Source organism: Citrobacter braakii (assembly GCF_009648935.1).
Classification (GTDB): domain Bacteria; phylum Pseudomonadota; class Gammaproteobacteria; order Enterobacterales; family Enterobacteriaceae; genus Citrobacter; species Citrobacter braakii.
On record NZ_CP045771.1, the window covers coordinates 1,441,791 to 1,499,461 of the forward strand.

Below are 57,671 nucleotides of genomic sequence, written 5' to 3' on the forward strand. Positions count from 1 at the left end.
GTATTGCATCACCATGTCCAACAGGGGCTGTTCTACTTCAGCCAGTACCAGCTCATAGAGATCGTTAACATCCTGACCATTCAATTGAGCAAAATAGTTCTTCAGTGCCTGTTTAACCGAGTCACGCAGGGGCTTTTGAGTTACCTGATCCTGAGAGTTAACGGTAGAAACGGTCAGTACGTCAGAATTTACGCGTTGTTCGAACATAGTTCTGTCAGCTCTTTATTTCTGTTTACGCAAAATTTTCGAAGTATGCCTCCAACGCCGCCAGCTGTTCGCTGGAATCTTCAATGGCGTTGAATGTGCGCCGAAACTGGTCATCCGGAGCGTGTTCCTGGAGATACCAGGATACGTGTTTACGCGCAATTCGGTACCCTTTTGCCTGACCATAAAAGTCGTGCAGTTCCCGAACGTGCGCACAAAGCAAGCGCTTCACCTCTGCCAGAGGCAGCGGGGGCAGCAGCTCCCCAGTGTCCAGATAATGCTGGATTTCCCGAAAGATCCAGGGTCTTCCCTGAGCTGCACGTCCTATCATCAGGGCATCCGCCCCCGTATAGTCGAGTACAGCTCTGGCTTTATGCGGGTCAGTAATGTCGCCATTCGCGATAATCGGAATGGAAACTTTCTGCTTAACTGCCCGAATACTGTCGTACTCAGCATCTCCATTGAACAAACAGGCGCGGGTGCGTCCATGAATGGTCAGAGCCTGAATGCCACAGTCTTCAGCCAGTTGGGCAATCTCTACGCAGTTACGGTGTTCCGGAGCCCAGCCGGTGCGAATCTTGAGTGTGACAGGAACGTCCACTGCATTGACGACCTCGGTTAGTATTGATTTCACTAGATCCGGGTACTGCAAGAGGGCTGAACCTGCGAGCTTGCGATTCACTTTTTTAGCCGGACACCCCATATTGATATCAATAATCTGGGCGCCGCTTTCCACGTTAATACGTGCGGCATCGGCCATCTCAACAGGGTCGCTACCGGCAATTTGCACCGTGCGAATTCCTGGCTCATCAACGTGCACCATCCGTAAACGAGACTTGTCACTTTCCCAAACCTGCGGGTTAGAAGACATCATCTCGGATACCGTCAATCCTGCTCCCATCTCATAGCACAGCGTCCTGAATGGTCTGTCAGTGATGCCAGCCATAGGTGCTGCGATCAGGCGATTTCTGAGCTGGTATTGTCCGATGCGCATGAGTTAAGAAATGACCATACTGTGACTGCAAGGCGGCGTATATTACGCATTTTTCGCACGAGATGAAAGGCCAAACTTTGACCAATCCACTGAGGTGGATCAATGAATTGCCGTAAATATGAACGCATGAAAATATTTAATCATATAAATCATTGCATTATAAAGATGTGTCGATTTTATATACACATATAATTTTGCGTAACTTCTCATTTTTTCTTCAGCCGCAGAAGGTGCTGGCAAGATATTCTGCTGAATTAATCAGCAAATTGTCTCGCCATTGTGTGATCTCTACCTCATTTTAGTACAGGATCTCGGTATCTCCTGAATGGCTGTCGATGATCTTGCGCTCATTAACTGGCTGCGGTGGACGATTGTTCGCAGGCCCAACAATGTAGTGAAATTTATCCAGTTGTTCGGCTGAAAGGGCAACAGGCGTTTTCAGGACAGTCCAGCTGACGCCTTCAGTACAGGGAGGTGTAGTTAGCGAACCGCTATAGCGCCAATAGGTTTTATCGTCGGGTAAAAGTTGGTTGATATCGACTGGCGAGAAGATGGGCATACTGTTGTCCTCCATGGTTGGAAATGACTCCCACAGATTTTGAATCGCCTGGTTAGGTTCGCCGACGTCAAACATGACCGCCACGATAGTGATGTCTCCGCTTTGATTTTTGTGGACTAACTGCAACTCCAGCGGATAGGTTTTACCGTTGAAGGTATGTTCGCTCGGGGCGTGAAAATCTAAGTGTTTTAGATAATAAATCTTTCCATCAACTTCAATGGAGTTTGAGGTATAGCTACTCATTGTTGCCCGCAGAGTATGGTTAATGCTTCGAAATCTTGTCGGACCATCGACATATTGCATGCTGAGTGAAGGAAGTCCAAGTTTACGAGTTGTGGCGGTCTGGATATCAATGGGTGATTGATTTATTCCGGTCTGGCATGTTGCATACTCTTTGCTGATTTCTCCCCACTGTGCGGGACCAGATTCTCCGCTATAACCCCATGGCGCGGCCAGCGCGGTTAGTGGCATCAGGCATGCTGTCAGTAATGTTGTGATAAATAGGTTGAAGCGCATACGTTTACTCAACGAAAATCAATATAAAGATTAACAAAATCAATAAATTATTATATCGCTGGAGAACGTCTCAGTATGCTGGTCAATTGTCTGAAAATGGCGTGGTCAGGCAACCACGCCGGAAGGGATTATTTTTTCTGACCGGTAATGCGGCACCACTCTTCTTTCTCGATAACCGGATCGAGCGTAAAGAGTTCGGCATAGGCCTCACAGACGCTTTCCGCCTGGCTGGCAAGAATGCCAGAAAGCCCCAGTAAACCGCCCTCAACGGGCAGTACGCTGATTAACGGTGCCAGTTCACGTAATGGGCCTGCGAGGATGTTTGCGACCACCACGTCGGCTTTCATCGCCTCTGGCTGGTCTTTCGGCAGATAAAGCTCCAGACGCTCAGAAACGCCATTACGCTGGGCGTTATCACGGCTGGCCTGAATTGCTTGCGGATCGATGTCTACGCCGATGGCTTTTGCCGCACCCAGCTTCAGTGCCGCAATGGCAAGAATGCCGGAGCCGCAGCCGAAGTCGATGACGGTTTTGCCGTTAAGATCGAGACCGTCCAGCCATTGCAGGCATAGGGAGGTGGTGGGGTGAGTGCCGGTACCAAACGCCAGACCCGGGTCCAGCATCACGTTGACGGCATTCTCATCCGGGACATCGCGCCAGCTTGGGCAAATCCACAAACGTTCACCAAAGCGCATCGGGTGGAAGTTATCCATCCATTCGCGTTCCCAGTCTTTGTCTTCGAGCTGTTCGATTTTATGCGCGAAGCCTGTACCCAGCAGCGGATGCTGCTCCAGGATGGCAACCACTTCTTTCATGTCGGTTTCTGCATCGAACAAGCCGATAACGTCGGTATCTCCCCACAGGCGAGTCTCGCCCGGCAGAGGCTCAAATACCGGCGTATCATGCGTGTCCTGGAAAGTAATGGAAACGGAGCCCGCTTCCATCAGCGCATCGCTCAACTCTTCAGCGTTGGCACCGGTCGTGTTCAGTTTCAGTTGGATCCATGGCATGGCAAAACTCTTTTATTTATCAGTAGTCAATATGGCGGCTTGCGGGACGGCAGAACCGAAACGGTTGCCGATCAGGAAAGCCAGCAAGCTTATCAGTAACGAGGGCACAATCGGGTGGAAACCCAGGTACTGAATGTTAAATGTAGCGAGTACGGCATAAAGAACGCCGCCGATAATCATCGCGCTCAAAGCGCCCGCCGCGTTTGCCCGCTCCCAGTACAGGCCCAGTACCAGCGGCCACAGGAAGACGGCTTCCAGCCCGCCAAACGCCAGCAGATTAAGCCAGATAATCATTTCTGGTGGTTTCCAGGCCGCCAGTAGCAGTAACGCGCCGAGCAACAGGGTAATCACTGCCGACATGCGCTTCAGCCGGGTTTCGTTTTTCAGCTGTTCCGGACGCAGGTTCAGGTACAGATCCTTAATGATCGTAGCGGAACTTTGCAGCAATTGGGCATTGATCGTCGACATGATCGCGGCCATGGGGGCCGCGAGGAAGATCCCAGCAGCTACCGGCGGCAATACTTTGACCATTAGCGTAGGGATAACCAGATCCGGCACTGTCAGATCAGGGATCACCGCACGCCCCAACGCACCCGCCAGATGCATACCAAACATCAGGATTGCCACTACGATGGTGCCGATGATAATGCCGCGGTGTACAGCTTTGCTGTCTTTATAAGAGATGCAGCGTACTGCTGTATGCGGCAGCCCAATTACGCCAAAGCACACCAGTACCCAGAATGAGGTCATGAACGTGGGTGACAGAATGTCATCCGCGCCTTGCGGCGAGACCAGTTTAGGGTCGATAGTTTGCAGGGTTACCACCGCATTGCTGAGGCCACCGGCAGCATGAACGACGCCGACCAGCAGAACAATAGTACCAATCAGCATCACCATACCCTGCATGGTGTCGTTCAGTACGCTGGCGCGAAAACCGCCGAACGCCGTATACAATGCGATACTGACGCCAAAAATAAGCAGACCGGTTTCGTAAGGTATACCCGCAGCGGTTTCAAGCAAACGTGCGCCGCCAATAAACTGTACGGTCATTGCTCCGACAAACGCGACCAGCAGGCTAAGGCTTGCCAGCCACACAAGCAGGCGACTCTGGTAGCGGGCAAACAGCATATCGTTGAGGGTAACGGCATTATAACGGCGCGCCAGAATCGCGAATTTCTTACCAAGAATCCCCAGAGAAAGCCAAACGGCGGGCAACTGGATCATCGCCAGCAGCACCCATCCCAGCCCGTATTTGTAAGCGGCGCCAGGACCGCCAATAAACGAACTGGCGCTAATGTAGGTTGCCGTTAGCGTCATGGCTAATACGACCCCGCCCATCGAGCGGCTGCCGAGGAAATATTCATTCAGGAAAGTGCCGGTCGATCTCTTACGCATGGCGTAAACGGAAAGACCGAAGACCACCAACAGATAGGCGACCAGCGGCAAAATAACTTCAAGCTGCATCGTCATCCTCCAACGGAATGTCGCGATAGATAAACTTCACCATCGCCCAGCACAGCACGATGAAAACCAGCGGCGTTAGCAGGCAGGCCATTTCGAACCAGTGTGGTAAGCCGGTAAAACCGAGCGTGGAATCTGGTAAGTAAGCGGCCACTAACCATGTGGCAAGATATAAAAGGGTCAGCCACAGCGCCCAGCGCGCCTCTTTATGGGCCTGAACAAAACGAGCGTCCATTTTTTGTCCCTTGTGGATAAAGAAAGCGGGGATTGTACCTTATGGCACGTGCGGGAGGGGAGAAAAACAAAAGGCCGGAATTTCCGGCCTTTTCAGTTAACGCACGCTTACTTTTCCTGAAGTCCGAGTTTTTTCTCCAGATAGTGGATATTGGTTCCACCGTGCTGGAAATGCTCGTCATTCATGATGCGGATCTGCAGATCAACGTTGGTTTTGATACCGTCGATGATCAGTTCCTGCAATGCGTTTTTCATACGGGCGATTGCTACGTCGCGGTTTTCGCCATAGCAGATCAGCTTACCGATCATTGAGTCATAGTACGGAGGTACGGTGTAGCCTGCGTAAATATGAGACTCCCAGCGCACACCAAAGCCACCCGGCGCGTGGAAACGCGTGATTTTACCCGGGCTTGGCAGGAAGGTGTTCGGGTCTTCGGCGTTGATACGGCATTCTACCGCATGGCCTTTAACCACAACTTCATCCTGCTTGATGGACAGCGGTTGTCCCGCAGCGATGCGCAGCTGCTCTTTGATCAGGTCAACGCCGGTGATCATTTCGGTTACCGGGTGTTCAACCTGAATACGGGTGTTCATTTCAATGAAGTAGAACTCGCCGTTTTCGAACAGGAACTCGAAAGTACCTGCCCCGCGATAGCCGATATCAACACACGCTTTGGCGCAACGCTCGCCGATGTAGCGACGCAGTTCCGGAGTAATGCCCGGTGCTGGTGCTTCTTCGACGACTTTCTGGTGACGACGCTGCATGGAGCAGTCACGTTCTGCCAGATAAATCGCGTTACCCTGACCGTCCGCCAGCACCTGAATTTCGATGTGGCGTGGGTTTTCCAGGTACTTCTCCATGTAAACCATGTCGTTGTTGAAAGCCGCTTTCGCTTCCGCTTTGGTCATGGAGATGGATTGTGCCAGTTCGGCATCGCTGCGCACGACGCGCATACCGCGACCGCCGCCGCCGCCGGAGGCTTTGATAATAACTGGATAACCGATGCGCTTCGCATGAGCGCGGTTAGCGTCCATGTCGTCGCCCAGAGGGCCGTCAGAGCCTGGGACTGTCGGTACGCCAGCTTTTTTCATCGCGGTAATTGCGGACACTTTATCGCCCATCAGGCGGATGGTGTCGGCTTTCGGGCCGATGAAGATAAAGCCGGAACGTTCTACCTGTTCAGCAAAGTTGGCATTCTCAGAGAGGAAGCCATAGCCCGGGTGAATTGCCACTGCGCCGGTGATTTCAGCAGCGCTAATGATAGCCGGGATGTTCAGATAGCTTTTTACGGACGGAGCCGGGCCAATACAGACCGTCTCATCCGCCAGCAATACGTGTTTTAAATCGCGATCCGCGCTTGAATGCACAGCGACAGTCTTGATGCCCAGCTCTTTACAGGCACGCAGAATACGCAGGGCGATCTCACCGCGGTTGGCGATAACAATTTTATCCAACATGTTCGCCTCGTTATTCGATGACGACCAGCGGCTCGTCAAATTCTACCGGTTGACCGCTTTCTACCAGAATCGCTTTCACTACGCCGGATTTGTCGGCTTCGATCTGGTTCATCATTTTCATGGCTTCAACGATGCACAGGGTATCGCCCGCATTCACTTTCTGGCCGATTTCGATGAACGCTTTCGCATCTGGGCTCGGGGTGCGGTAGAACGTACCAACCATTGGGGAGCGTACGATGTGACCACTGATTTCCGCTGCTGCCGGAGCTTCCATACTTGGAGAGGCAGTTTGTGCGACAGCGTTAGACAGAGCTGGCTGCTGCATCACTGGTGCAGCATAAGCCTGTTGCATCATTGGAAAACTTGCAGCTGGCGCCGCACGGCTGATGCGTACAGACTCTTCGCCTTCAGAAATTTCCAGTTCGGAGATGCCTGATTCTTCAACCAGCTCGATCAGTTTTTTAATCTTACGAATATCCATGAGTGGGTTCCGTACTCTTTGTTTAGTGAGATTGTGACAAGCGTTTTACCGCCGTCTGTATAGCATTTTTATAACAGTGAGTGACAAGATGCCACGCATCTCAGGCATTGCACTGGGTGCGGTTGCCATTAAGTGAGATTGCCAGACTTGTTAGTCATTGTGCGGCTATCTTCTGCCATTTTCGGGTAAAAGACAAAATATACCTTCAACATGCGAATGTCACCCTTTCAGCGCTCTAAAAACGCTACCGGGGATAGCAAAGTCGCACATTATAACTATTTCGTAGCAATTGGCAGCTAAATACTGGTCTTATCAGGGAAGATAATCAACCGTTAACATGTAAAGAAAATCGGATCGTCCACATTTTGTAACGCACTGCACATAACGTGAAACTACCGCCACCACTGGCGAAACTTCTTGTAACGGCAGGCTAACAACACCACAGCGAGTGCTGCATAAATAATCGGTTGAGGGGAGATAATTTTTACCGACCACAGATAATGTATGGGTGCCAGGATCGCCACAAGATAGACGAAGTTGTGCAAATACTGCCAATTTTTACCCAGTTTTCGCTGAGCCGACTGGGTGGAGGTTAACGTGAGGGCGAATAATATGCCCCAACTAGCAATGCCCAACATCAAATAAGGTCGCGTGATTAATTCCCGTCCTAACAGCGCCAGATTATGAATGCCCAGTTCCAGGAGTGCGTAGCTGGTTAAATGCAACGTTGCCCAGGCGAAACACCATAGCCCTAACAGGCGCCGTGTGCGTATCAATAATGGCTGTTTAGCGTAGCGCGCGAGGGGAGAGACCAGCAAGGTCGCCAGCAAGAATTTCAGAGCTGTCCTACCGGTAAAGTGCTGGATATCTTTGACCGGGTCTGCGCTCAGACCACCGTGATTCACCGCCCAAAATAGCCAGACAAACGGTAAAAAGCCGGCAAGATGCAGGCAAACTTTCAGCCCGGTAATGTGCTTTGCAGTCAGGCGCACTCAAAAATTCTCCTGCAGGTTAAGACCACGGTACAGCGAAGCGACCTCGTCGGCGTAACCGTTAAACAGCAGCGTGGGTTGGCGCTGAACGTCCAGAATACCGCCTGCGCCAATAAAACGCTCAGTGGCCTGGGACCAGCGCGGGTGATCGACATGCGGATTCACGTTGGCATAAAATCCATATTCATTGGGGGCGGCCAGATTCCAGGTTGTCGGGGGGCGTTCGCGGGTTAGTTTAATACTCACGATCGACTTAATGCCTTTAAATCCGTATTTCCACGGCACAATTAAGCGAATGGGCGCGCCATTTTGTGGGGGAAGAGCTTTTCCATAAACCCCCACGGTAAGCAGAGTGAGTGGATGCATAGCTTCATCCAGACGCAGTCCTTCAACATAGGGATACTTCAGTCCGCCGCCAATAAAGCGATCTTTTTGTCCGGGCATCTCATCCGGTGCGTAGATCGTTTCGAAGGCGACATATTTTGCGTTGCTGGTGGGTTCAACCTGCGCCAGCAGTTTATGTAACGGAAAACCAATCCACGGCACGACCATTGACCAGGCTTCCACACAGCGCATCCGGTAAATCCGTTCTTCCAGTGGGAAACGGGCGGTCAGCGCATCGTGATCGAGGGTGAGTGGTTTTGCCACCTCACCACTGATTTTTAACGTCCACGGATCGGTTTTCAGACTGCCAGCATTGGCTGCCGGATCCGCTTTATCGAGACCGAACTCATAGAAGTTGTTGTAGCCAGAAACTTTATCCGCCGGCGTTAAAGGAAGCGAATTTTGCCAGGCGGCGGGTTTACTGAAATCAAGCGGCTTACCCGCGGGCGCGGGCGGGCGGTCATTCCCCTTAAACCAGCTAAGAAGGTCAGCCTGCGCAGAGAGGGGGAAAGACAACGCGGCGGCGCTGATTCCTAATGCTTTCAGTACCTGGCGGCGTTGCATAAAAAAAGCCGACTCGTCAGTGACGTCGGCTTCTGTAAATGGACGTAATTTCTTCATAACAGACTCCCGGCTTACGCGTCATAACTGACAGGGGACGCGTAGTTAATATGGCAGGGAGTCTGTAGATATGCCGCGAAATTTCGTTAATTAAGTGTAAATTTCTGCGCCAGAGCTTGTTACTTCACCTTCACCAGCGTACGACCTTGCACCTGGTTATTGATGATGGCATCGGCAAACTTCGGCGCATCCGCCAGCGTAATCTCCGTGGCGGCCTGAGCATAGAAAGAGTCCGGCAGATCCTTAACCAGACGCGCCCAGGCTTCTGCCCGGCGTGCCGGCGGGGTCATCACCGAGTCCACCCCTTGCAAACGAACGTTACGCAGAATAAATGGCATCACCGTCGTCGGCAGAGCGAAACCGCCAGCCAGGCCGCAGGCGGCAACGCAGCCACCGTAGTTCATCTGTGCCAGGACTTTTGCCAGAACTTTGTCGCCAACGGTATCAACCGCACCAGCCCACAGCTGTTTTTCCAACGGACGAGATTCAGCAAATTCATCACGGCTAAGGATACGGTTAGCGCCCAGGCTCTTCAGGTAGTCGTGAGTACTTTCGCGACCCGAAACCGCCGCAACCTGATAACCCAGCTTATGCAGTAACGCCACGGCCGTGCTACCCACGCCGCCGCTGGCGCCAGTGACGACAATCTCACCGTCTTGCGGGCGAATACCTGCATCTTCAAGCGCCATGACGCACAGCATGGCGGTAAAGCCAGCGGTCCCGATAACCATGGCTTTACGTCCGTCCAGCCCTTGTGGCAGCGCAACCAGCCAGTCGCCTTTCACGCGTGCGCGTTCGGCCAGTCCACCCCAATGATTTTCACCCACGCCCCAGCCGGTCAGTAAAACTTCCTGACCTGCATGAAAACGGGGATCTTCGCTTGCGCGCACGGTACCGGCGAAATCGATACCAGGAATCATCGGAAAATTACGAATGATTTTACCCTTGCCGGTGATAGCCAGGGCGTCTTTATAGTTCAGGCTTGACCAGTGGACATCCACCGTCACATCGCCTTCCGGTAGCTGATTTTCGTCGAGGGGTTGAACGGATGCGAGGGTTTTTCCGTCCTGCTGTTCTAAGATCAAAGCCTGCATAACCTGTCCTCAATTCGTATAGTGGATTGGAAAATTATTAATGAAGACTATACTCGCTAATCAAAACATGATGCCGATTCCGCGCAATAAATTGCCAGATATACCTAATTTGGTAGTATGCCCACACTGTTTGTATAAATGGACGGATTTTGCGTTCAGTTTTGCATTTTCGCGCCGCTTTATCACTTTCATGCCTGTTTCATAACTGTCGGAGTTAACACAAGGATGCGATTAACGACGAAATTTTCAGCTTTTGTGACGCTGCTTACAGGGTTAACGATCTTCGTAACTCTGATCGGCTGCTCGCTGAGTTTCTATAACGCGATTCAATATAAGTTCACCACCCGTGTTCAGGCGGTGGCGACGGCGATTGATACGCACCTTGTCTCCCGCGATGTCGTTGCGCTAACCCCGCAAATCGATGAACTGATGGTTTCGGTTGATATCGTGCGCGTCGAACTGCTTCAGGGCGAACACGTGGTGTATGACCACTCCCGAACCAGCAGCTACCGCCCGGCGGGGACGAACAATCTGTATCGTGATGTCACCGTCCCGTTGGTCAAACACCCGGGCATGTCGCTGCGTCTGGTTTATCAGGATCCCATGGGCAACTATTTCCATTCGCTGATGACTACCGCGCCGCTCACGTTGGCGATTGCTTTCATTATACTGATGCTCTTTTTGTCTGTGCGCTGGCTTCAGCGTCAGCTTTCAGGTCAAGAGTTGCTGGAGATTCGTTCAACGCGCATTCTTAACGGCGAACGTGGACCGAACGTGCGGGGGACTGTTTATGAATGGCCTGCGCGTACCAGTAGCGCGCTCGATATGCTGCTGACCGAAATTCAAAGTGCCCGCGAGCAACGTAGCCGACTGGATACGCTGATTCGTTCCTATGTGGCGCAGGATACAAAAACCGGGCTAAGCAACCGCCTGTTCTTTGATAACCAACTGGCAACGCTGCTGGAAGATCAGGAAAAAGTGGGATCGCATGGCGTCGTGATGATGGTACGCCTGCCGGACTTTACGCTGCTGCGCGATAGCTGGGGAATTACCCTTGCGGAAGAACAAATTTCAACGCTAATCAATTTGTTGTCGACTTTTATGACGCGCTATCCGGGCGCGTTGCTGGCGCGCTACCACCGTAGCGATTTTGCCATCCTGTTGCCACACCGCACGCTGAAAGAGGCGGAAAGTATTGCCGGGCAATTATTAAAAGCGGTAGATGCGCTTCCGGCTAATAAAATGATCGACCGTGCCGATATGGTTCATATTGGCATTTGTGTTTGCCGCAGCGGTCAGTCGACGGAACAAGTGATGGATCACGCTGAAGCCGCCACGCGGAACTCGGTATTGCAGGGTGGGAACAGTTGGTCGGTCTATGATGACTCACTACCGGAAAAAGGTCGGGGTAACGTACGCTGGCGAACGCTGATCGAACAGATGCTCAGCCGGGGTGGACCAAGAATTTATCAAAAGCCTGCGGTAACCCGTGAAGGACGGGTGCACCACCGGGAGCTGATGTGCCGTATTTTTGATGGCAGCGAAGAGGTTATTTCGGCGGAATATATGCCGATGGTCCTGCAGTTTGGCCTGGCAGAAGAATATGACCGTCTGCAAATCAGCCGTCTGATCTTACTGTTGGGCTACTGGCCGCAGGAAAACCTGGCGATGCAGACAACGGTTGAATCGCTAATTCGCCCACGTTTTCAGCGCTGGCTACGTGATACGCTGATGCAGTGCGAAAAATCATTACGCAAACGCATAATTATTGAACTTGCTGAGGCAGATGTCTGTCAACATATCAGCCGGTTACAGCCCGTCATCAGATTGATGAATGTGCTGGGTGTGCGAATTGCCGTTACGCAGGCGGGTTTAACGCTGGTGAGCACCAGTTGGATCAAAGAGCTTAACGTTGAGTTATTGAAGCTGCATCCAAGCCTGGTGAGGAATATTGATAAGCGAACCGAAAACCAGCTCCTGGTGCAAAGCCTGGTGGAGGCTTGTTCTGGAACACCAACGCAGGTTTACGCCACGGGCGTTCGTTCGCGTAGCGAGTGGCATACGCTGACGGAACGCGGAGTTGCGGGTGGGCAAGGGGATTTTTTTGCCGCATCACAGCCACTTGACACTAACGTGAAAAAATATTCGCAAAGATACTCGGTTTAACCTGCCGTTTAATTCGTTTTCACGTAGAATAACGCGCGCTGTGCCTTCTGGGGGTGTGCTTGTCTGCTCGCCAGGTTGTAACAGCAAACATGCAGGTGAATGACCTTTGACAGGTTGCAAACAAAAGCGAGGAGTGCTGCTGATTTATTCAGCCCTGATGGACTCAGGCCGATTTTGTAACAAAGGAAACGAACTGCACTAATTTTCACCGTAGCAGATGATTTTTGCGCCTTGTCGCTGCTGCGTGTGGTTGGTAAAGTAAGCGGATTTTGTTTTCCGCCCCAGCTTTCAGGATTATCCCTTAGTATGTTGAAAAAATTTCGTGGCATGTTTTCCAATGACCTGTCCATTGACCTGGGTACCGCGAATACCCTTATTTATGTAAAAGGACAAGGCATCGTATTGAATGAGCCTTCTGTTGTGGCCATTCGTCAGGATCGTGCCGGCTCGCCAAAAAGCGTAGCCGCAGTGGGCCATGACGCGAAGCAGATGCTGGGTCGTACACCGGGCAATATCGCCGCCATTCGCCCAATGAAAGACGGCGTTATCGCTGACTTCTTCGTGACTGAAAAAATGCTCCAGCACTTTATCAAACAAGTGCACAGCAATAGCTTCATGCGCCCAAGCCCGCGCGTACTGGTATGTGTACCGGTTGGAGCAACTCAGGTTGAACGCCGCGCGATCCGTGAATCCGCCCAGGGCGCAGGTGCCCGTGAAGTATTCCTGATCGAAGAGCCGATGGCGGCTGCGATCGGGGCGGGTCTGCCAGTTTCTGAAGCAACCGGTTCTATGGTTGTGGATATCGGTGGTGGTACAACTGAAGTTGCCGTTATCTCCCTGAACGGCGTGGTTTACTCCTCTTCTGTACGTATTGGCGGTGACCGCTTCGACGAAGCCATCATTAATTATGTTCGTCGTAACTACGGTTCTCTGATCGGTGAAGCCACCGCAGAACGTATTAAACACGAAATCGGTTCCGCTTATCCGGGCGACGAAGTGCGCGAGATCGAAGTTCGCGGCCGTAACCTGGCAGAAGGTGTTCCACGCGGCTTTACCCTGAACTCCAACGAGATTCTGGAAGCCCTGCAGGAACCGCTGACCGGTATCGTGAGCGCGGTGATGGTTGCACTGGAACAGTGTCCGCCAGAACTGGCGTCTGACATCTCCGAACGCGGCATGGTACTGACCGGTGGCGGTGCTCTGCTGCGTAACCTTGACCGTCTGTTAATGGAAGAAACCGGTATTCCAGTTGTTGTTGCTGAAGATCCGCTGACCTGCGTGGCGCGCGGTGGCGGCAAGGCGCTGGAAATGATCGATATGCACGGCGGCGACCTGTTCAGCGAAGAGTAATCGGATGCAGGTAGGGTAGCCCGCGGGTTGCCCTTCCGCTCTGATACGAGAATACGCATAGACTATGAAGCCAATTTTTAGCCGTGGCCCGTCGCTACAGATTCGCCTTATTCTGGCGGTGCTGGTGGCGCTCGGCGTTATTATTGCCGACAGCCGCCTGGGTACGTTTAGTCAAATCCGAACGTACATGGATACCGCCGTCAGTCCTTTCTACTTTATCTCAAATGGTCCTCGTGAATTACTCGACGGCGTTTCGCAAACGCTGGCTTCGCGTGACCAACTCGAACTTGAAAATCGGGCGTTGCGTCAGGAACTGCTGCTGAAAAACAGCGAGCTGCTGATGCTGGGGCAATATAAACAGGAGAACGCGCGTTTGCGTGAGCTGCTGGGATCGCCGCTGCGTCAGGACGAACAAAAGATGGTGACGCAGGTCATCTCAACGGTTAATGACCCTTACAGCGATCAGGTGGTGATCGACAAAGGGAGCGTTAACGGGGTCTACGAAGGTCAGCCGGTTATTAGCGACAAAGGCGTTGTGGGTCAGGTCGTAGCGGTGGCTAAACTGACCAGCCGCGTGCTGCTGATTTGCGATGCGACGCATGCTCTGCCCATTCAGGTACTGCGTAACGATATCCGCGTGATCGCTGCCGGTAACGGCTGCACCGACGATCTTCAGCTCGAACACCTGCCGGCCAACACTGACATTCGCGTTGGCGATGTGCTGGTTACCTCGGGTCTGGGGGGACGTTTCCCTGAAGGCTATCCGGTTGGTGTTGTTTCTTCCGTTAAGCTGGACACTCAGCGCGCTTATACCGTGATTCAGGCACGCCCGACCGCGGGTCTGCAGCGTCTGCGTTATCTGCTGCTGTTGTGGGGCGCCGATCGTAACGGCGCAAATCCGATGACGCCAGAGGAAGTGCACCGCGTTGCCAATGAACGTCTGATGCAAATGATGCCGCAAGTTCTGCCTGCACCAGATGCCATGGGGCCGCCTGCGCCAGTGCCAGCTCCCGCAACAGGCGTGACTCCAGCGCCTGCGGACACCACGCCGCCACAACCTGCTCCGCGTAAGCCGGGAGGACAGTAAGTGGCAAGCTATCGTAGCCAGGGACGTTGGGTGATTTGGCTCTCGTTCCTTATTGCACTGTTGCTGCAAATCATGCCCTGGCCGGACGATATTCTGGTTTTCCGGCCAAACTGGGTACTGCTCATCTTGTTGTACTGGATCCTGGCGCTGCCGCATCGCGTAAATGTGGGCACGGGGTTTGTGGTGGGTGCCATACTGGATCTCATCAGCGGCTCCACGCTTGGCGTGCGCGCATTGTCGATGAGTATCATTGCTTATCTGGTCGCGCTGAAATTCCAGCTATTCCGTAACCTCGCGCTCTGGCAACAGGCGCTGGTGGTCATGTTGTTATCACTGGTCGTGGATATTATTGTTTTCTGGGCCGAGTTTTTAGTGATCAATGTCTCTTTCAGACCCGAAGTGTTCTGGAGTAGTGTAGTGAATGGTGTGCTTTGGCCATGGCTATTCTTACTGATGCGTAAAGTCCGTCAGCAGTTTGCGGTGCAATAAGGTTGATATGAATACTCTGTATCTTGCTTCAGGTTCTCCACGTCGTCAGGAGCTGCTCGCTCAGCTTGGTGTTACCTTTGAACGGCTGGTGCCTGGGATTGAAGAACAGCGACACCCGCAGGAGAGCGCACAGCAGTATGTTTCGCGTCTGGCACGCGAAAAAGCGCAGGCTGGCGTGGCGCTGGCGCAGCGTGATTTGCCTGTATTGGGTGCAGATACCATTGTTATCCTTAATGGCGAAGTGCTGGAAAAACCACACGACGCCGCCCATGCCGCAGTAATGCTGCGCAAACTGTCGGGCAAAACGCATCAGGTCATGACCGCCGTGGCATTGGCCGATCGCCGGCACAGTCTGGACTGTCTGGTGGTGACGGAAGTGACGTTCAGAGCACTAACCGATGAGGACATCGCGGGCTATGTTGCCAGCGGTGAACCAATGGATAAAGCAGGTGCATACGGTATTCAAGGGTTGGGTGGCTGTTTTGTCAGGAAGATCAATGGCAGCTATCACGCCGTAGTCGGCTTACCGCTGGTAGAAACGTATGAGTTGCTGACCAATTTTAACGCACTGCGTGAGAAAAGGGATAAACATGACGGCTGAATTGTTGGTAAACGTAACGCCATCGGAAACTCGGGTGGCTTACATTGATGGCGGTATTCTGCAGGAAATTCATATTGAACGTGAGGCGCGACGCGGAATCGTAGGCAATATCTACAAAGGTCGTGTAAGTCGTGTACTTCCGGGTATGCAGGCGGCTTTTGTAGATATTGGACTGGATAAAGCCGCATTTCTTCACGCTTCAGACATCATGCCGCACACCGAATGCGTGGCGGGTGAAGAACAAAAACAGTTCACCGTGCGCGACATTTCTGAACTGGTTCGCCAGGGCCAGGATCTGATGGTGCAGGTGGTAAAAGATCCGTTGGGTACGAAGGGCGCACGCCTGACGACGGACATCACGCTTCCTTCCCGTTACCTCGTCTTTATGCCGGGTGCTTCGCACGTTGGCGTTTCCCAACGTATCGAAAGCGAAACCGAACGCGAACGCCTGAAAAAAGTGGTGGCGGATTACTGCGATGAACAGGGCGGATTCATCATTCGCACAGCGGCGGAAGGCGTCTGCGAGGAGGATCTGGCCTCGGATGCTGCCTACCTGAAGCGCGTCTGGACTAAAGTCATGGAGCGTAAAAAACGCCCGCAAACGCGCTACCAGATGTACGGTGAACTGGCGCTGGCGCAGCGCGTGTTGCGTGATTTTGCTGATGCCCAGCTTGACCGGATCCGCGTTGACTCTCGTCTGACTTATGAAGCGTTGCTGGAGTTCACAGCGGAATATATCCCCGAAATGACCAGCAAGCTGGAACATTACAGCGGGCGCCAGCCCATTTTTGATCTCTTTGACGTTGAGAATGAAATCCAGCGCGCGCTGGAACGCAAGGTTGAACTGAAATCTGGCGGCTATCTGATCATCGATCAAACTGAAGCAATGACCACCGTCGATATCAATACCGGAGCGTTTGTTGGGCATCGTAATCTCGACGACACTATCTTTAATACTAATATTGAAGCAACGCAGGCCATTGCTCGTCAGCTGCGTCTGCGTAACCTCGGCGGCATTATCATTATCGATTTTATCGACATGAATAATGAAGACCACCGTCGACGGGTACTGCACTCTCTGGAACAGGCGCTGAGCAAGGATCGCGTAAAAACCAGCATCAACGGTTTTTCACAGCTGGGCCTGGTGGAGATGACGCGCAAACGCACGCGTGAAAGCGTGGAGCATGTGTTGTGCAACGAGTGTCCGACCTGTCATGGGCGCGGTACGGTGAAAACCGTGGAAACAGTATGCTATGAAATCATGCGCGAAATCGTGCGGGTACACCATGCATATGACTCCGATCGTTTCCTGGTTTATGCATCTCCGGCAGTGGCTGAAACCCTGAAGGGTGAAGAGTCACATGCGTTGGCGGAAGTGGAAATCTTTGTCGGCAAACAGGTTAAAGTACAAGTCGAACCGCTGTATAACCAGGAGCAGTTCGACGTTGTCATGATGTAATCTGGCCTGGTAAACGCCCAATGGCGATACCTTGCAGGCCGGAGAAGGCGTTCACGCCGCCATCCGGCAAGACGGTTTTGTGAGTCACATTTTTTGGTAGACAAGGAGAGGCGCGTGAGGCGATTGCCGGGGATATTACTGCTCACTGGAGCCGCATTCGTTGTCATCGCAGCGCTGCTGGTCAGTGGGCTGCGCCTTGCGCTACCTCATCTTGATAGCTGGCGTCCGGTCATCCTTGGCAAGATTGAATCCGCCACCGGTCTGCCCGTCTCCGCCAGCCAACTTTCCGCTAGCTGGCAAAATTTCGGGCCTACTCTTGAAGCGCGCGATATCCATGCGCAGCTTAAAGATGGCGGTGAATTTTCGGTAAAGCGGGTCACATTAGCGCTGGATGTCTGGCAAAGCTTGCTGCACATGCGCTGGCAGTTTCGCGATCTCACCTTCTGGCAGTTGCAACTGCGTACCAATACCCCCATCCAGCGCAGCGAAAGCGGTGATGGAATTGAAGCCGGCCACCTGAGCGATCTCTTCCTGCGTCAGTTTGATCATTTCGATCTACGCGACAGCCAGATTAGCTTTTTAACCCTCTCAGGCCAGCGTGCAGAACTGGCGATCCCACAGCTTACCTGGCTTAACGGTAAAAATCGGCATCGCGCTGAAGGCCAGGTCAGTCTCTCCAGTTTGACCGGGCAGCACGGTGTTATGCAGGTTCGAATGGATCTGCGTGATGACAACGGGCTGTTGAATAACGGTCGGGTCTGGCTGCAGGCCGACGATATCGACGTCAAGCCGTGGCTGGGTAAATGGATGCAGGATAATGTCGCGTTGCAAACCGCGCGTTTTAGCCTGGAAGCATGGATGACGATCAGAAAAGGCGTCGTTTCCGGCGGCGATGTCTGGCTGAAAAAAGGTGGGGCAAGTTGGCTGGGAGAGAATCGTACGCACACGCTCTCCGTCGATAACCTGACGGCGCACATCAGCCGCGAGCAGTCGGGCTGGCAATTCTCCATTCCCGATACCCGTATCACGATGGATGATAAACCCTGGCCAAGCGGGGCGTTAGCGCTGGCCTGGATCCCTGAACAGGAAGTCGGCGGCGAGAATAACAAACGCAGCGACGAGCTACGCATCCGCGCCAGCAATCTGGAGCTGGCCGGGTTAGAAGGGCTGCGTCCGATGGCGGCCAAGTTATCGCCTGCGCTGGGTGATATCTGGCGGGCCACGCAGCCGAGCGGCAAAATAGATGTGCTGGCGCTGGATATCCCGTTACAGGCAACAGAAAAAACCCGCTTCCAGTCCTCGTGGACCAATTTGGCCTGGAAACAGTGGAAGCTGCTGCCAGGGGCAGAGCATTTCTCCGGTAGGCTTGCGGGCAGCGTTGAAAACGGGGCGCTCACTGCTTCCATGAAGCAAGCTAAAATGCCGTATGAAACCGTCTTTCGCGCACCGCTGGAAATAGAGGACGGCGTAGCGACGCTAAGCTGGCTGAAGAATGATAAAGGTTTCCAGTTAGATGGGCGCAATATTGATGTTAAAGCGAAAGCGGTACACGCACGCGGTGGTTTTCGCTATCTGCAGCCCGCCAATGACGAGCCATGGTTGGGCATTCTGGCAGGTATCAGCACCGACGATGGCTCTCAGGCCTGGCGTTACTTCCCGGAAAACCTGATGGGCAAAGAGCTTGTTGATTACCTCAGCGGCGCTATTCAGGGCGGCGAAGCGGATAACGCCACGTTGGTGTATGGCGGCGACCCGCATCTGTTCCCGTATCTACACAATGAAGGGCAGTTCCAGGTACTGGTGCCGCTTCGCAATGCGAAGTTTGCTTTCCAGCCCGACTGGCCCGCGCTGACTGACCTTAATATTGAACTGAACTTCATTAACGACGGTCTGTGGATGAAGACCGATAGCGTTAATCTGGGCGGTGTGAAGGCCAGTAATCTGACGGCTAACATCCCCGACTATGCCAAAGAAAAACTGCTGATTGATGCCGACATCAACGGGCCGGGCAAGGCGGTTAGACCTTATTTTGATGAGACGCCATTGAAGGATTCACTCGGCGCTACGCTTGAGCAGTTGCAGATTGACGGCGATGTGAATGCTCGCTTACATCTTGATATTCCGTTAGACGGCTCGCTGGTTACCGCCAAAGGTGACGTCAACCTGCGTAATAACAGCCTGTTTATTAAACCGCTCGACAGCACGCTGAAGAATTTGAATGGTAAATTCAGCTTTATCAACGGCGATCTGAAGAGCGAGCCGATGACCGCGAACTGGTTTAATCAGCCGCTGAACGTCGACTTTTCCACGACCGAAGGGGCGAAAGCCTATCAGGTAGCCGTGAATCTGCAAGGTGACTGGCAGCCAAGCCGCATGGGGATTTTACCGACGCAGGTCAACGACGCGTTGAATGGCAGCATAGCGTGGAATGGCAAGGTAGGAATCGATCTTCCGTATCATGCCGGGCCGACCTACAACGTTGAGTTAAAGGGCGACCTCAAGAATGTAAGTAGTCACTTACCTTCTCCGCTGAATAAGGCGGCCGGTGAGGCGTTGCCGGTGAACGTTAAGGCCAACGGCAATCTGCGCAGCTTTGATCTGACCGGCAACGCTGGCAGCAAGAATCATTTTAATAGCCGCTGGCTGCTGAATCAGAAACTGACGCTTGACCGCGCAATCTGGGCGTCGGAAAGCCGCACCGTGCCAGCGTTACCCGATCAACAAGGCATAGAGCTTAATCTTCCCCCTATGGATGGCGCGCAATGGCTGGCGTTATTCCAGAAAGGCGCTGTGGATAACGTGGGCAGCAACGCTAACTTCCCGCAGCGCATCACGGTGCGTACGCCATCGTTATCCCTGGGCGGTCAACAGTGGAATAATTTGAGTATCGTTTCTGAGCCTGCGAGCAATGGCTCCACCGTGCAGGCGCAGGGCCGTGAAATTAACGCCACGCTGGCTATGCGCAATAATGCGCCGTGGCTGGCCAATATTAAGTATCTTTATTACAACCCAAGCGCGGCAAAACCGTCACAAAATAGTACGCCAGCCTCTCCGTTCTCAGCCATCGACAACGTCAGCTTCCGTGGCTGGCCGGACCTTCAGCTGCGCTGTGCCGAGTGCTGGATGTGGGGACAGAAATACGGGCGCATTGACGCCGATGTAGCGATTAAAGGCGACACGCTCACCTTGAGTAACGGTCTGTTGGATACGGGTTTTGCCAGACTGACCACCGACGGCGTGTGGGTGAATGCGCCGGGCAAGGAGCGAACGTCGCTGAAGGGTAAACTGAGCGGCAATAAAATTGACTCCGCAGCCGGTTTCTTTGGCGTATCAACGCCGATTCGCAATTCTTCATTCAACGTGGAGTATGATCTGCATTGGCGTAATCCGCCGTGGGATCCTGATGTAGCCTCGCTGAATGGTATTTTGCGTACCCGGCTGGGCAAAGGCGAACTTACCGAACTCAGTACCGGACATGCGGGGCAACTGTTACGTCTGCTAAGCTTCGATGCGTTACTGCGTAAACTGCGCTTTGATTTTAGCGACACCTTCAGCGAAGGCTTCTATTTCGACTCGATTCGCAGCACGGCGTGGATCAAAGATGGCGTGATGCATACCGACGACACGCTGGTGGATGGTCTGGAAGCCGACATTGCGATGAAAGGCTCGGTGAACCTGGTACGCCGGGAGCTGGACATGGAAGCCATCGTCGCACCAGAAATATCTGCCACCGTAGGGGTTGCCGCCGCGTTTGCCGTCAACCCGATTGTTGGTGCGGCGGTGTTTGCCGCCAGTAAGGTACTGGGGCCGCTGTGGAGCAAAGTCTCAATTCTGCGCTATCGCATCACTGGTCCGGTCGATAAGCCGCAAATTAACGAAGTTCTGCGTCAGCCGCGCAAAGAAAGCCAGCAATGATTTGACGGGGGCGAGTAATTGCCCCAATCTCAGTACATAGTATTGCCGGATGGCGCAGCGCTTATCCGGCCTACAGCAGCCTAACAACGTAGGCCGGATAAGGCGTTTTTTCCGCTATCCGGCAGAATTAAATGAGTAATCAAAACGATGAGTCTGAACCTGGTAAGTGAACAATTGCTAGCGGCAAATGGCCTGAAACATCAGGATCTGTTTGCCATCCTGGGCCAACTGGCCGAACGCCGTCTTGATTACGGCGATCTCTATTTTCAGTCGAGCTATCACGAATCCTGGGTTTTAGAAGACCGCATCATTAAAGATGGTTCTTACAATATCGATCAGGGCGTTGGCGTGCGCGCCATCAGCGGCGAGAAAACAGGGTTTGCCTATGCAGACCAGATTAGCCTGTTGGCGCTGGAACAAAGCGCTCATGCCGCGCGTACTATCGTGCGTGACAACGGTGACGGCAAAGTAAAAACGCTGGGGGCCGTGGAGCATCAGGCGCTTTACACCTCGGTTGATCCGTTGCAGAGCATGAGCCGCGAAGAAAAACTCGATATCCTGCGCCGCGTAGACAACGTGGCCCGTGCCGCCGACAAACGCGTCCAGGAAGTGACCGCCAGCCTGACCGGTGTTTATGAACTGATCCTGGTGGCCGCGACTGATGGTACGCTGGCCGCTGACGTCCGCCCGCTGGTACGTTTGTCCGTAAGCGTACAGGTCGAAGAGGACGGTAAGCGTGAGCGCGGCGCCAGCGGTGGCGGCGGTCGTTTTGGCTATGACTATTTCCTTGGCGACCTCGATGGTGAAGTCCGTGCCGACGCGTGGGCGAAAGAGGCCGTACGCATGGCGTTAGTCAATCTGTCCGCGGTAGCAGCGCCTGCTGGTACGCTGCCGGTAGTACTCGGCGCTGGCTGGCCTGGTGTTCTGCTGCATGAAGCGGTCGGTCATGGTCTGGAAGGTGATTTTAACCGCCGTGGCACCTCGGTATTCAGCGGTCACATGGGTGAGCTGGTGGCGTCAGAACTGTGTACCGTTGTGGATGATGGCACAATGGCGGACCGTCGTGGTTCCGTGGCTATCGATGACGAAGGGACACCGGGTCAGTACAACGTGCTGATCGAAAACGGCATTCTGAAAGGCTACATGCAGGACAAACTGAATGCGCGCCTGATGGGCGTAGCGCCAACGGGTAACGGTCGCCGTGAATCTTACGCGCACCTGCCGATGCCGCGTATGACCAACACCTATATGCTGCCGGGGAAATCCACGCCGCAGGAAATCATCGAATCCGTTGAATACGGTATTTATGCGCCTAACTTTGGCGGCGGTCAGGTGGATATCACCTCCGGGAAATTTGTATTCTCGACGTCCGAAGCGTATCTGATTGAAAACGGTAAAGTGACCAAACCGGTGAAAGGCGCAACGCTGATTGGCTCCGGTATCGAAGCGATGCAGCAGATTTCGATGGTGGGTAACGACCTGAAACTGGATAACGGGGTTGGCGTTTGCGGTAAAGAAGGACAGAGCTTGCCGGTGGGCGTGGGCCAGCCGACGCTGAAGGTGGATAACTTGACCGTAGGTGGCACCGCGTAACGACCCGGTCGCCGGATAACGCTCAGCGTATCCGGCCTGGAATGTGCGTTGGCACTGAATGTAGGCCCGGTAAGCAAAGCGCTACCGGGCTTTTTTATTTCTCTTTGCCCCGGCCGTACATCCCCTGAAACAGCTGCGCCACATCGACAAAATAATCTGTCAGATAGTTAATCACCACCTGGACCTTGAGCGGTAGTTTGTCTTTTTCGGTATACAGCGCATAGACCGGACGTGGATCCGACTGGTAGCGGGGCAGCAGGATCTCCACTTCGCCACGATTGATCTCATTGATCACCCACATCAGCGGCACATAGGCAATGCCCGCGCCTGCGGCCAGCCAGCGCACCAGCGTCATCGGATCGTTAGTCACGAAGCGCCCTTCTGGGATCAGGCGGGTAGAGATCCCTTCCGGAGCGATAAGTTCGAATTCATTATCCGGGCGCACGCTGTATTCCAGCCACGAGTGGTTGCTGAGATCGGCGGGTTTTTCCGGCACGCCAAATTGCGCGAGATAGCTTTTAGCGGCGCAGACCACCATCGGCATGGTTCCCAGGCGACGTGAAAACAGGCTGGAGTCCTGCAACGCGCCGACGCGAATAACCACGTCCAGACCGTCGGCGATTAAATCCGGTGCCGGGATGCCTGTTACCAGATTTACCGTCAATCCTGGATACTCTTTCAGCATCGTTGCGGTCAACCCAGCGAGGACATTTTGTGCCATGGTTGAAGAACAGCCAATGCGCAAGGTGCCGATGGGCGTGTTGTTAAAGGCATAAAGCTGTTCGTGAACATCCTGTGCTTCGTGCAGCATCCGGCGGCAACCCTGATAATAAATTTTACCGGCTTCGGTTAGCCCAATGCTGCGTGTGCTGCGGTTTAGCAGCTTGACCTGTAGCTCATCTTCCAGTTTAGAGACCGTCTGGCTTATCGATGAAACGCTCATTTGTAGCTGTCTTGCGGCGGCGGTGAAGGAGCCCAGTTCGACAACTTTGGCAAACACCGACATACGTTTTAATCGTTCCATTGTTCACTCTGACTTAAAAGTGATTTAGATCACATAATATAGATAACAGCATAACAGTTACGTTAATATATTATTATTCAAATAACAGCTATGTCGCTCTCGCCTGGCTCATCCTTGCCCTTCTCTGCGGTGACATACGCTAGAAAATCTATCACCTGCACTCTCTTAAGCTACCAAGGTCAACATGAGTCTGTTTCCCGTTATCGTGGTGTTTGGTCTGTCCTTCCCACCGATTTTTTTCGAATTACTTTTGTCACTGGCGATTTTCTGGCTGGTGCGCCGGGTACTGGTTCCAACTGGCATCTATGATTTTGTCTGGCACCCGGCTCTGTTTAACACCGCGCTGTATTGCTGCCTGTTCTATTTAATAACGCGCCTGTTCGTTTGAGGTTGAAGTGAAAACACTAACAAGAAAACTCTCCCGTACGGCCACGACTCTCGTACTGGTCATTCTGGCCTTCATCGCCATTTTCCGCGCATGGGTGTTCTACACCGAGTCGCCGTGGACGCGTGATGCGCGCTTCAGCGCCGACGTTGTGGCAATAGCCCCGGATGTCGCCGGGCTTATCACTAACGTCAACGTTCATGATAATCAACTGGTGAAGAAAGACCAGGTTCTGTTTACCATCGATCAGCCGCGCTATAAAAAAGCGCTCGAAGAAGCGGAAGCAGACGTCGCCTACTATCAGGTGTTATCACAGGAAAAACGCCAGGAGGCCAGCCGTCGTAACCGGCTGGGCGTGCAGGCTATGTCTCGTGAGGAGATCGACCAGTCAAACAATGTCCTGCAAACCGTATTACACCAGCTTGCGAAGGCGCAGGCGACCCGCGACCTGGCGAAATTAGATCTGGAACGTACCGTCATTCGCGCGCCAGCAGATGGCTGGGTGACTAACCTGAACGTCTACAGCGGCGAATTTATTACTCGCGGCTCTACGGCGGTGGCGTTGGTCAAACAGCATTCTTTTTATGTGCTGGCCTATATGGAAGAAACCAAGCTGGAAGGCGTCCGCCCTGGGTATCGCGCAGAGATCACCCCGCTGGGCAGTAATCATGTGCTGAAGGGCACCGTTGATAGCGTGGCGGCTGGTGTAACGAATGCCAGCAGCACGCGGGACGCAAAGGGTATGGCGACCATTGATTCCAATCTTGAATGGGTGCGTCTGGCGCAGCGTGTACCGGTGCGAATTCGTCTTGATGAGCAGCAGGGAACCCTGTGGCCTGCGGGGACTACGGCTACCGTCGTCATTACCGGCAAGCAGGATCGCGATGCAAGCCGGGAATCCTTCTTCCGTAAAATGGCGCATCGCCTGCGCGAGTTTGGCTAATCGTGATGGGCATTTTCTCTATTGCCAACCAGCATATCCGCTTTGCGGTAAAACTGGCGTGCGCGATTGTACTGGCGCTGTTCGTTGGCTTTCACTTCCAACTTGAGACCCCGCGCTGGGCAGTGCTGACCGCCGCCATTGTGGCGGCTGGCCCGGCCTTTGCCGCTGGCGGAGAGCCCTATTCTGGTGCTATACGCTATCGCGGCATGCTGCGTATTGTTGGGACATTTATCGGCTGTATTGCTGCACTGATCATTATCATCAGCATGATCCGCGCCCCGTTATTGATGATCCTGGTGTGTTGTATCTGGGCCGGTTTTTGTACCTGGATCTCGTCGCTTGTGAAGATCGAAAACTCCTATGCCTGGGGACTTTCGGGCTATACGGCGCTGATCATCGTCATTACCATTCAGGCTGAACCGCTGCTGACGCCGCAATTTGCGCTCGAACGCTGTAGTGAAATAGTGATGGGGATTGTCTGTGCTATTGTGGCCGATCTGCTCTTTTCGCCCCGTTCGGTGAAACAGGAGATTGATGTCGAACTGGATAGCCTGCTGGTGGCGCAGTATCAGCTTATGCAGCTGTGCATTAAGCATGGTGACAGTGAAGAAGTGGACAAAGCCTGGGGCGATTTAGTCCGGCGTACGGCGGCACTGGAAGGCATGCGAAGTAACCTGAATATGGAGTCCTCACGTTGGGGGCGGGCTAACCGCAGGCTCAAAGCATTGAACACGCTGTCACTCACGCTCATCACGCAGTCCTGCGAAACCTATCTTATTCAGAACACTCGACCCGAACTGATCACTGATACCTTCCGCGAGTTGTTCAATATGCCGGTTGAAACGGTGCAGGATGTTCATAAACAGTTGAAGCGGATGCGGCGGGTGATTGCCTGGACCGGCGAACGCGAAACGCCGATCACGATATATAGTTGGGCAGGCGCCGCGACGCGCTACTTGTTGCTCAAACGCGGTGTAGTGAGTAATACCAAAATTAGCGCCACGGAAGAAGAGATCCTGCAAGGTGAGCCAGTAGTGAAGGTGGAGTCTGCCGAGCGCCATCATGCGATGGTCAACTTCTGGCGCACCACGCTTTCTTGTGTGCTGGGAACTTTATTCTGGCTGTGGACCGGATGGACCTCCGGCAGCGGCGCAATGGTGATGATTGCGGTTGTCACTTCGCTGGCAATGCGTTTGCCCAACCCGCGCATGGTGGCGATAGACTTTATTTACGGTACGTTGGCGGCGTTACCGCTCGGGGCGCTCTATTTCCTGGTGATTATCCCCAATACGCAACAAAGCATGTTGTTACTGTGCCTGAGCCTGGCGGTGCTGGGGTTCTTTCTGGGTATAGAGGTACAGAAACGACGGCTGGGATCAATGGGGGCGCTGGCCAGCACTATTAATATCATCGTGCTGGATAACCCGATGACCTTCCACTTTAGCCAGTTCCTTGACAGTGCGCTGGGGCAGATTGTTGGCTGCGTGCTGGCATTTATCGTCATTCTGTTGGTGCGCGATAACTCTCGTGACAGAACGGGTCGCGTGTTGCTCAACCAGTTTGTCTCGGCGGCGGTTTCAGCGATGACTACCAACGTGGTACGTCGTAAAGAAAACCATCTCCCGGCGCTTTATCAGCAGCTGTTTTTGCTGATGAACAAATTTCCCGGCGACCTGGCGAAGTTTCGCCTGGCGCTGACGATGATCATTGCGCATCAGCGCCTGCGCGATGCGCCGATACCGGTAAACGAGGATCTATCCACGTTCCATCGCCAGCTTCGTCGCACTGCGGATCACGTGATTTCCGCAGGCAACGACGACAAGCGCCGACGCTACTTTAGCCAACTGCTGGAAGAGCTTGAGATCTATCAGGAGAAATTAATCATCTGGCAAGCGCCACCGCAGGTGACCGAGCCGGTAAAACGACTTAGCGGGATGCTGCACAAATACCAGCATGCGCTGACCAGTAATTAAGAGTTGGAAACCGACGCTAAAGGCGTCGGTTTTTTTATGGCTATACTTACCTGAAAATGCAGGAGGTTCCTGCATATTGATGGTCTGTAGAGTGACTGGCGTCGGGATGGTGGCTATAGATGAACATCTATACATTTGATTTTGACGAGATAGAAGACCAGGGGGATTTCTACCGTGAGTTTACGCGCGCGTTCGGTCTCGCCCGGGAAAAGGTGGTTGATTTAGATTCTCTGTGGGAGGTGGTTATCGGGGACGTTTTACCGCTGCCGCTGGAGATTGAATTTGTTCATTTGCCGGACAAGCTACGCAGGCGATACGGCGCGCTGATTTTACTGTTCGATGAAGCGGAAGAAGAGCTGGAAGGACAGCTGCGCTTTAACGTTCGTCACTCAATGTAAGGCATAAAAAAGCCCCCGGCAGGCGGGGGCAAGTCGTCGGACTAGACGACGAGGGTTTATTTGTAGAGTTCTGCAGTCGCGTGCCAGTGAGCGCCTTCACGGAGTTCGGTGACGCGATAGCTGCTGGCACCCGCTTTTTCAGCTTTAGCGGCGATGGCCTGACGCATGTCCATTGGTGAGCTACCGATCTGAGATACGGAGATGCTGCCCATGGATTGCAGGTTCTGTGCTTCTTGTGAGTTCACCTGAGTCACTGCGGCGCTTGCACCGAAAGAGAGAACAGAAAGAAGGCTTAAGGTTGCAATAGTTGTTTTGATTTTCATGATATTTACCTCGTCGAATTCTTTTATTGGGGTCTGCGTTTCGTGACCCTCATCACAAAATCAAGTATACACTAATCACTCGATAAATTAATACCACGCTAATTGTTTCCATGCGGATTAAGTATTAAGAAAAATATTTTTTATAACCAAACAGAATTAAAAATAGGGTTTTAAACATCAATTTTATAATAAATTCAATTAAATCATTGAGATATGAATTTTTGCAAAATGTGCGTTTTTAACTCTTCATATTCGCTATGTGAATGACTTTTGACGGTTAAACGCACCATTTGTTAAATCAATGACAGTGGATAATAGAGGGAGGAGGGTGGAAACAGAGGTTTTTCCCCCGCCGCGAGGCGACGGGGAGGAAGTATTACAGCTCTTGTTCAAACAGTTCCAGAATGGCTTCGTACAAATCTTTTACCGTAAAACCCTTAGCTGGGGTGGTGAAGATGGTATCGTCACCGGCAATTGTACCCAGAATCCCTTCCGCTTTACCTAATGAGTCCAGCAGACGTGCAATCAACTGAGCAGCACCAGGGCTGGTATGAATAACCACAACTGCATCGTTGTAATCGATATCCAATACCAGATTTTTCAGTGGACTGGATGTTGTAGGTACCCCTAACTCTGCCGGCAGGCAGTACACCATTTCCATTTTCGCATTGCGGGTACGCACGGCGCCGAACTTGGTCAGCATGCGAGAAACCTTGGACTGATTGATATTATCAAAGCCCTGATCCTGCAACGCGAGGACGATTTCGCCCTGAGAGCTGAACTTTTCTTCTTTAAGCAGCGCTTTAAACGCCTTTACTAATTCTTCTTGTTTTGCCGAGCTTCGCATAAGTCACCCGTAATATGGCGGTAGAAACAACATTATTGTGCATACAGATGAATTTTTATGCAAACAGTCTGCCTTGTTCAAGGCTGAAATAATGTTATGAAAGAGCGGAATTTTATCAAATTTCGTTATCAAGAAACATGCCTGTGTCACGGCTCGCAAATAAGGTTAAAAGTAAATTAAATGTTATCAAATTGATGTTGTTTTGAGAGGTGGGTAGGGTATATTGTCAGCACCTGTTGGAAAGTTGCTCTACTGTGCGGGTGGTTTTGAATTACGTAACTTAGGTTTTATTTTACGTAAGTTAAATGCATAAAAGCCAAATTTGCGTGACTACGCATTCTTGACGCGTGGTTGTTGTATTCGTTGGATTTGTGAATTAAGGTCGCCGCCGCGGAGCAATAGACACTTTGCTTATCAATATAATAAGGAGTTTAGGATGAAAGTTGCAGTCCTCGGCGCTGCTGGTGGTATCGGTCAGGCGCTAGCATTACTGTTAAAAACCCAACTGCCTTCAGGTTCAGAACTCTCCCTGTACGACATCGCTCCAGTAACGCCTGGCGTGGCCGTTGATTTGAGCCATATCCCTACTGCTGTGAAAATCAAAGGCTTCAGCGGCGAAGACGCTACCCCTGCACTGGAAGGTGCTGATGTGGTACTGATCTCTGCGGGTGTCGCACGTAAACCGGGTATGGATCGTTCCGACCTGTTCAACGTTAACGCCGGTATCGTGAAGAACCTGGTGCAGCAGGTTGCTAAAACCTGCCCGAAAGCATGTATCGGTATCATCACCAACCCGGTGAACACGACCGTTGCTATCGCTGCAGAAGTGCTGAAAAAAGCAGGCGTATACGATAAGAACAAACTGTTTGGCGTGACCACGCTGGACATCATCCGCTCCAACACCTTTGTTGCGGAACTGAAAGGCAAGCAGCCTGGTGACGTTGAAGTCCCGGTTATTGGCGGCCACTCTGGCGTGACCATTCTCCCGCTGCTGTCACAAATCCCTGGCGTGAGCTTCACTGAGCAAGAAGCGGCTGACCTGACCAAACGTATCCAGAATGCGGGTACTGAAGTTGTGGAAGCTAAAGCCGGTGGCGGATCTGCAACCCTGTCTATGGGTCAGGCTGCAGCACGTTTCGGCCTGTCACTGGTTCGCGCGCTGAGCGGCGAAAAAGGCGTGGTTGAATGTGCTTACGTTGAAGGCGACGGCCAGTATGCTCGATTCTTCTCTCAGCCGCTGCTGTTGGGTAAAAACGGCGTAGAAGAACGCCAGTCTATCGGCAAGCTGAGCGCATTTGAGCAGAGCTCGCTGGAAGGTATGCTGGATACGCTGAAGAAAGATATCACCCTGGGTGAAGAGTTCGTTAAATAACGCCTTTATGTAGGCCGGATGGCGGTGTTTAGCACTTTATCCGTCCTACAAATATCGCGAATTTGACGCATAAAAAAACCGGAGCTATCTCCGGTTTTTTTACATCATTTCGTTTGTGATTTAGTTTGTAGCCGGGTATTCCTGAATCGTTACCTGCAGCGTCAACTGCTTGTCATCACGCATCACGACAACTGAGATAACCGAACCAGGGCGAATCTCTGCCACCTGGTCCATGGTCTCCAGCGCAGATACCGCCGGTTTGTTATTGACCGAAATAATCAGATCGTTAACCTGAATTCCTGCCTGCGCTGCCGGACCGTCTGGGGCCACTTCGTTAACTACAATCCCCTGAATTTGATCCATCCCGCCGCCCTGGGCGTGCAGTGGCGCAATTTCGCGACCGCTGATGCCGATGTAGCCACGAATCACGCGTCCGTCACGAATCAGCTTATCCATGATTTTGGTTGCCAACTGAAACGGAATAGCAAAGCCGATCCCTTCCGGGGTTTCGCCATCGTTGCTCTTATCAAATGACAGCGTGTTAATACCCATTAACTCGCCCAGCGAGTTGACCAACGCGCCGCCGGAGTTGCCGTGGTTGATGGAGGCATCCGTTTGCAGGAAGTTTTGCCGTCCAGTCGGGTTCAGGCCAATACGACCGGTGGCGCTGATAATCCCCTGAGTGATGGTTTGCCCAAGGTTGTACGGGTTACCAATGGCGAGGACGACATCGCCGATGTGCGGCACGCGTTTGTTATTAATTGGAATTGTCGGCAGTCCGCCAGTCGCGTTGATTTTCAGCACCGCAAGATCGGTTAACGTATCAGAACCCACAAGCAGCGCTTCGAATACACGCCCATCCTGCAACGCGACGATGATTTGGTCGGCATCATTAATGACGTGCTTATTGGTAATGATATAGCCGCGCTGATCCATGATAACGCCTGAGCCGAGTGTGCGGATCTCAAGCTGGTTATGTGCTGTGCTGTTCATACTACGGTTATAAACGTTAACGACGGCAGGCGCTGCACGGCGAACCGCCGGGTTATAGCTGGCGGGCGTTTCATCTGCACTGTCGAACTGTGGCGCGGTAAGCGTATTTATTTTTCGCAGAGAGGGCATCGCGGCCAGCAGAATAGCGCCGACGATTAAACCAATCGCGACCGAACGTAAAAGCTTCACAAACATGATGGCGGCGTCATTAATAAAGGGAACGGCAGCAGCATATCACGAGTTTACCGGACATCACACGGGGGGCTGATGTCCGGTTGCATGCGTTAACGCAGGAGCAGGTAAATACTCTCGTTACCACGAACTACCTGCAGAGCGATGATCGACGGTTTCGTTTCCAGCACTTTACGCATTTCGGCGATCGAGTTTACACGATCGCGGTTAACGCCAATGATAACGTCATCTTTATGCAGACCGGCCTGCGCGGCTGGGCTACTTTTTTCAACGTTATCAATTTTGATGCCTTTGGTGCCGTCTTTAAGCTGACCGTCACTGAGCGTAGCCCCTTGCAACGCAGGAGCAATCATCTCCGCGCTGGCGGACGATGATGTACTGGTATCCAGGGTTACTTCAACCTCCAGCGGTTTACCGTTACGCAGCAGGCCCAGTTTGACTTTGGTCCCTGGTTCGGTTGTCGCTATGCGTGAACGCAGTTCGGCGAAGCTGTTGAGCGGTTTGCCGTTGAGGCTGGTAATGACATCACCAGACTTCACACCTGCTTTTGCGGAGCCAGAGTTAGGCAGAACCTCGCTGACAAACGCGCCGCGCTGCACGTCCAGTTTGAACGCTTTGGCGATATCGGCGGTCATTTCGGTGCCTTTAATTCCCAGCAGACCACGTTTGATTTCACCAAACTGCATCAGTTGCTGCGCCAGCGTACGTGCCATATTGCTCGGGATCGCAAAACCAATACCGATGCTACCGCCGCCGGGGGCCAGAATCGCGGTGTTAATGCCAATCAGCTCACCATTGAGGTTTAGCAACGCGCCGCCGGAGTTACCCCGGTTGATGGAGGCGTCGGTCTGAATAAAGTTTTCCAGACCTTCCAGGTTCAACCCGCTGCGACCCAAAGCCGATACGATGCCGGAGGTGGCCGTTTGCCCCAAACCAAACGGGTTACCCACGGCCACCGCGAAATCACCGACGCGGAGTTTGTCGGAGTCGGCAATGGCAATTTGCGTCAGGTTGCTGGGGTGTTGAATTTGCAGCAGAGCGATATCGCTCTGGTCGTCGCTGCCGATAAGCTTAGCGTCGAACTCACGGCCATCGTTAAGCTGAACGCTGATTTTTTGCGCCTGATTGATGACGTGATTATTGGTCAGGACGTAGCCTTTGGCGGCATCAATGATGACCCCGGAACCCAGCCCTTCAAAAGGTTGTGCAGGTTGATCGGGAAGTTCATCACCAAAAAACTTTTTGAACTCTTCCGGGACTTTCTGCCCCTGAGCGGCGGTGCCTTCGACCCTTACGCTCACCACGGCAGGTAACACTTTCTCCAGCATCGGGGCGAGGCTGGGGAGCGCAGCCTGACCGGGAACCTGGCCGGGAATCGACGCTGCGGCTGGGAATGGCGCCGAGAGAGTTAACCCGACACTTAACGCTAATGCACTCAACAGCTGGGTGTGTTTTTTCATGGATCCTGCTCTCGTACCTTGAGTAAACGGAAGATGATTCAAAACAGTTTGATGTTATTGAATTTTCGGTTTGGTCACAATGAGGCTAACGACTAAATAATAGCTGGGACAGGAAGAGAAGCGGAGGGCGCAATTGCTGCGCCCAATAAATTTCTTAACGATGTGCAGTTAGTCGCGCTTTGCGCCACTACGCAGCAGGCCAGATGCGCCTTCAGAATAGTCACGCGGCATCTGAACCGGCGCCTGATCGTTACCCGCTTCGGACTCTGCCAGACGATTACGGAACGGATTATTTTCCGGTGACATACCCGGCAGCAGGTTGCTGGAGCTTTTCGCCATATGCTGGTAGATCTGACGATAATCGTCCGCCATGTTATCCAGCAGTTCAGCGCTGCGGGCAAAGTGGCTCACCAGCTCTTCGCGGTACTCTTCCAGCTCAGCTTTATTTTTTTCCAGTTCGTACTGCAATGCCTGCTGTTGGCGTAATTTACGATTACCAAAACGCATGGCTACAGCACCAATAATGATACCGACGACTAACCCAATTAGCGCATATTCCCAGGTCATGAACATCTCCCGTTGTCTTGTGTTTCCGTAGGGTGTTGGCTTTAGGCTCCATGCCTGCGCCTGATTATGCCACTATAACCGCTAATCCCGTAGAAGTGGAATCCCGTGTTTATATCACGTAATGTAGAACGGCCTTTTTTTCGTCAACCGTGAGCGACGGCACATCGATTCTCAAGGAATAACAATAACATCATGCAAAGCCTTTCCCCGACATCGCGTTACCAGCAAGCCCTCAAAGACGGCAGTCATCAGCCCGACAACGTACAACAAGAAGCAGTGAATCGACTGGAAACAATTTTCCAGGCGCTTTCGACGCCAGCACGTCCTGCGCCGCAGGAGAGCGGACTGATGGCGCGTTTTGGCAAATTGCTGGGAAAGCGTGAGTCACCGACCAACGCGCCAGTGCGTGGTCTGTATATGTGGGGCGGAGTCGGGCGAGGAAAAACGTGGCTGATGGATCTGTTCTTCCATAGCCTGCCGGGCGGGCGTAAACAGCGTTTGCACTTTCACCGTTTTATGCTGCGCGTCCATGAAGAGCTTACGGCCCTGCAGGGGCAGAGCGATCCGCTGGAAATCATTGCCGACCGCTTTAAGGCCGAAACGGACGTGCTGTGCTTTGACGAATTTTTTGTTTCTGACATCACCGACGCCATGCTGCTCGGCGGTCTGATGAAGGCGCTGTTTGCCCGTGGTATTACGCTGGTGGCAACCTCCAATATTCCGCCTGATGAGCTGTATCGCAACGGTTTGCAACGCACGCGTTTTCTTCCTGCCATTGATGCCATCAAACAGCATTGTGACATCATGAATGTCGATGCTGGCGTCGATTATCGTCTGCGCACCTTAACGCAGGCGCATTTGTGGTTGTCGCCACTGAATGAGGAAACCCGCCAGCAGATGGACAAGCTCTGGCTGGCATTAGCGGGAACGAAAAGTGAACATGCGCCGACGTTGGAGATCAATCATCGTCCGATGCAGACGCTGGCCGTCGAAAACCAAACGCTGGCGGTGTCGTTCACCACGCTCTGTGTCGATGCGCGTAGTCAGCATGACTACATTGCGCTATCGCGTCTGTTTCATACGGTGCTGTTGTCTGATGTGCCGGTCATGACGACGCTGATGGAGAGCGAAGCGCGGCGTTTTATCGCACTGGTGGATGAGTTCTACGAACGCCACGTTAAGCTGGTGGTCAGTGCGGCCTCACCACTTTATGAAATTTATCAGGGCGAGCGTCTGAAGTTTGAATTTCAGCGTTGTTTGTCGCGTTTGCAGGAGATGCAAAGCGAAGAGTATCTGAAGCGGGAACATTTAGCCGGTTAAACCTGCTGCAAATCACATAAAGGGGTCGATCTTTGACCCTGACTTCTCTATAATCTTGCGACCCCACGTTACGAGAGAGTTTTTTTCCCAAAACTTTCTATGCGCCGGCATAGGCTATTCGAAGGGGTAGGTTTGCTGGACAATGTCGTGTGAACCTCAACTGACAAAACGTTTGGGTGTTCACCAACGTGTAACTTATTTATTTGGGTAAGCTTTTAATGAAAACTTTTACAGCTAAACCAGAAACCGTAAAACGCGACTGGTATGTTGTTGACGCGACCGGTAAAACTCTGGGCCGTCTGGCTTCCGAACTGGCTCTGCGCCTGCGCGGTAAGCACAAAGCGGAATATACTCCGCACGTAGATACCGGTGATTACATCATCGTTCTGAACGCTGACAAAGTTGCTGTAACTGGCAACAAGCGTACTGACAAAGTGTACTATCACCACACCGGTCACATCGGCGGTATCAAACAAGCGACCTTTGAAGAGATGATTGCTCGCCGTCCTGAGCGTGTGCTTGAAATCGCGGTTAAAGGCATGCTGCCAAAAGGCCCGCTGGGTCGTGCTATGTTCCGTAAACTGAAAGTTTACGCTGGCAACGAGCACAACCACGCGGCACAGCAACCGCAAGTTCTTGACATCTAATCGGGATTATAGGCAATGGCTGAAAATCAATACTACGGCACTGGTCGCCGCAAAAGTTCCGCAGCTCGCGTTTTCATCAAACCGGGCAGTGGTAAAATCGTAATCAACCAACGTTCTCTGGAACAGTACTTCGGTCGTGAAACTGCCCGCATGGTAGTTCGTCAGCCGCTGGAACTGGTCGACATGGTTGAGAAACTGGATCTGTACATCACTGTTAAAGGTGGTGGTATCTCTGGTCAGGCTGGTGCGATCCGTCACGGTATCACCCGCGCTCTGATGGAGTACGACGAATCCCTGCGTGGCGAACTGCGTAAAGCTGGCTTCGTTACCCGTGATGCTCGTCAGGTTGAACGTAAGAAAGTCGGTCTGCGTAAAGCACGTCGTCGTCCTCAGTTCTCCAAACGTTAATTGTACTCTGCTTCGGCAGACGACAATTTGCGAAAAAACCCGCTTCGGCGGGTTTTTTTATCGTTACTGCTCTCCGTATAACCACGGTAATCCGCTGATTGCCACCTCTTTTTCCCCATTTCAAGAATCGACTCACCACAAAGGTCACAAAATCTGGTAAACTATCATCCAATTTTCTGCCCAAATGTCCGGTATCGTTCATTTTTTGTTTGTATTTTGAACAGTAATGGCTTTCCCGAATATGGGTGACATCACTTCTGGCTGGCCACTTAGTGGCTGGTAGCAGTAAAAATTCTGAATATACCTGGAGGTTTTCATGGCTGTCGCTGCCAACAAACGTTCGGTAATGACGCTGTTTTCTGGTCCTACTGACATCTATAGCCATCAGGTCCGCATTGTGCTGGCTGAGAAAGGTGTTAGTTTCGAGATTGAGCATGTGGAGAAGGACAATCCACCGCAGGATCTGATCGACCTCAACCCGAATCAGAGCGTACCGACACTGGTGGATCGTGAGCTGACCCTGTGGGAATCTCGCATCATTATGGAATACCTGGATGAGCGCTTCCCGCATCCGCCGCTGATGCCGGTTTACCCGGTTGCGCGTGGTGAAAGCCGCCTGTACATGCAGCGTATTGAAAAAGACTGGTACACGCTGATGAACGTCATCGTGAACGGTTCTGCTTCTGAAGCCGAAGTCGCGCGTAAGCGTCTGCGCGAAGAACTGCTGGCAATTGCACCAGTATTTGGCCAGAAACCTTACTTCCTGAGCGATGAGTTCAGCCTGGTAGACTGCTACCTGGCGCCGCTGCTGTGGCGTTTACCGCAGCTGGGCATTGAATTCAACGGTGCAGGTTCGAAAGAACTGAAAGGGTACATGACTCGCGTCTTTGAACGTGATTCTTTCCTGGCTTCTCTGACTGAGCCTGAACGTGAAATGCGTCTGGGCCGGGGTTAACCTGTATGGATTTGCCACAGCTAACACCACGCCGTCCGTATCTGCTGCGCGCATTCTATGAGTGGTTGTTAGACAACCAGCTTACGCCGCACCTGGTGGTGGATGTGACGCTTCAGGACGTGCAGGTTCCTATGGAATATGCGCGTGATGGGCAAATTGTTCTGAATATCGCACCGCGTGCGGTGGGTAACCTGGAACTGGCTAACGATGAAGTGCGCTTTAACGCGCGCTTCGGTGGTGTGCCGCGTCAGGTTTCTGTACCGCTGGCGGCAGTTCTGGCAATTTATGCTCGTGAAAATGGCGCCGGTACTATGTTCGAGCCGGAAGCCGCCTACGACGAAGATGTCGCCAGCTTAAATGATGACGACAACGACGCACCTGGTTTTGAGAGTGAAACGGTCATGTCGGTCATTGATGGCGATAAGCCTGACAATGGCGACGACAACGATCCGGATGACACTCCGCCGCCGCCACGCGGTGGGCGTCCAGCGCTACGCGTAGTGAAATAAAAAAACAGGCCCTTTGGGGCCTGTTCTGTTTTCTGCCTTCGGGATCAGTAAAACAGCGTGATGGTGGCTATCATATTGACCACAAATCCCACCGCCATCGGAATGGCCGTACGTTTTACCACCTCAAAGGGCGATACGCCCGCAATACCTGATGTCACCACAATGACCGCTGTAATGGGGGATACCGCCCGGGCCAGCGTAGTAGCAAAATGCATCGGCATAATCATCACTACCGCAGGAATATGTAGTCCGGCGGCAATATCTGGAATCAGGCTGGCAAAAGACATAAACGGCGCGTTACCTGACCCCATGACAATCGCACAGGCGGCAATGACCACGGCCATGATGATCATCACGCCGATACCGCCAAGGCCGGAATGCTCTGCACCTTTTATTACGGCGTCGACAGTCCCGATAGTCGTCAACCCTTTCGCAAAGATCTCACCGGCGACCACCAGCGTGACAACGTTGGCAAACTGGGTTCCCATGCCGTCAAAGAAGGCCTGCACGTCATCCATCGTTTCGCGCAGATTATGTTTATGCAGGAACTCGACAAACATCGTCAGCGTCATGCTCATCAGCATGACCACCACCAGATTCAGCTCTGTTTTCATTAACCCCATATGTGCCAGGGCAAGCGAGCCCAACATCAGAAGCAACGGCATGACGGGTAGAATGGCGTAATAGAGAGGTGGCACGTTTTCCAGCGTCTTTTGTTCAGCGAATCCGTAGCTTTCCGGGAATGCTTTTTTATCAAACTGCCGCTGAACGAAAAAATGTGCAATAGCGACGGCGACGATAACACACGATGCGACGGGTAACTGATAGTGAAAGAAGTAGGTAGCGATTTTCATGCCCGCCACCTGCGCGGCAAAAATAGAGTTGGTTTCCAGAATGCCCCATTCAATTGACATTGAAGTGGCAATGACCGCCACCGCGGATAAACGGCTCACGCCAAGACTGACCAGCGTCGGGAACAGCGTCACCATCAGCAGCATGCCTAACCCGGAAGCGCTGGTGATGAACTGCGCCATGATCTGACCAATCACATAGGTGGCGGCAAGAACAACATAGGGTGAGCGGATTAGCTTAAGCGGGCGGCTTAACAGGCTAACCATCGCTCTGCTGGCCCCCATCCTGTCCATATAACGGGCATACCCACCTACCGCCATGATTGATAACCCTAGTCCGGCCGCCCGATTGGAAAGCATACGCAGAATTTCGTTGTAAATATCGACCAGTAGATAGCCGCTGCTCTTGTCGTTAGCGACCAGCGCGCCGTAGCCTAGCCAGACGCCGCAGATCATCAGGAAGATCCCCGCGGCTGCCAGCACTACCTGCGGTTTGTAGTTTTTGAGGATCAGGTAACCCATCGTTAATAAAACGATGACAGAGATAATGATGCCGAACATTGTTTCACTCCATGCCAGAGAAGAAGATAAATCCGGTAATAACGCTGTTGTCCAAACGGATGTTATATTTTTTCGGGCGATTTTTATGGAGTGAATATCTTATTTTTAATTCGATGTTTAAATTATTTATCGTTATAAAATAGATGGTTATGATAATTTATCACGTTCATATTCATAAATTTCACGAAGCGAATATGATTGTTTTCAATTAAAGATAAGCTGAATGTTTTAGCGTAACAAAATATCCGGATGCGTTAGACCGCCAATAAGCCCGGCAGTCTGATTGACCATCATTTCACCCTGCTTTCGATCCTGTGTTAGGATAAACCCGCTGTTATTTGTCACCACGACTTAGCTGAATGGGCCCTATGAACGCATTTGATTCGCAAGCTGAAGACTCTCCATCCACCATTGGCCGTAGCTTACGCAACCGCCCGCTGGCGCGTAAAAAACTGTCTGAAATGGTTGAAGAAGAACTGGAGCAGATGATTCGTCGTCGGGAATTTGGCGAGGGCGAACAGTTACCATCTGAGCGGGAACTGATGGCCTTCTTTAACGTGGGCCGTCCTTCTGTACGAGAAGCGCTGGCAGCGTTAAAACGCAAAGGTCTGGTGCAAATCAACAATGGCGAGCGCGCCCGCGTTTCGCGTCCTTCAGCTGATACCATTATCAGCGAGCTGTCCGGTATGGCGAAAGATTTCCTCGCGCATCCCGGCGGCATTGCCCACTTCGAACAGCTGCGACTGTTCTTTGAATCCAGCCTGGTACGATACGCCGCAGAACATGCGACGGATGAGCAAATCGACAGACTGGCGAAAGCACTGGAGATCAACAGCCAGTCGCTCGATGACAATACGCTGTTCATTCGCTCGGACGTTGATTTTCACCGCATACTGGCGGAGATCCCGGGCAATCCCATCTTTATGGCTATCCATGTTGCGCTGTTAGACTGGCTGATTGCCGCCCGTCCGACCGTAGCCGACCAAGAGTTGTATGAGCACAATAACGTGAGTTATCAGCAGCATATCGCTATTGTCGACGCGATTCGTCAGCGCGACCCTGAGGAAGCTGACCGCGCACTGCAAGAACATCTCAACAGCGTTTCCGCTACCTGGCACGCCTTCAGCAAAAGTAAAAAATTGCGTAAGTAATCGCGATCCTGACGATCGTTTAGTGAGGCAGATCGCACTATAAGCGTTCTGTATTGTATTGCTGCTTATTTGATCTGGTATAACAGGTATAAAGGTATGCAGTCAGATAACACTAATCATCATCAGAGGTAGCTATGGCAAGAGATTTAAAAGGCGTAATGCCAGCGTTGTTAACCCCATTCGATAGCCAACAGCGACTGGACATTGAGAGCCTGCGCCGCCTGGTGCGTTTCAACATTGGGCAAGGGATCGACGGGCTCTATGTCGGTGGGTCTACGGGTGAGGCATTTGTCCAAAACCGCGTTGAGAGAGAGCAGGTACTGGAAATTGTTGCCGAAGAAGCGAAAGGCAAGGTGACGCTGATCGCTCACGTTGGCACAGTGAGTACCGAAGAGAGCCAACAGCTGGCGAGTGCCGCGCATCGCTACGGCTTTGATGCGGTTTCGGCCGTCACACCGTTTTACTATCCGTTCAGTTTTGAAGAGCACTGCGATCACTACCGCGCAATTATTGATTCCGCTGATGGCTTGCCGATGGTGGTCTATAACATCCCGGCGCTGAGCGGCGTAAAACTGACGCTGGATCAGATCAACACGCTGGTGACGTTGCCGGGCGTTGGCGCGCTGAAGCAAACCTCAGGCGATCTCTATCAGATGGAACAGATCCGCCGCGCTCACCCCGATCTGGTGCTTTATAACGGCTATGACGAGATCTTCGCTTCTGGTCTGCTGGCGGGCGCTGATGGCGGTATCGGTAGCACTTACAACATTATGGGATGGCGTTATCAGGGAATTGTGAAAGCGCTCAAAGAAGGCGACATCCGGACGGCGCAAAAGCTGCAAACCGAGTGCAATAAGGTTATCGATCTGCTCATTAAGGTTGGCGTGTTCCGCGGCCTGAAGACGGTATTGCACTATATGGACGTGGTTTCTGTTCCGCTGTGCCGTAAACCATTTGCCCCGGTAGATGAACAATATCTGCCGGAACTGAAAGCGCTGGCCCAGCAATTAATGCTGGAACGCGACTGATCGGACGCCGGATAGCACAATGCTTATCCGGCCTGCAAAAACAAGACTCGTAGGCCGGATAAGGCGAATCCGCCATCCGGCACCACAACGAAAATAAAGATCGTCGGGAGAGTAAAATGAGTACTTCTACCCAGAGCATCCCGTGGTATCGCCATCTCAATCGGGCACAATGGCGGGCATTTTCTGCCGCCTGGCTGGGATATTTGCTTGATGGTTTTGATTTTGTATTAATCGCCCTTGTGCTGACGGAAGTACAAGGCGAATTCGGACTGACGACGGTGCAGGCGGCCAGTCTGATCTCGGCCGCTTTTATCTCCCGCTGGTTTGGCGGGTTAATGCTGGGCGCGATGGGCGATCGTTATGGACGCCGCCTGGCGATGGTCACCAGTATCATTCTGTTCTCTGTGGGGACGCTGGCCTGCGGCTTCGCGCCGGGCTACACCACCATGTTTATCGCCCGCCTGGTTATCGGTATGGGGATGGCTGGTGAGTACGGCTCCAGCGCAACTTATGTTATTGAAAGCTGGCCCAGGCACCTGCGAAACAAAGCCAGCGGCTTCCTGATTTCCGGCTTCTCTGTAGGCGCAGTGATCGCCGCGCAGGTCTACAGCCTGGTGGTCCCGGTCTGGGGATGGCGCGCGCTGTTCTTCATCGGCATTTTGCCGATTATCTTCGCCCTCTGGCTGCGTAAAAATATTCCGGAAGCGGAAGACTGGAAAGAGAAACACGAAGGCAAAGCGCCGGTACGCACGATGGTGGACATTCTCTACCGGGGCGAACATCGGGTTATCAATATTGTGATGACTCTCGCCGCCGCAACCGCGCTGTGGTTCTGCTTTGCAGGCAACCTGCAAAATGCGGCTATCGTGGCGGTCCTTGGCCTGATATGCGCGTTTATCTTCATTAGTTTTATGGTGCAAAGCAGCGGGAAACGCTGGCCGACGGGCGTCATGCTGATGGTGGTTGTGCTGTTTGCCTTCCTTTACTCATGGCCGATTCAGGCGCTGCTGCCAACCTATCTGAAAACCGAATTGCTGTATGACCCTTCCACTGTCGCCAGGGTGCTCTTCTTTAGCGGCTTTGGCGCGGCGGTCGGTTGTTGCGTCGGTGGTTTTCTTGGCGACTGGCTGGGCACGCGTAAGGCCTATGTCTGCAGTCTGCTGGCTTCGCAGTTGCTGATTATTCCAGTGTTTGCGATTGGCGGCTCAAACGTCTGGGTACTGGGTTTACTGCTGTTTTTCCAGCAAATGCTCGGTCAGGGGATCTCCGGGATCTTACCAAAACTGATTGGCGGCTATTTCGATACCGACCAGCGTGCGGCGGGTCTGGGCTTCACCTACAACGTGGGTGCACTGGGCGGGGCGTTGGCACCGATCATCGGTGCGCTGATTGCCCAACGACTGGATCTGGGCACCGCGTTGGGATCGCTCTCTTTCGGCCTGACATTTGTGGTGATCCTGCTGATTGGTCTCGATATGCCGTCTCGCGTACAGCGCTGGCTGCGGCCTGAAGCATTGCGTACGCATGATGCCATTGATGGCAAACCGTTTAGCGGGGCCGTGCCGTTTGGCGGCGACAAAAGCACCATGGTGAAATCCAAAAGTTAATCCGTTTGCCCGGTCCTGCACCGGGCAATAGTCATAAGGGAATAAGCATGTCGTTACTTGAACAACTGGATATCAAGATTGCCGCGAACGGCGGGCTGATTGTCTCCTGCCAGCCTGTTCCTGACAGCCCGTTAGATAAACCGGAAATTGTTGCGGCGATGGCGCTGGCCGCAGAACAGGCTGGCGCGGTGGCGTTACGCATTGAAGGGGTGGAAAACCTGAAAGCGACCAGGGCGGTAGTTTCGGTGCCGATTATCGGCATTCTCAAGCGTGACCTTGATGACTCTCCGGTACGCATCACCGCATATCTGGAGGATGTTGATGCGCTGGCGCAGGCAGGTGCTGACATCATCGCCATCGACGGTACCGATCGCGTACGTCCGGTACCTGTAGAAACCTTACTGGCGCGTATTCGTCATCACCAACGCCTTGCGATGGCTGACTGTTCGTCCATGGCGGATGGCATGGCCTGCCAGAAACTCGGTGCCGAAATCATTGGCACTACCCTTTCTGGCTATACCACGGCAGAAACGCCCGAAGAGCCGGATCTGGCTCTGGTGAAGTCTTTAAGCGACGCGGGTTGTCGGGTGATTGCTGAAGGACGTTACAACACGCCAGCGCAGGCCGCTGAGGCGATGCGTCATGGCGCTTGGGCGGTGACAGTCGGCTCAGCCATTACCCGGCTGGAGCACATTTGCCAGTGGTACAACACAGCGCTTAAAAAGGCGGTGCTATGACCACGCTGTCGATTGATATTGGCGGCACCAAACTGGCTGTCGCGCTGGTAGACAGCAGCCTGCAAATTCAAGAGCGTCATGAATTGCCGACGCCCGCCAGCAAAACGCCGGATGCTCTGCGTGCCGCGTTACAAGCACTGGTTGCGCCGCTACAGGGGCAGGCAACGCGGGTGGCGATCGCCTCAACGGGGATTATCCGTGACGGTTCTCTACTGGCGCTGAACCCGCACAACCTCGGCGGGCTGCTGCATTTTCCTCTGGTGCAAACGCTAAAAGATCTCACCGCTTTGCCGACGCTGGCAGTCAATGACGCGCAGGCCGCGGCGTGGGCTGAGTATCATGCGCTTGGCGGAGAGTACCGCGATATGGTGTTTATCACCGTCTCCACCGGTGTAGGCGGCGGGGTGGTAAGTGATGGGAAGCTGCTGACCGGGATTGGCGGTCTGGCCGGGCATCTGGGACATACGCTGGCTGATCCGCATGGGCCGGTGTGCGGTTGCGGGCGTGTGGGTTGTGTCGAGGCGATCGCTTCCGGTCGTGGGATCGCGGCGGCTGCCGAAGGCGCGCTTGCTGGATGCGACGCCAAAACCATTTTTAGCCGCGCCGGGCAGGGTGATGAGCAGGCCAGTCGGTTGATCCATCGTTCGGCACGTACTTTGGCAAGGCTTGTCGCCGATGTGAAGGCCACGATCGATTGCCAGATTGTGGTGATTGGCGGCAGCGTGGGGCTGGCAGAAGGGTATCTGGCGCTGGTGGAAAACTATCTGGCACAAGAGCCTTCGGCTTACCACGTAGAATTACGGGCGGCGCATTACCGTCATGACGCTGGATTACTGGGGGCCGCGCTGTTGGCCCAGGGAGATTGATTATGATGTCAGATGAGTTGCGTTCATTGCCTTCTGCCGGATTACATCCGGTTTTGCAGCAGGCGTTAACGCTGGCTGTTGCGGCGAATCCGCAGGAGAAAACGCCAGGGCGCTACGAGTTGCAGGGCGATAATATTTTTATGAATGTTATGCAATTTGCAACGCAGAGCCCGGAGCAAAAGAAAGCGGAACTGCACAGGGAGTACATTGATATTCAGGTGCTGTTATCTGGTGAAGAACGCATTCTGTTCGGGATGACTGATTCTGCTCGTCAGTGCGAAGAGATGCACGTTGAGGATGATTATCAGCTGTGTAGCCAGATTGCCGATGAGCAGGCGATGGTACTGAAGCCGGGAAGATTTGTGATTTTTATGCCGGGCGAGCCGCATAAGCCGGGCTGCGTGGTACAGGCTCCGATGGACATCAAAAAGGTGGTGATCAAGGTGCGCGCCAGTTTATTACACACCTGACGATGAGAGTGACGGTGTCGCATGGCAAGGCTTGCGCCATCCGACACCGGATATTACAACCTAGCGCTTAAACGTCACCGCTTCCGGCTGCGTCAGATGCAGCGTCGTTTGGCTCGGCACAGTCTCGGCAATGATTCGCCCGTGACGAATGGAATAACGTGCAGGCGTCTGGCGACGAACCGCGTCAAACCCATTCTCTGCCGGTAAAATCACCAGGTTCGCGGAATTCCCCACGCTCAGACCGTAGTCCTGCAGGTGCAGGGTTTTCGCGCTGTGGGTGGTGATCAGATTCAGGCCATCGTTAATTTGTCCGTATCCCATCAGCTGGCACACATGTAACCCCATATGCAGTACTTGCAGCATATTCGCGGTGCCCAGCGGATACCACGGATCGAAGACGTCATCATGGCCGAAGCAGACGTTGATCTCCGCCTCCAGCATCTCTTTGACGCGTGTGACGCCGCGGCGTTTAGGATACGTGTCAAAGCGCCCTTGCAGGTGAATATTCACCAGTGGATTCGCGACAAAGTTAATGCCGGACATTTTCAACAGGCGGAAAAGACGGGAAGCATACGCGCCGTTATAGGAGTGCATTGCCGTAGTATGGCTGGCGGTCACGCGCTCACCCATATTGTCGCGATGGGCCAGCGCCGCGACGGTTTCAACAAAGCGTGATTGCTCATCGTCAATTTCGTCACAGTGCACGTCGATAAGTCTGTCGTATTTTTGCGCGAGGGCGAAAATTTTGTGCAACGACTCCACGCCATATTCACGCGTAAATTCAAAGTGGGGGATAGCGCCAATGACGTCGGCCCCCAAACGCACGGCTTCCTCTAATAACGCTTCACCGTTGGGATAAGAAAGAATGCCCTCTTGCGGGAACGCGACAATCTGTAGCTCTACCCACGGAGCGACTTCTTGCTTCACCTCCAGCATGGCTTTCAGCGCGGTCAGCGTTGGGTCGGAAACGTCAACGTGAGTGCGAACATACTGAATGCCGTTGGCCATCTGCCACTTAAGAGTCTGCATGGCGCGCGCTTTCACGTCATCGTGAGTGAGCATTGCCTTACGTTCGGCCCAGCGCTCAATGCCTTCAAATAACGTACCAGACTGGTTCCAGCTCGGCTCCCCCGCGGTTTGCGTGGTATCCAGGTGGATATGTGGCTCTACGAACGGTGGGATTGCCAGACCACCTTCGGCATCAAGCACTTCCCCCTGCGGCAACGTAGCTGCGTCCTGAGCCTCAATTCGGCTGAAGCGCCCGTTTTCAATCGTGAGCTGCCACAATCCTTCGCGTCCCTGTAAACGCGCCTGACGAATGGTGATGTTATTATTCTGCATGGCTGACCTCTGGTGATTTAGCAAGGCTGCGATTGAAAAGTGGATTCAGCAGGATATAGCTGAATACGCCGCCGAGTACGGCGTTGACGGGTACGATACCGGGAATATAGTGACCGGCGGCAATGCCCAGTGCAACGGACAGGATAGCTATCCAGTTTACGGAAATAAATTGTGCTTTGCTGAAGTCGGCATATCGGCGATGGTTCAGCAGATAGTCGGCGATAATCACTCCACCAATTGGAGGAATCGCTGCCGACAAAAATGTCAGCCAACCGACAAAGTTATTGTAAAGCCACAGCGCGCACAGTGTGCCGATAATACCGTTTGCCACCGACAGCGAACGGCTGGAAAGGCCGGTAATATTGGCAAATCCCAAACCTGAAGCGTAGAGCGCATTGTCGTTGGTGGTCCAGATATTCAGGCCGAGAACCACAATTGCGGGCAGCAGCAGGCCCTGAGCAATCATTACGTCAGAGATGTCCGCCTGTCCAACAGCGGCGGCACCCGCAGCGCCGAAGATAAACATCAACGAGTTGCCAAGGAAAAATGCCACCATGGCAATCAGTACCGCACCTTTGGCGTTGCGGCCAAAGCGGACAAAGTCGGCGGTTAACGTGCCTGCGCTGATAAATGAGCCGACCACCAGCGCCAGTGCGGTGGAGAAATTCAGCGGTGTCTGCGGCACTATCGCTTTTAAATGGTCTAAACCGCCGACATCGCTCACCGCCAGCCAGACGGAGTAGCTGCCAAGAACGACGATGGCAGGTACGGCGATGATAGATAAAACGGTCAGCGCCGAGATGCCAAAAAAGATAGTCAGGGTCATCAACAGACCGGAAACCGCAATCAGAATATTGACGTCAATCCCCGTCGCTTTGCCAACCGGGATAGCAAACATGGCCACACCAACGCCAAACCAGCCTACCTGTGTACCGCCTAAGAGCAGTGAGGGAAGCCATGAACCTTTCAAACCAAATGAGTAACGTGCCAGAAGGTGGGTTGAGAGCCCTGTTTTTGCGCCGATAAAACCGAGAAATGCAGTGTAAATACCGAGGAGAAGATTACCGAAAAGAACTGCCAGGAAGAAATCATTATAGGAAAGACCGGTACCGAGTGTGCCACCGGTCCACATACTGGCGGAAAAAAATGTGAGTCCCAACATGACAAACGTTAGTGGAATCACGCCCTTCCGCGCCGCCAGAGGGACGGGGCCCTGGCTATAATTGTTGTCCTGCGACACAACGCCTCCATGAATTTTGCCCAAAAAATCCGCCGCATAATATACAGTTCTCAGAATAAAGCAAACGTTTCCGTATGTTTTTTTAGTTCTCTTTCACGGTGTTGATAGAGGGGAGGGGGCAGGGGTATTGCGAGGAATCTGGCATCTCATCAGCGTTTGAAGATGAGATGCCAGAAGACGCTTACTTACACTTCCAGGTAGTTCAGGATACCGTCTGCCGCTTTACGACCTTCGGCAATCGCGGTGACTACAAGATCCGAACCGCGCACGATGTCGCCACCAGCGAAGATTTTTGGATTGCTGGTCTGGAAGGCGTTATCGCTGCGTTCCGGAGCAATAATACGGCCCTGAGAATCCAGCTCGACGCTGTGCTCTTTCAGCCACTCCATACTGTGCGGGCGGAAGCCAAACGCCAGTACCACCGCATCAGCCGGAACAACGTGCTCGGAACCGGCGACGATCTCCGCGCGGCGACGCCCCTTCGCATCCGGTTCGCCCATTTCGGTGCGCGCCATTTTCACGCCGCACACTTTACCGTTGGCATTCACTTCCACGCCTAAAGGCTGGACATTGAACTGGAACTCGACGCCTTCTTCACGCGCGTTTTTCACCTCGCGTTTGGAACCCGGCATGTTCTCTTCGTCGCGGCGATAGGCGCAGATTACGTGTGCCGCGTTCTGACGAACCGAGGTCCGCACGCAGTCCATCGCGGTATCGCCACCGCCGAGAACAACGACGCGTTTGCCTTCCATGCTGATGTACGGCTCGTCACTGCTTTCGCCAAATCCCATCAACTGTTTGGTATTGGCGATCAGAAACGGCAGGGCATCAAATACGCCGGAAGCGTCTTCGTTTTCCAGCCCACCGCGCATCGACTGATAGGTACCTACACCAAGGAACACGGCATCGTAATCCTTCAGCAGATCGTTAAGCTGCACGTCGCGGCCCACTTCCACGTTTAGTTTGAACTCAATACCCATACCGGTGAAGATTTCACGGCGACGGGTCATGACCTCTTTCTCCAGCTTGAATGCCGGGATCCCGAAGGTCAGCAGACCGCCGATTTCCGGGTGGCGGTCAAATACCACCGCCTTCACGCCGTTGCGGGTCAGCACATCAGCACAGGCCAGGCCCGCCGGACCTGCACCGATGATCGCCACGCGCTTGTCCGTCTGGCGAACGCCAGTCATATCCGGACGCCAGCCCATCTCGAACGCTTTATCGTTGATATAGCGCTCTATGTTGCCGATAGTCACCGCACCGAACTCATCGTTTAGCGTGCAGGATCCTTCACAAAGACGATCCTGTGGGCACACTCGGCCACAGACTTCCGGCAGAGTGTTAGTCTGGTGCGACAGTTCTGCCGCTTCAAAAATACGTCCCTCATTCGCCAGCTTCAGCCAGTTCGGGATGTAGTTATGTACCGGGCACTTCCACTCGCAGTACGGGTTACCGCAGGAAAGACAGCGATCTGCCTGTGCTTTGGCCTGGCCTTCGGAAAACGGCTCGTAGATCTCGATAAATTCGATCTTACGGATCTTCAGCGGTTTCTTCGGTGGATCAACGCGCTGCAGGTCGATAAATTGGTATACGTTCTGACTCATTGCTGCTACCCCTTACTGCGCCTGCACACGCAGCTCTGCTGCGCTACGACTACGGTGACCCAACAGTGCTTTCACATCACTGGATTTCGGTTTTACCAGCGCGAATTTCGCCGAGAATGCTGGCCAGTTCGCCAGGATCTCTTCGCCGTGTGAAGAACCGGTATGTTGTACGTGCTCGGTAATCAGGCCGCGCAGGTGTTCCTCATGAATAGCCAGCGAGTCCACGCTCAGTACTTCTACCAGTTCCGGGTTCACGCGTTTGCGGAATTCACCGTCTTCGTCGAGCACGTAGGCGAATCCGCCGGTCATGCCTGCACCGAAGTTGACGCCGGTTTTGCCGAGAATACACACGATGCCGCCGGTCATATATTCACAGCCGTTGTCGCCAATACCTTCAACCACGGTAATAGCGCCGGAGTTACGCACCGCAAAACGCTCACCCGCACGACCCGCAGCAAACAGGCGGCCACCGGTAGCACCATACAGGCAGGTGTTACCAATGATGCTCGCCTCATGGCTACGGAAAGCAGAGCCAACCGGAGGACGCACTGCCAGCAGGCCGCCCGCCATGCCTTTACCGACATAGTCGTTGGCATCGCCGGTCAGATACAGCTCCACGCCGCCCGCGTTCCACACGCCGAAGCTCTGGCCTGCGGTACCGCTGAAGTGCGCTTTAATCGGGTCAGATGCCAGCCCCTGATCGCCATGCGTCTGAGCGATATAGCCCGACAGCGATGCGCCGACGGAACGGTCGGTGTTGCGGATATCGAACCAGAAGGTTTTGCTCTGGCGCTCGTCGACAAACGGTTTCGCCTGCTGTAACAGCTGGGCGTTCAGCACGCCGTTATCAAACGGCGGATTGTTTTCAGTGCAATGCAGCGCTTTACCTGGATGCGGTTCAGCGGTTTCCAGCAGACGAGACAGCTCCAGTTTCTGCTGCTTGGCGGTAAACCCTTCCAGCTCTTTGAGCAGGTCGGTACGACCAATCAGATCCACCAGACGTTTCACGCCCAGTTGCGCCATCAGCTCGCGAGTTTCGCGGGCGATAAATTCAAAGTAGTTAGTCACTTTGAACGGCAGGCCGTGATAGTGGTTCTTACGCAGTTTGTCATCCTGAGTTGCCACGCCGGTTGCGCAGTTGTTCAGATGGCAAATACGCAGGTATTTACAGCCCAGCGCGACCATGGGGCCGGTGCCGAAACCGAAGCTTTCTGCACCCAAAATTGCCGCTTTAATGATATCGACGCCGGTTTTCAGACCGCCATCGACCTGCAGACGGATCTTGTGACGCAGACCGTTAGCCACCAGCGCCTGCTGGGTTTCCACCAGACCGAGTTCCCACGGGCAGCCCGCATATTTCACTGAGGAAAGCGGACTTGCACCGGTACCGCCATCGTAGCCGGCAATGGTAATCAGATCCGCGTAGGCTTTCGCCACGCCGGTGGCGATGGTACCGACGCCTGGTTCAGAAACCAGCTTCACCGAGATCATCGCTTTCGGGTTGACCTGTTTCAGGTCGAAAATCAGCTGCGCTAAGTCCTCGATAGAGTAGATATCGTGGTGCGGCGGTGGGGAGATCAGCGTCACGCCTGGCACCGAATAACGCAGTTTGGCGATGTAGGGGGTGACTTTATCACCCGGTAACTGACCGCCTTCGCCCGGCTTCGCGCCTTGAGCGACTTTAATCTGAATGACATCAGCATTGACCAGGTACGCCGGGGTTACGCCAAAGCGACCGGAAGCCACCTGCTTAATGCGCGACACCTTGTTAGTGCCGTAGCGCGCCGGATCTTCGCCGCCTTCACCGGAGTTCGAGTTACCGCCGATGCTGTTCATGGCTTCGGCCAGCGCCTCGTGTGCTTCCGGGCTTAAAGCCCCGATAGACATCGCTGCGGTATCAAAGCGTTTAAACAGTTCGGTTGCGGGTTCTACTTCGCTAATGCTTACGGCTTCATCGCCAGGTGTAATCGCCAGCAGATCGCGCAGCGTGGCCGCCGGACGCTCATTGACCAGTTTTGCATATTCCTGATAGTCGCTGTACTCACCGCTTTGTACCGCCTGTTGCAGCGTGCGCACCACGTCCGGGTTGTAGGCGTGGTATTCGCCGCCGTGGACGTATTTCAGCAAACCGCCCTGGCTGATAGGCTTACGCGCCAGCCAGGCATGTTTGGAGAGGTTCAGCAGATCCTGCTGGAAGTCGGTAAAACCAGCGCCGCTGATGCGACTGACCACGCCCTGGAAGCATAAAGCCACAACATCATCGTGCAGACCAACGGCTTCAAACAACTTCGAGCAGCGGTAAGAGGCGATGGTCGAGATGCCCATTTTGGACATGATTTTGTACAGACCCTTGTTGATGCCGTTACGGTAGTTCAGCATCACGGTCCGGTAATCTTTGGCAATCGCCTGAGTGTCGATCAGACGTCCCAGCGTTTCATACGCCAGATACGGATAAATGGCCGTCGCGCCAAAACCGAGCAGAACGGCAAAATGGTGCGGGTCACGGGCGCTGGCGGTTTCAACGATGATGTTGGCGTCGCAACGCAGGCTTTGTTCTACCAGACGTGTTTGTACTGCGCCAACGGCCATCGGTGCCGGAACCGGCAAGCGGTTTTTTGCGATATTACGGTCAGAAAGCACCAGCAGCACCGTGCCGTTACGCACCATCTGTTCAGCCTTATCGCACAATGCTTTGACGGTCTCTTCGAGCGTGGTTTCAGTCACGTCGAAGGTGATATCCAGTCGGTCAGCGCGATAATGCTCCTCTTTCATGGTGGTGAGCTGGGTGAAATCGGAGTACAGCAGGATCGGCGACTTAAAGCTCAGACGGTGCGCCTGACCTTCGGCTTCGCAGAAGACGTTCATCTCACGACCGATGCTGGTGGCCAGCGACATGACGTGCGCTTCACGCAGCGGGTCGATCGGCGGGTTGGTGACCTGGGCAAACTGCTGGCGGAAGTAGTCATAAATGATGCGCGGCTGGCTGGAGAGCACGGCAAACGGGGTATCATCACCCATTGAACCGACCGCTTCCTGACCATTTTCACCGAGCACGCGGATAACGGAATCCAGCTCTTCAGCGCTGTAGTTAAACTGTTTCTGGTAGCTGGCGAGGGCGTCATCGTCCAGTTCACGGCTGCCGACCTGATCGTCAGCCAGGTCTTCGAAAGGCACCAGACGGCGGACGTTCTTCTCCATCCACTCTTTGTAGGGGTGGCGGCTTTTCAGATCGTCATCGGTTTCAGCCGAATGCAGAATGCGCCCGCTACGGGTATCGATAACCATCAACTCCCCAGGGCCGACGCGACCTTTCTCAACCACTTCATCTGGCTGATAATCCCAGATCCCGACTTCAGAAGCGCAGGTAATCAGCTTGTCTTTGGTGATGACGTAGCGCGCCGGACGCAGGCCGTTGCGGTCAAGGTTACAGGCGGCAAAGCGACCGTCGGACATAACGATACCCGCCGGACCATCCCACGGCTCCATGTGCATGGAGTTAAAGTCGAAGAACGCGCGCAGCTCCGGGTCCATATCCGGGTTGTTCTGCCAGGCCGGCGGCACCAGTAAACGCATGGCGCGGATGATATCCATCCCGCCAGCCAGCAGCAGTTCCAGCATGTTATCCATTGAGCTGGAGTCGGAGCCGGTTTCGTTAACGAACGGTGCGGCGTCGTGCAGATCAGGGATCAGCGGCGTCTGGAATTTATAGGTACGGGCGCGCGCCCACTGGCGGTTGCCGGTGATGGTGTTGATTTCACCATTGTGCGCCAGGTAGCGAAACGGTTGCGCCAGCGGCCAGCGTGGTACGGTGTTGGTGGAGAAGCGCTGGTGGAACAGGCAGATGGCCGATTCCAGACGCAGGTCCGCCAGGTCCAGGTAAAAGCGCGGCAGATCCGCCGGCATACACAGACCTTTATAGATATTGACCAGGTTCGACAAGCTACAGACGTAGAAGTCTTTATCTTCCTGGAGGCGTTTTTCGATACGACGGCGCGCGATGAACAGGCGACGCTCCATATCACGCGGACGCCAGCCCGCAGGGGCATTAACAAAAATTTGCTCGATACGAGGCAGGGAGGAGAGCGCAATTTCACCGAGAACACCTTCGTTAGTCGGCACGTCGCGCCAGCCGACAATCGACAGGGTCTCCTGCTGTAATTCTTCTTCTACAATGCGACGAGAAGCCGCTGCCAGCTCAGCGTCTTTATTTAAAAAGATCATGCCGACGGCGTAGTTTTTGGCTAAACGCCAGCCGCGCTCTTGCGCTACGATGCGGAAAAAGCGGTCAGGTTTTTGTAACAGCAGGCCGCAACCATCGCCGGTTTTTCCATCGGCAAGAATTGCGCCACGGTGCTGCATGCGGGCCAGTGCGTGTATGGCGGTACGCACTACCTTGTGGCTAGGTTCGCCTTCTATGTGGGCGATCAGGCCGAAACCACAGTTATCCCTCTCAAGGGATTTATCGTACAACATATCAGTGAACCTCCCCAGGCTCTGCGGGATTCCCATCTGGACCGTTGCGCACGGGCACACCAAGAGCATGGCGACGGGGTTTGCGTGTCATACGCTTACCTCGCATTCGCCCTCTTTATCCTTTTCGCACAGGTCAAACAAGTTTGAGGACTTGCTTCAGAGGGAATCTCAATTACTGCATAAATATGATGAGCAGACTGCTCATCCAGAAAGCTTCCAGCGGATTTCCAAGTTATCGGGAATCCACACACAGGTCAAATGGCAATCTTATTTATGCAAAAATGTGCTATTTGGCAATTAACTTTATGAAAATATTGAAATAAAAGGGTTTTATACATTGATATAACCTGAGGAGGATGTCCTGGGAAGTGTGATCTGTCTCACTGTAAGAGAGGCCGGATATCTCTCGTCCTCCCTTTGTTTATCGATATACTTGGCATTTTATGCTGGTTTTTAGAGTTTTGGCGTCTTAAAGATACTGTTTTTACGCTGAGAGTATAAGAAGATAAAAAAAACAGCTGGATATAAGGAAAAGTAATTATATTTTTAGTGAATGGAATTTCGATTATTTTGATTTGTTATGCAATAAATAAAGGCTCGCCAGGGCGATTGATCCAGGTCATCGCCGACTGGGGCAAAAAATGGCAGGCTTTGGCCTCTTTTCAAGGCGCGGTCTACCAGATTATGCAGTTACAGAAATTAGTCAATATGTTTGGTGGGGATCTTTCTCGCCGTTATGGGCAAAAGGTTCATAAACTCACGCTGCACGGCGGATTTAGCTGTCCAAACCGTGATGGCACCATCGGACGCGGCGGATGTACTTTCTGTAATGTCGCCTCGTTTGCCGATGAAGCACAGCAGCACCATTCAATTGCCGAGCAGCTTGAGCATCAGGCGCAGTTGGTCAATCGCGCCAGACGCTATCTGGCCTATTTCCAGGCTTATACCAGCACCTTTGCGGAAGTACAGGTGCTGCGTTCGATGTATCAACAGGCGGTCAGCCAGGCCAACATCGTCGGGTTATGCGTTGGGACGCGCCCCGACTGCGTGCCGGATGCGGTACTCGATCTGCTTTGTGAGTATAAAGACCTCGGCTATGAGGTATGGCTGGAGCTCGGTCTGCAAACCGCGCATGACAAAACTCTGCACCGGATTAACCGCGGCCATGATTTTGCCTGCTATCAGAACACCACGCGGCTGGCGCGCGAGCGCGGGCTGAAAGTGTGCTCACACCTGATTGTTGGCCTGCCGGGAGAAGGACAGGCAGACTGTCTGCAAACCATGGAACGAGTGGTTGAGACGGGCGTTGACGGTATTAAGCTGCATCCGCTGCATATTGTGAAAGGCAGTACGATGGCAAAGGCCTGGGAAGCCGGACGGCTGAACGGAATTGAACTGGACGACTACACGGTTACCGCCGGGGAGATGATCCGCCATACGCCGCCAGAGGTGATTTATCATCGAATCTCTGCCAGCGCGCGTCGCCCAATGCTGTTGGCTCCGCTATGGTGTGAAAACCGCTGGACCGGGATGGTCGAACTGGATCGCTATCTCAATGCTCATGGTGTTCAAGGCTCTGCGCTTGGCACTCCGTGGATTCAGCCTGGGAGCTAACCATCCGGCAATCTGCGCCTGCTTGCCTGATGACGCTACGCTTATCAGGCCCACGTTGAATCTCTCCTCGGTCATTTCACCGATAACCTCCGCATTTCTTGCACAATCTTCAACGTCACGCTGAGAATTGAGTATTATTGTGCCAAGTTGTCGTGAAGGAACCCTCTATGAAGCAAATCCGTATGCTGGCGCAATATTACGTCGACCTGATGATGAAATTGGGTCTGGTGCGCTTTTCGCTGTTATTGGCGCTGGCGCTGGTCGTGTTGGCGATTGTGGTGCAGATGGCTGTCACCATGGTGCTGCATGGCCAGGTAGAAAGCATTGATGTTATCCGCTCTATCTTTTTTGGTCTGTTAATTACCCCCTGGGCCGTCTATTTTCTGTCAGTGGTGGTGGAGCAACTGGAAGAGTCCCGGCAACGCTTGTCACGACTGGTACAAAAGCTGGAAGAGATGCGCGAGCGCGATCTCAAGCTCAATGTGCAGTTGAAAGATAATATTGCCCAGCTTAATCAGGAAATTGTTGAGCGCGAAAAAGCCGAAGCGGAGCGCCAGGATACGTTCGAGCAGTTGAAGGTTGAAATCAAAGAGCGCGAAGAAGCGCAGATTCAGCTTGAGCAGCAGTCTTCCTTTTTACGCTCTTTCCTTGATGCCTCGCCGGATCTGGTTTTTTATCGTAATGAAGATAAAGAATTTTCCGGCTGTAACCGTGCCATGGAACTGCTGACCGGCAAGAGCGAAAAGCAGTTGGTAAATTTAAAACCGGCTGATGTTTACTCCCCTGAGGCGGCAGAAAAGGTCATTGAAACCGACGAAAAGGTGTTCCGTCATAACGTCTCGCTCACCTACGAACAGTGGCTGGACTATCCGGACGGGCGCAAAGCCTGCTTTGAAATTCGCAAAGTACCTTACTATGACCGCGTAGGTAAGCGGCATGGTCTGATGGGCTTTGGGCGCGATATTACCGAGCGTAAGCGTTATCAGGATGCGTTAGAGCGCGCCAGCCGCGATAAGACCACCTTCATTTCTACCATCAGCCACGAACTGCGCACTCCGCTTAACGGCATTGTCGGCTTAAGCCGGATCCTGCTGGATACGGATCTGACCGCTGAGCAGGAAAAATACCTGAAAACAATCCACGTCTCTGCCGTGACGCTGGGGAATATTTTCAACGATATTATCGACATGGATAAAATGGAGCGACGTAAAGTTCAGCTCGATAACCAGCCGATCGATTTCACCAGCTTTATGGCGGATCTGGAAAACCTCTCTGGCCTGCAGGCGCAGCAAAAAGGGCTGCGTTTTGTGCTTGAGCCGACGTTACCACTGCCGCATAAGGTCATTACCGACGGCACGCGTTTGCGCCAGATTCTGTGGAATCTGATCAGCAACGCCGTGAAGTTTACCCAGCAGGGGCAGGTAACCGTGCGGGCGCGCTATGACCAGGGGAATATACTGCATTTCGAAGTTGAAGATTCCGGGATCGGTATTCCGCAGGATGAGCAAGATAAAATCTTCGCCATGTATTATCAGGTGAAGGACAGCAATGGCGGCAAACCGGCAACGGGAACCGGGATTGGACTGGCCGTATCGAAGCGTCTGGCGAAAAACATGGGCGGCGATATTACGGTCTCCAGCCAGGCTGGCAAAGGCTCCATCTTTACGCTGACCGTGCATGCGCCTGCGGTAGCGGAAGAGATTGAAGACGCCTTTGAAGACGACGACATGCCGCTGCCAGCCCTGAATGTACTGCTGGTGGAAGATATCGAACTGAACGTTATTGTCGCGCGTTCAGTGCTGGAAAAACTGGGCAACAGCGTGGATGTCGCCATGACCGGGAAAGCCGCGCTGGAAATGTTCACGCCGGGCGAATATGACCTGGTGCTGCTGGATATTCAGCTACCGGATATGACCGGTCTGGATATCTCGCGCGATCTGACGCAAAAATACGCCCGTGAGGACCTGCCGCCGCTGGTTGCGCTTACCGCCAACGTTCTGAAAGATAAAAAAGAGTATCTGGACGCGGGAATGGACGATGTGCTGAGTAAGCCGCTGTCGGTTCCGGCGTTAACCGCCATGATCAAAAAATACTGGGATACCCGAAACAAAGAGGAGAGCACTGTGACATCTGAAGAGAGCAGTAAATCGCAAGCGCTGTTAGATATTCCTATGTTGGAACAATACCTCGAGCTGGTGGGACCGAAGTTAATAACCGACGGGCTGGCGGTGTTTGAGAAGATGATGCCGGGATATTTGAGCGTGCTGGAGTCCAATCTGACCGCACGGGATAAAAAAGGCGTTGTTGAGGAAGGCCATAAAATTAAAGGCGCGGCAGGTTCCGTGGGGCTGCGCCACCTGCAACAGTTAGGTCAGCAAATCCAGTCGCCAGACCTTCCAGCCTGGGAAGATAATGTTGCTGAATGGATTGAAGAGATGAAGCAGGAGTGGCAGCACGACGTGGCGGTATTGAAGGCCTGGGTGGCAAGCGTGGAAAAAAAATGACCCCGGCTTGACCGGGGTGCGCGAATACTGCGCCAACACCAGGGAAATCGTGGCTGCGCCGTAAATTATTATCATTGTTTACAAGGGCGCAGCCCTAATTTTCAGGCCGCACGCAGTTAAGATAGCAAATCTTAAATAATTTGTTACATGAATCAGTTAAATGTGTGAAGCGTAGCATTTAAATCATAATAACTAATATGTTTCAGCCAGTTGAGAAAGGAGTATCACGATGAAAAAAGTGGGTGTAGTGCTCAGCGGATGCGGCGTGTATGACGGCGCAGAGATCCATGAAACTGTTCTCACGCTTCTGGCGATTGCCCGCAACGGTGCTCAGGCCGTCTGTTTTGCACCGGATAAACAACAAGCGGATGTGATTAATCATCTGACCGGCGAACCGATGCAGGAAACGCGTAATGTGCTGATTGAAGCCGCCCGTATAACACGCGGTGATATTCGCCCACTTGCTCAGGCAGTCTCAACGGAACTGGATGCGTTGATCGTGCCAGGCGGGTTTGGCGCGGCCAAAAATCTGAGCAATTTTGCCAGCCAGGGCAGTGAGTGCCGGGTTGATAGCGACTTAGCTGCGCTGGCGGTGGCTATGCATCAGGCGGGTAAGCCGCTGGGATTTATGTGCATTGCG

At 53.2% G+C, this 57,671-nt stretch carries 49 protein-coding genes (2 of these 49 cut by a window edge); 27 read left to right on the forward strand and 22 right to left on the reverse strand.

The annotated features are described in order from the left end of the window. The 11 genes from fis to acuI form a co-directional block, all read right to left on the reverse strand. Window positions 1-207, reverse strand: partial view of a DNA-binding transcriptional regulator Fis gene (gene fis, locus GFC06_RS06750; protein WP_000462905.1) — the 5' portion only. 90 nt of this gene lie to the left of the window's left edge; 207 of the gene's 297 nt are visible here — the first part of the coding sequence; the start codon lies at window positions 205-207; its stop codon lies off the left edge, out of view. A 25-nt stretch (window positions 208-232) separates the two neighbouring features. Further along, window positions 233-1,198 carry a tRNA dihydrouridine synthase DusB gene (gene dusB / locus GFC06_RS06755; protein ID WP_003025224.1) on the reverse strand — a complete coding sequence of 322 codons (966 nt, stop codon included), beginning with the start codon at window positions 1,196-1,198 and terminating at the stop codon, window positions 233-235. A 298-nt stretch (window positions 1,199-1,496) separates the two neighbouring features. Further along, window positions 1,497-2,273 carry a carbonic anhydrase gene (locus GFC06_RS06760; RefSeq protein WP_047499783.1) on the reverse strand — a complete coding sequence of 259 codons (777 nt, stop codon included), beginning with the start codon at window positions 2,271-2,273 and terminating at the stop codon, window positions 1,497-1,499. Window positions 2,274-2,401: 128 nt separating this feature from the next. Then, complete coding sequence (prmA, locus tag GFC06_RS06765) at window positions 2,402-3,283, reverse strand: 50S ribosomal protein L11 methyltransferase (RefSeq protein WP_047499780.1); 882 nt, start codon at window positions 3,281-3,283, stop codon at window positions 2,402-2,404. Window positions 3,284-3,295: 12 nt separating this feature from the next. After that, window positions 3,296-4,747, reverse strand: coding sequence for a sodium/pantothenate symporter (panF, locus tag GFC06_RS06770; RefSeq protein ID WP_016157593.1), 1,452 nt, complete (start codon window positions 4,745-4,747; stop codon window positions 3,296-3,298). Continuing rightward, on the reverse strand, window positions 4,737-4,979 hold the full coding sequence (locus tag GFC06_RS06775) for a YhdT family protein (RefSeq protein WP_016154721.1): 243 nt from the start codon (window positions 4,977-4,979) through the stop codon (window positions 4,737-4,739). The genes panF and GFC06_RS06775 overlap by 11 nt, the downstream gene beginning before the upstream one ends. A gap of 107 nt (window positions 4,980-5,086) precedes the next feature. After that, entirely contained in the window at window positions 5,087-6,436 is a 1,350-nt protein-coding gene (accC, locus tag GFC06_RS06780) for an acetyl-CoA carboxylase biotin carboxylase subunit (RefSeq protein WP_003828838.1), read from the reverse strand. Window positions 6,437-6,446: 10 nt separating this feature from the next. Continuing rightward, window positions 6,447-6,917, reverse strand: coding sequence for an acetyl-CoA carboxylase biotin carboxyl carrier protein (gene accB / locus GFC06_RS06785; RefSeq protein WP_003025210.1), 471 nt, complete (start codon window positions 6,915-6,917; stop codon window positions 6,447-6,449). Between the two features lie 392 nt (window positions 6,918-7,309). Further along, window positions 7,310-7,909 carry a protein-methionine-sulfoxide reductase heme-binding subunit MsrQ gene (gene msrQ / locus GFC06_RS06790; RefSeq protein ID WP_016157592.1) on the reverse strand — a complete coding sequence of 200 codons (600 nt, stop codon included), beginning with the start codon at window positions 7,907-7,909 and terminating at the stop codon, window positions 7,310-7,312. Next, window positions 7,910-8,914 carry a protein-methionine-sulfoxide reductase catalytic subunit MsrP gene (gene msrP, locus GFC06_RS06795; RefSeq protein ID WP_016157591.1) on the reverse strand — a complete coding sequence of 335 codons (1,005 nt, stop codon included), beginning with the start codon at window positions 8,912-8,914 and terminating at the stop codon, window positions 7,910-7,912. A gap of 119 nt (window positions 8,915-9,033) precedes the next feature. Beyond that, window positions 9,034-10,008 carry an acrylyl-CoA reductase (NADPH) gene (acuI, locus tag GFC06_RS06800; protein ID WP_047358541.1) on the reverse strand — a complete coding sequence of 325 codons (975 nt, stop codon included), beginning with the start codon at window positions 10,006-10,008 and terminating at the stop codon, window positions 9,034-9,036. 225 nt (window positions 10,009-10,233) lie between these two features. Here acuI and csrD point away from each other — a divergent pair, with 225 nt between their 5' ends. The 8 genes from csrD (at window position 10,234) to tldD (ending at window position 22,668) form a co-directional block, all read left to right on the forward strand. After that, a complete protein-coding gene (gene csrD / locus GFC06_RS06805; RefSeq protein ID WP_153689970.1) occupies window positions 10,234-12,174 on the forward strand; it encodes an RNase E specificity factor CsrD in 1,941 nt (646 codons plus the stop codon). Between the two features lie 306 nt (window positions 12,175-12,480). After that, window positions 12,481-13,524 carry a rod shape-determining protein MreB gene (mreB, locus tag GFC06_RS06810; RefSeq protein ID WP_000913396.1) on the forward strand — a complete coding sequence of 348 codons (1,044 nt, stop codon included), beginning with the start codon at window positions 12,481-12,483 and terminating at the stop codon, window positions 13,522-13,524. 64 nt (window positions 13,525-13,588) lie between these two features. Beyond that, entirely contained in the window at window positions 13,589-14,611 is a 1,023-nt protein-coding gene (gene mreC / locus GFC06_RS06815; RefSeq protein ID WP_047499766.1) for a rod shape-determining protein MreC, read from the forward strand. Next, window positions 14,612-15,100 (forward strand): rod shape-determining protein MreD, encoded by a 489-nt coding sequence (gene mreD, locus GFC06_RS06820; protein WP_047499764.1) that lies wholly within the window; start codon window positions 14,612-14,614, stop codon window positions 15,098-15,100. 7 nt (window positions 15,101-15,107) lie between these two features. Then, on the forward strand, window positions 15,108-15,701 hold the full coding sequence (locus GFC06_RS06825) for a Maf family protein (protein ID WP_016157589.1): 594 nt from the start codon (window positions 15,108-15,110) through the stop codon (window positions 15,699-15,701). Then, window positions 15,691-17,160, forward strand: a complete 1,470-nt coding sequence (rng, locus tag GFC06_RS06830) for a ribonuclease G (protein WP_003828822.1) — start codon at window positions 15,691-15,693, stop codon at window positions 17,158-17,160. Before GFC06_RS06825 ends, rng begins: the two co-directional genes overlap by 11 nt. A gap of 114 nt (window positions 17,161-17,274) precedes the next feature. Beyond that, entirely contained in the window at window positions 17,275-21,075 is a 3,801-nt protein-coding gene (gene yhdP, locus GFC06_RS06835) for an AsmA2 domain-containing protein YhdP (RefSeq protein ID WP_153689971.1), read from the forward strand. 147 nt (window positions 21,076-21,222) lie between these two features. Continuing rightward, window positions 21,223-22,668, forward strand: a complete 1,446-nt coding sequence (tldD, locus tag GFC06_RS06840) for a metalloprotease TldD (RefSeq protein WP_016154713.1) — start codon at window positions 21,223-21,225, stop codon at window positions 22,666-22,668. 94 nt (window positions 22,669-22,762) lie between these two features. Here the strand turns inward: tldD and aaeR are convergent, their stop codons facing one another. Beyond that, entirely contained in the window at window positions 22,763-23,692 is a 930-nt protein-coding gene (gene aaeR, locus GFC06_RS06845) for an HTH-type transcriptional activator AaeR (RefSeq protein ID WP_016157586.1), read from the reverse strand. A gap of 184 nt (window positions 23,693-23,876) precedes the next feature. Here aaeR and aaeX point away from each other — a divergent pair, with 184 nt between their 5' ends. The 4 genes from aaeX to GFC06_RS06865 all read left to right on the forward strand — a co-directional run bounded on the left by aaeX (window position 23,877) and on the right by GFC06_RS06865 (window position 27,391). Then, window positions 23,877-24,080 (forward strand): p-hydroxybenzoic acid efflux pump operon protein AaeX, encoded by a 204-nt coding sequence (gene aaeX, locus GFC06_RS06850; RefSeq protein ID WP_003025177.1) that lies wholly within the window; start codon window positions 23,877-23,879, stop codon window positions 24,078-24,080. A 7-nt stretch (window positions 24,081-24,087) separates the two neighbouring features. Then, complete coding sequence (aaeA, locus tag GFC06_RS06855; RefSeq protein ID WP_016154711.1) at window positions 24,088-25,020, forward strand: p-hydroxybenzoic acid efflux pump subunit AaeA; 933 nt, start codon at window positions 24,088-24,090, stop codon at window positions 25,018-25,020. A gap of 5 nt (window positions 25,021-25,025) precedes the next feature. Then, window positions 25,026-26,993 carry a p-hydroxybenzoic acid efflux pump subunit AaeB gene (gene aaeB / locus GFC06_RS06860; RefSeq protein ID WP_153689972.1) on the forward strand — a complete coding sequence of 656 codons (1,968 nt, stop codon included), beginning with the start codon at window positions 25,026-25,028 and terminating at the stop codon, window positions 26,991-26,993. Window positions 26,994-27,112: 119 nt separating this feature from the next. Continuing rightward, window positions 27,113-27,391, forward strand: coding sequence for a barstar family protein (locus GFC06_RS06865; RefSeq protein WP_016154709.1), 279 nt, complete (start codon window positions 27,113-27,115; stop codon window positions 27,389-27,391). 56 nt (window positions 27,392-27,447) lie between these two features. Here the strand turns inward: GFC06_RS06865 and yhcN are convergent, their stop codons facing one another. Continuing rightward, window positions 27,448-27,714 carry a peroxide/acid stress response protein YhcN gene (yhcN, locus tag GFC06_RS06870; protein ID WP_003025165.1) on the reverse strand — a complete coding sequence of 89 codons (267 nt, stop codon included), beginning with the start codon at window positions 27,712-27,714 and terminating at the stop codon, window positions 27,448-27,450. 376 nt (window positions 27,715-28,090) lie between these two features. Then, entirely contained in the window at window positions 28,091-28,561 is a 471-nt protein-coding gene (gene argR, locus GFC06_RS06875) for a transcriptional regulator ArgR (RefSeq protein ID WP_003025162.1), read from the reverse strand. A 436-nt stretch (window positions 28,562-28,997) separates the two neighbouring features. On the opposite strand from argR, the gene mdh reads away from it, so the two are divergent. Further along, on the forward strand, window positions 28,998-29,933 hold the full coding sequence (gene mdh, locus GFC06_RS06880) for a malate dehydrogenase (RefSeq protein ID WP_008785953.1): 936 nt from the start codon (window positions 28,998-29,000) through the stop codon (window positions 29,931-29,933). A gap of 120 nt (window positions 29,934-30,053) precedes the next feature. Here mdh and degS read toward each other — a convergent pair whose 3' ends face one another. The 3 genes from degS to zapG form a co-directional block, all read right to left on the reverse strand. Further along, window positions 30,054-31,121: an outer membrane-stress sensor serine endopeptidase DegS gene (gene degS, locus GFC06_RS06885; protein ID WP_003025154.1), complete on the reverse strand. Its 1,068-nt coding sequence runs from the start codon at window positions 31,119-31,121 to the stop codon at window positions 30,054-30,056. 89 nt (window positions 31,122-31,210) lie between these two features. Next, on the reverse strand, window positions 31,211-32,578 hold the full coding sequence (degQ, locus tag GFC06_RS06890) for a serine endoprotease DegQ (RefSeq protein WP_016154708.1): 1,368 nt from the start codon (window positions 32,576-32,578) through the stop codon (window positions 31,211-31,213). A 168-nt stretch (window positions 32,579-32,746) separates the two neighbouring features. Further along, the gene (zapG, locus tag GFC06_RS06895; RefSeq protein ID WP_003025147.1) at window positions 32,747-33,145 is read right to left on the reverse strand and encodes a Z-ring associated protein ZapG; all 399 of its coding nucleotides are present in this window, start codon (window positions 33,143-33,145) and stop codon (window positions 32,747-32,749) included. Window positions 33,146-33,337: 192 nt separating this feature from the next. Between zapG and zapE the strand changes: the two genes are divergently transcribed. The 5 genes from zapE (at window position 33,338) to sspB (ending at window position 36,984) form a co-directional block, all read left to right on the forward strand. After that, window positions 33,338-34,465 (forward strand): cell division protein ZapE, encoded by a 1,128-nt coding sequence (gene zapE / locus GFC06_RS06900; RefSeq protein ID WP_047358535.1) that lies wholly within the window; start codon window positions 33,338-33,340, stop codon window positions 34,463-34,465. 218 nt (window positions 34,466-34,683) lie between these two features. Continuing rightward, window positions 34,684-35,112, forward strand: a complete 429-nt coding sequence (gene rplM, locus GFC06_RS06905; RefSeq protein WP_003025141.1) for a 50S ribosomal protein L13 — start codon at window positions 34,684-34,686, stop codon at window positions 35,110-35,112. 15 nt (window positions 35,113-35,127) lie between these two features. Continuing rightward, window positions 35,128-35,520: a 30S ribosomal protein S9 gene (gene rpsI / locus GFC06_RS06910; RefSeq protein ID WP_003025138.1), complete on the forward strand. Its 393-nt coding sequence runs from the start codon at window positions 35,128-35,130 to the stop codon at window positions 35,518-35,520. A gap of 316 nt (window positions 35,521-35,836) precedes the next feature. Continuing rightward, window positions 35,837-36,475 carry a stringent starvation protein SspA gene (sspA, locus tag GFC06_RS06915; protein ID WP_003025132.1) on the forward strand — a complete coding sequence of 213 codons (639 nt, stop codon included), beginning with the start codon at window positions 35,837-35,839 and terminating at the stop codon, window positions 36,473-36,475. A gap of 5 nt (window positions 36,476-36,480) precedes the next feature. Then, window positions 36,481-36,984 carry a ClpXP protease specificity-enhancing factor gene (gene sspB / locus GFC06_RS06920; protein ID WP_016154706.1) on the forward strand — a complete coding sequence of 168 codons (504 nt, stop codon included), beginning with the start codon at window positions 36,481-36,483 and terminating at the stop codon, window positions 36,982-36,984. A gap of 44 nt (window positions 36,985-37,028) precedes the next feature. Here the strand turns inward: sspB and dcuC are convergent, their stop codons facing one another. Then, complete coding sequence (gene dcuC / locus GFC06_RS06925) at window positions 37,029-38,396, reverse strand: anaerobic C4-dicarboxylate transporter DcuC (protein WP_153689973.1); 1,368 nt, start codon at window positions 38,394-38,396, stop codon at window positions 37,029-37,031. Between the two features lie 359 nt (window positions 38,397-38,755). Here dcuC and nanR point away from each other — a divergent pair, with 359 nt between their 5' ends. From nanR to nanQ, 6 genes are all read left to right on the forward strand, one after another. After that, window positions 38,756-39,547, forward strand: coding sequence for a transcriptional regulator NanR (nanR, locus tag GFC06_RS06930; RefSeq protein WP_016154704.1), 792 nt, complete (start codon window positions 38,756-38,758; stop codon window positions 39,545-39,547). 134 nt (window positions 39,548-39,681) lie between these two features. After that, complete coding sequence (gene nanA / locus GFC06_RS06935) at window positions 39,682-40,575, forward strand: N-acetylneuraminate lyase (RefSeq protein WP_016157581.1); 894 nt, start codon at window positions 39,682-39,684, stop codon at window positions 40,573-40,575. A 116-nt stretch (window positions 40,576-40,691) separates the two neighbouring features. Then, window positions 40,692-42,182, forward strand: coding sequence for a sialic acid transporter NanT (nanT, locus tag GFC06_RS06940; protein ID WP_016154702.1), 1,491 nt, complete (start codon window positions 40,692-40,694; stop codon window positions 42,180-42,182). 47 nt (window positions 42,183-42,229) lie between these two features. Further along, window positions 42,230-42,919 (forward strand): N-acetylmannosamine-6-phosphate 2-epimerase, encoded by a 690-nt coding sequence (locus GFC06_RS06945; RefSeq protein WP_153689974.1) that lies wholly within the window; start codon window positions 42,230-42,232, stop codon window positions 42,917-42,919. Continuing rightward, on the forward strand, window positions 42,916-43,785 hold the full coding sequence (gene nanK, locus GFC06_RS06950) for an N-acetylmannosamine kinase (RefSeq protein ID WP_047413946.1): 870 nt from the start codon (window positions 42,916-42,918) through the stop codon (window positions 43,783-43,785). Before GFC06_RS06945 ends, nanK begins: the two co-directional genes overlap by 4 nt. A gap of 2 nt (window positions 43,786-43,787) precedes the next feature. Then, entirely contained in the window at window positions 43,788-44,255 is a 468-nt protein-coding gene (gene nanQ / locus GFC06_RS06955) for an N-acetylneuraminate anomerase (RefSeq protein ID WP_016154699.1), read from the forward strand. A gap of 60 nt (window positions 44,256-44,315) precedes the next feature. Here nanQ and GFC06_RS06960 read toward each other — a convergent pair whose 3' ends face one another. The 4 genes from GFC06_RS06960 to gltB all read right to left on the reverse strand — a co-directional run bounded on the left by GFC06_RS06960 (window position 44,316) and on the right by gltB (window position 52,913). Then, window positions 44,316-45,596, reverse strand: coding sequence for a cytosine deaminase (locus GFC06_RS06960; RefSeq protein WP_153689975.1), 1,281 nt, complete (start codon window positions 45,594-45,596; stop codon window positions 44,316-44,318). Further along, complete coding sequence (gene codB, locus GFC06_RS06965) at window positions 45,586-46,836, reverse strand: cytosine permease (protein ID WP_047358527.1); 1,251 nt, start codon at window positions 46,834-46,836, stop codon at window positions 45,586-45,588. Before codB ends, GFC06_RS06960 begins: the two co-directional genes overlap by 11 nt. Before the next feature lie 185 nt (window positions 46,837-47,021). Continuing rightward, window positions 47,022-48,440 carry a glutamate synthase small subunit gene (locus GFC06_RS06970; RefSeq protein ID WP_016154696.1) on the reverse strand — a complete coding sequence of 473 codons (1,419 nt, stop codon included), beginning with the start codon at window positions 48,438-48,440 and terminating at the stop codon, window positions 47,022-47,024. Window positions 48,441-48,452: 12 nt separating this feature from the next. Beyond that, complete coding sequence (gene gltB / locus GFC06_RS06975) at window positions 48,453-52,913, reverse strand: glutamate synthase large subunit (protein WP_141875709.1); 4,461 nt, start codon at window positions 52,911-52,913, stop codon at window positions 48,453-48,455. Between the two features lie 684 nt (window positions 52,914-53,597). Between gltB and GFC06_RS06980 the strand changes: the two genes are divergently transcribed. The 3 genes from GFC06_RS06980 to elbB all read left to right on the forward strand — a co-directional run. After that, window positions 53,598-54,527, forward strand: a complete 930-nt coding sequence (locus GFC06_RS06980) for a TIGR01212 family radical SAM protein (protein WP_049040958.1) — start codon at window positions 53,598-53,600, stop codon at window positions 54,525-54,527. Window positions 54,528-54,694: 167 nt separating this feature from the next. Further along, the gene (arcB, locus tag GFC06_RS06985; protein ID WP_153689976.1) at window positions 54,695-57,031 is read left to right on the forward strand and encodes an aerobic respiration two-component sensor histidine kinase ArcB; all 2,337 of its coding nucleotides are present in this window, start codon (window positions 54,695-54,697) and stop codon (window positions 57,029-57,031) included. Between the two features lie 229 nt (window positions 57,032-57,260). Continuing rightward, window positions 57,261-57,671, forward strand: the 5' portion of a protein-coding gene (gene elbB / locus GFC06_RS06990; RefSeq protein ID WP_016154692.1) for an isoprenoid biosynthesis glyoxalase ElbB. The gene runs 243 nt beyond the window's last position; the window shows 411 of its 654 coding nt (coding positions 1-411); its start codon is at window positions 57,261-57,263; its stop codon lies beyond the right edge, outside the window.

Excerpts from the sequence above, each read along its gene's own strand:
- arcB (WP_153689976.1), top strand. The coding sequence starts at position 54,695 with ATGAAGCAAATCCGTATGCTGGCGCAATATTACGTCGACCTGATGATG.
- nanA (WP_016157581.1), top strand. The coding sequence starts at position 39,682 with ATGGCAAGAGATTTAAAAGGCGTAATGCCAGCGTTGTTAACCCCATTC.
- mdh (WP_008785953.1), top strand. The coding sequence starts at position 28,998 with ATGAAAGTTGCAGTCCTCGGCGCTGCTGGTGGTATCGGTCAGGCGCTA.
- aaeB (WP_153689972.1), top strand. The coding sequence starts at position 25,026 with ATGGGCATTTTCTCTATTGCCAACCAGCATATCCGCTTTGCGGTAAAA.
- GFC06_RS06970 (WP_016154696.1), bottom strand. The coding sequence starts at position 48,440 with ATGAGTCAGAACGTATACCAATTTATCGACCTGCAGCGCGTTGATCCA.
- acuI (WP_047358541.1), bottom strand. The coding sequence starts at position 10,008 with ATGCAGGCTTTGATCTTAGAACAGCAGGACGGAAAAACCCTCGCATCC.
- zapG (WP_003025147.1), bottom strand. The coding sequence starts at position 33,145 with ATGACCTGGGAATATGCGCTAATTGGGTTAGTCGTCGGTATCATTATT.
- aaeX (WP_003025177.1), top strand. The coding sequence starts at position 23,877 with ATGAGTCTGTTTCCCGTTATCGTGGTGTTTGGTCTGTCCTTCCCACCG.
- GFC06_RS06825 (WP_016157589.1), top strand. The coding sequence starts at position 15,108 with ATGAATACTCTGTATCTTGCTTCAGGTTCTCCACGTCGTCAGGAGCTG.
- GFC06_RS06945 (WP_153689974.1), top strand. The coding sequence starts at position 42,230 with ATGTCGTTACTTGAACAACTGGATATCAAGATTGCCGCGAACGGCGGG.
- GFC06_RS06980 (WP_049040958.1), top strand. The coding sequence starts at position 53,598 with ATGCAGTTACAGAAATTAGTCAATATGTTTGGTGGGGATCTTTCTCGC.
- zapE (WP_047358535.1), top strand. The coding sequence starts at position 33,338 with ATGCAAAGCCTTTCCCCGACATCGCGTTACCAGCAAGCCCTCAAAGAC.
- degS (WP_003025154.1), bottom strand. The coding sequence starts at position 31,121 with ATGTTTGTGAAGCTTTTACGTTCGGTCGCGATTGGTTTAATCGTCGGC.
- accB (WP_003025210.1), bottom strand. The coding sequence starts at position 6,917 with ATGGATATTCGTAAGATTAAAAAACTGATCGAGCTGGTTGAAGAATCA.
- sspB (WP_016154706.1), top strand. The coding sequence starts at position 36,481 with ATGGATTTGCCACAGCTAACACCACGCCGTCCGTATCTGCTGCGCGCA.
- argR (WP_003025162.1), bottom strand. The coding sequence starts at position 28,561 with ATGCGAAGCTCGGCAAAACAAGAAGAATTAGTAAAGGCGTTTAAAGCG.
- yhcN (WP_003025165.1), bottom strand. The coding sequence starts at position 27,714 with ATGAAAATCAAAACAACTATTGCAACCTTAAGCCTTCTTTCTGTTCTC.
- csrD (WP_153689970.1), top strand. The coding sequence starts at position 10,234 with ATGCGATTAACGACGAAATTTTCAGCTTTTGTGACGCTGCTTACAGGG.
- dusB (WP_003025224.1), bottom strand. The coding sequence starts at position 1,198 with ATGCGCATCGGACAATACCAGCTCAGAAATCGCCTGATCGCAGCACCT.
- GFC06_RS06775 (WP_016154721.1), bottom strand. The coding sequence starts at position 4,979 with ATGGACGCTCGTTTTGTTCAGGCCCATAAAGAGGCGCGCTGGGCGCTG.
- sspA (WP_003025132.1), top strand. The coding sequence starts at position 35,837 with ATGGCTGTCGCTGCCAACAAACGTTCGGTAATGACGCTGTTTTCTGGT.
- prmA (WP_047499780.1), bottom strand. The coding sequence starts at position 3,283 with ATGCCATGGATCCAACTGAAACTGAACACGACCGGTGCCAACGCTGAA.
- rplM (WP_003025141.1), top strand. The coding sequence starts at position 34,684 with ATGAAAACTTTTACAGCTAAACCAGAAACCGTAAAACGCGACTGGTAT.
- nanR (WP_016154704.1), top strand. The coding sequence starts at position 38,756 with ATGGGCCCTATGAACGCATTTGATTCGCAAGCTGAAGACTCTCCATCC.
- GFC06_RS06865 (WP_016154709.1), top strand. The coding sequence starts at position 27,113 with ATGAACATCTATACATTTGATTTTGACGAGATAGAAGACCAGGGGGAT.
- panF (WP_016157593.1), bottom strand. The coding sequence starts at position 4,747 with ATGCAGCTTGAAGTTATTTTGCCGCTGGTCGCCTATCTGTTGGTGGTC.
- degQ (WP_016154708.1), bottom strand. The coding sequence starts at position 32,578 with ATGAAAAAACACACCCAGCTGTTGAGTGCATTAGCGTTAAGTGTCGGG.
- msrP (WP_016157591.1), bottom strand. The coding sequence starts at position 8,914 with ATGAAGAAATTACGTCCATTTACAGAAGCCGACGTCACTGACGAGTCG.
- rng (WP_003828822.1), top strand. The coding sequence starts at position 15,691 with ATGACGGCTGAATTGTTGGTAAACGTAACGCCATCGGAAACTCGGGTG.
- nanQ (WP_016154699.1), top strand. The coding sequence starts at position 43,788 with ATGATGTCAGATGAGTTGCGTTCATTGCCTTCTGCCGGATTACATCCG.
- aaeR (WP_016157586.1), bottom strand. The coding sequence starts at position 23,692 with ATGGAACGATTAAAACGTATGTCGGTGTTTGCCAAAGTTGTCGAACTG.
- nanK (WP_047413946.1), top strand. The coding sequence starts at position 42,916 with ATGACCACGCTGTCGATTGATATTGGCGGCACCAAACTGGCTGTCGCG.
- accC (WP_003828838.1), bottom strand. The coding sequence starts at position 6,436 with ATGTTGGATAAAATTGTTATCGCCAACCGCGGTGAGATCGCCCTGCGT.
- mreB (WP_000913396.1), top strand. The coding sequence starts at position 12,481 with ATGTTGAAAAAATTTCGTGGCATGTTTTCCAATGACCTGTCCATTGAC.
- dcuC (WP_153689973.1), bottom strand. The coding sequence starts at position 38,396 with ATGTTCGGCATCATTATCTCTGTCATCGTTTTATTAACGATGGGTTAC.
- tldD (WP_016154713.1), top strand. The coding sequence starts at position 21,223 with ATGAGTCTGAACCTGGTAAGTGAACAATTGCTAGCGGCAAATGGCCTG.
- rpsI (WP_003025138.1), top strand. The coding sequence starts at position 35,128 with ATGGCTGAAAATCAATACTACGGCACTGGTCGCCGCAAAAGTTCCGCA.
- mreC (WP_047499766.1), top strand. The coding sequence starts at position 13,589 with ATGAAGCCAATTTTTAGCCGTGGCCCGTCGCTACAGATTCGCCTTATT.
- GFC06_RS06760 (WP_047499783.1), bottom strand. The coding sequence starts at position 2,273 with ATGCGCTTCAACCTATTTATCACAACATTACTGACAGCATGCCTGATG.
- gltB (WP_141875709.1), bottom strand. The coding sequence starts at position 52,913 with ATGTTGTACGATAAATCCCTTGAGAGGGATAACTGTGGTTTCGGCCTG.
- nanT (WP_016154702.1), top strand. The coding sequence starts at position 40,692 with ATGAGTACTTCTACCCAGAGCATCCCGTGGTATCGCCATCTCAATCGG.
- GFC06_RS06960 (WP_153689975.1), bottom strand. The coding sequence starts at position 45,596 with ATGCAGAATAATAACATCACCATTCGTCAGGCGCGTTTACAGGGACGC.